Annotated in this window: 47 protein-coding genes and 6 pseudogenes (1 of these 53 cut by a window edge); 24 read left to right on the top strand and 29 right to left on the bottom strand. The window is 72.9% G+C overall.

Annotated elements, in window-relative coordinates:
* Positions 1-114: 114 nt before the first annotated feature.
* Positions 115-1,302: a hypothetical protein gene (locus ACZ3IL_RS28010; RefSeq protein WP_467394763.1), complete on the bottom strand. Its 1,188-nt coding sequence runs from the start codon at positions 1,300-1,302 to the stop codon at positions 115-117.
* Positions 1,303-1,569: 267 nt separating this feature from the next.
* On the opposite strand from ACZ3IL_RS28010, the gene arr reads away from it, so the two are divergent.
* The gene (arr, locus tag ACZ3IL_RS28015; RefSeq protein ID WP_467394765.1) at positions 1,570-1,998 is read left to right on the top strand and encodes an NAD(+)--rifampin ADP-ribosyltransferase; all 429 of its coding nucleotides are present in this window, start codon (positions 1,570-1,572) and stop codon (positions 1,996-1,998) included.
* A 480-nt stretch (positions 1,999-2,478) separates the two neighbouring features.
* Here arr and ACZ3IL_RS28020 read toward each other — a convergent pair whose 3' ends face one another.
* Positions 2,479-2,844, bottom strand: coding sequence for a hypothetical protein (locus ACZ3IL_RS28020; RefSeq protein WP_467394767.1), 366 nt, complete (start codon positions 2,842-2,844; stop codon positions 2,479-2,481).
* Between the two features lie 220 nt (positions 2,845-3,064).
* Between ACZ3IL_RS28020 and ACZ3IL_RS28025 the strand changes: the two genes are divergently transcribed.
* The 3 genes from ACZ3IL_RS28025 to ACZ3IL_RS28035 all read left to right on the top strand — a co-directional run bounded on the left by ACZ3IL_RS28025 (position 3,065) and on the right by ACZ3IL_RS28035 (position 7,663).
* Positions 3,065-4,117 carry an AraC-like ligand-binding domain-containing protein gene (locus ACZ3IL_RS28025; RefSeq protein ID WP_467394770.1) on the top strand — a complete coding sequence of 351 codons (1,053 nt, stop codon included), beginning with the start codon at positions 3,065-3,067 and terminating at the stop codon, positions 4,115-4,117.
* 121 nt (positions 4,118-4,238) lie between these two features.
* Complete coding sequence (locus ACZ3IL_RS28030) at positions 4,239-4,802, top strand: dihydrofolate reductase family protein (protein WP_467394772.1); 564 nt, start codon at positions 4,239-4,241, stop codon at positions 4,800-4,802.
* Between the two features lie 620 nt (positions 4,803-5,422).
* Entirely contained in the window at positions 5,423-7,663 is a 2,241-nt protein-coding gene (locus tag ACZ3IL_RS28035; RefSeq protein WP_467394774.1) for a glycoside hydrolase family 9 protein, read from the top strand.
* A gap of 172 nt (positions 7,664-7,835) precedes the next feature.
* On the opposite strand, the gene ACZ3IL_RS28040 is transcribed toward ACZ3IL_RS28035, so the two are convergent.
* Complete coding sequence (locus ACZ3IL_RS28040) at positions 7,836-8,438, bottom strand: TetR/AcrR family transcriptional regulator (protein ID WP_467394776.1); 603 nt, start codon at positions 8,436-8,438, stop codon at positions 7,836-7,838.
* Between the two features lie 154 nt (positions 8,439-8,592).
* Between ACZ3IL_RS28040 and ACZ3IL_RS28045 the strand changes: the two genes are divergently transcribed.
* Entirely contained in the window at positions 8,593-10,041 is a 1,449-nt protein-coding gene (locus tag ACZ3IL_RS28045) for an FAD-dependent monooxygenase (protein ID WP_467394778.1), read from the top strand.
* Positions 10,042-10,285: 244 nt separating this feature from the next.
* On the opposite strand, the gene ACZ3IL_RS28050 is transcribed toward ACZ3IL_RS28045, so the two are convergent.
* From ACZ3IL_RS28050 to ACZ3IL_RS28060, 3 genes are all read right to left on the bottom strand, one after another.
* Positions 10,286-11,518 (bottom strand): cytochrome P450 family protein, encoded by a 1,233-nt coding sequence (locus ACZ3IL_RS28050; RefSeq protein ID WP_467394780.1) that lies wholly within the window; start codon positions 11,516-11,518, stop codon positions 10,286-10,288.
* Between the two features lie 246 nt (positions 11,519-11,764).
* A complete protein-coding gene (locus ACZ3IL_RS28055) occupies positions 11,765-12,154 on the bottom strand; it encodes a VOC family protein (RefSeq protein ID WP_467394782.1) in 390 nt (129 codons plus the stop codon).
* 254 nt (positions 12,155-12,408) lie between these two features.
* Positions 12,409-12,975 carry a TetR/AcrR family transcriptional regulator gene (locus ACZ3IL_RS28060; protein WP_467394784.1) on the bottom strand — a complete coding sequence of 189 codons (567 nt, stop codon included), beginning with the start codon at positions 12,973-12,975 and terminating at the stop codon, positions 12,409-12,411.
* 156 nt (positions 12,976-13,131) lie between these two features.
* Between ACZ3IL_RS28060 and ACZ3IL_RS28065 the strand changes: the two genes are divergently transcribed.
* The 5 genes from ACZ3IL_RS28065 (at position 13,132) to ACZ3IL_RS28085 (ending at position 17,063) form a co-directional block, all read left to right on the top strand.
* Positions 13,132-14,691: an MFS transporter gene (locus ACZ3IL_RS28065; RefSeq protein WP_467394786.1), complete on the top strand. Its 1,560-nt coding sequence runs from the start codon at positions 13,132-13,134 to the stop codon at positions 14,689-14,691.
* Complete coding sequence (locus tag ACZ3IL_RS28070; protein ID WP_467394788.1) at positions 14,681-15,337, top strand: CatB-related O-acetyltransferase; 657 nt, start codon at positions 14,681-14,683, stop codon at positions 15,335-15,337. The genes ACZ3IL_RS28065 and ACZ3IL_RS28070 overlap by 11 nt, the downstream gene beginning before the upstream one ends.
* A 5-nt stretch (positions 15,338-15,342) precedes the next feature.
* Positions 15,343-16,242, top strand: coding sequence for a Vgb family protein (locus tag ACZ3IL_RS28075; RefSeq protein ID WP_467394876.1), 900 nt, complete (start codon positions 15,343-15,345; stop codon positions 16,240-16,242).
* 67 nt (positions 16,243-16,309) lie between these two features.
* On the top strand, positions 16,310-16,657 hold the full coding sequence (locus ACZ3IL_RS28080; RefSeq protein ID WP_467394790.1) for a YciI family protein: 348 nt from the start codon (positions 16,310-16,312) through the stop codon (positions 16,655-16,657).
* 109 nt (positions 16,658-16,766) lie between these two features.
* Positions 16,767-17,063 carry a hypothetical protein gene (locus ACZ3IL_RS28085; protein WP_467394792.1) on the top strand — a complete coding sequence of 99 codons (297 nt, stop codon included), beginning with the start codon at positions 16,767-16,769 and terminating at the stop codon, positions 17,061-17,063.
* Between the two features lie 273 nt (positions 17,064-17,336).
* Here ACZ3IL_RS28085 and ACZ3IL_RS28090 read toward each other — a convergent pair whose 3' ends face one another.
* A complete protein-coding gene (locus ACZ3IL_RS28090) occupies positions 17,337-18,062 on the bottom strand; it encodes a dienelactone hydrolase family protein (protein ID WP_467394794.1) in 726 nt (241 codons plus the stop codon).
* Positions 18,063-18,849: 787 nt separating this feature from the next.
* Positions 18,850-18,987, bottom strand: a complete 138-nt coding sequence (locus ACZ3IL_RS28095; protein WP_467394796.1) for a hypothetical protein — start codon at positions 18,985-18,987, stop codon at positions 18,850-18,852.
* Positions 18,988-19,891: 904 nt separating this feature from the next.
* Here ACZ3IL_RS28095 and ACZ3IL_RS28100 point away from each other — a divergent pair.
* Together ACZ3IL_RS28100 and ACZ3IL_RS28105 are read left to right on the top strand one after the other, a co-directional pair.
* Positions 19,892-20,374, top strand: a complete 483-nt coding sequence (locus tag ACZ3IL_RS28100; protein ID WP_467394798.1) for an HIT family protein — start codon at positions 19,892-19,894, stop codon at positions 20,372-20,374.
* Between the two features lie 341 nt (positions 20,375-20,715).
* Positions 20,716-21,375, top strand: a pseudogene (locus tag ACZ3IL_RS28105) (ATP-binding protein); the annotation flags it as partial.
* Between the two features lie 687 nt (positions 21,376-22,062).
* Here ACZ3IL_RS28105 and ACZ3IL_RS28110 read toward each other — a convergent pair.
* On the bottom strand, positions 22,063-23,883 hold the full coding sequence (locus ACZ3IL_RS28110) for an ABC transporter permease subunit (protein WP_467394800.1): 1,821 nt from the start codon (positions 23,881-23,883) through the stop codon (positions 22,063-22,065).
* A gap of 5 nt (positions 23,884-23,888) precedes the next feature.
* Entirely contained in the window at positions 23,889-25,415 is a 1,527-nt protein-coding gene (locus ACZ3IL_RS28115) for an ABC transporter substrate-binding protein (protein ID WP_467394802.1), read from the bottom strand.
* A 219-nt stretch (positions 25,416-25,634) separates the two neighbouring features.
* Here ACZ3IL_RS28115 and ACZ3IL_RS28120 point away from each other — a divergent pair, with 219 nt between their 5' ends.
* Entirely contained in the window at positions 25,635-26,873 is a 1,239-nt protein-coding gene (locus tag ACZ3IL_RS28120) for an MFS transporter (protein WP_467394804.1), read from the top strand.
* A gap of 225 nt (positions 26,874-27,098) precedes the next feature.
* Here the strand turns inward: ACZ3IL_RS28120 and ACZ3IL_RS28125 are convergent.
* The 6 genes and pseudogenes from ACZ3IL_RS28125 to ACZ3IL_RS28150 form a co-directional block, all read right to left on the bottom strand.
* Positions 27,099-27,344, bottom strand: a pseudogene (locus tag ACZ3IL_RS28125) (hypothetical protein); the annotation flags it as partial.
* Positions 27,345-27,393: 49 nt separating this feature from the next.
* Positions 27,394-28,227 (bottom strand): transposase family protein, encoded by an 834-nt coding sequence (locus ACZ3IL_RS28130; RefSeq protein ID WP_467394806.1) that lies wholly within the window; start codon positions 28,225-28,227, stop codon positions 27,394-27,396.
* 71 nt (positions 28,228-28,298) lie between these two features.
* On the bottom strand, positions 28,299-28,754 hold the full coding sequence (locus ACZ3IL_RS28135; protein ID WP_467394808.1) for a hypothetical protein: 456 nt from the start codon (positions 28,752-28,754) through the stop codon (positions 28,299-28,301).
* 73 nt (positions 28,755-28,827) lie between these two features.
* Positions 28,828-29,313 carry a WapI family immunity protein gene (locus tag ACZ3IL_RS28140; protein ID WP_467394810.1) on the bottom strand — a complete coding sequence of 162 codons (486 nt, stop codon included), beginning with the start codon at positions 29,311-29,313 and terminating at the stop codon, positions 28,828-28,830.
* Positions 29,314-29,721: 408 nt separating this feature from the next.
* A complete protein-coding gene (locus ACZ3IL_RS28145) occupies positions 29,722-30,378 on the bottom strand; it encodes a hypothetical protein (RefSeq protein ID WP_467394812.1) in 657 nt (218 codons plus the stop codon).
* Positions 30,379-30,633: 255 nt separating this feature from the next.
* A pseudogene (locus ACZ3IL_RS28150) lies at positions 30,634-31,088 on the bottom strand (transposase); the annotation flags it as partial.
* A 236-nt stretch (positions 31,089-31,324) separates the two neighbouring features.
* Here ACZ3IL_RS28150 and ACZ3IL_RS28155 point away from each other — a divergent pair.
* Positions 31,325-32,157 (top strand): annotated as a pseudogene (locus tag ACZ3IL_RS28155) (transposase).
* Positions 32,158-32,161: 4 nt separating this feature from the next.
* Here ACZ3IL_RS28155 and ACZ3IL_RS28160 read toward each other — a convergent pair.
* Positions 32,162-32,518: pseudogene (locus tag ACZ3IL_RS28160) on the bottom strand (transposase); the annotation flags it as partial.
* A 234-nt stretch (positions 32,519-32,752) separates the two neighbouring features.
* On the opposite strand from ACZ3IL_RS28160, the gene ACZ3IL_RS28165 reads away from it, so the two are divergent.
* The 3 genes from ACZ3IL_RS28165 to ACZ3IL_RS28175 all read left to right on the top strand — a co-directional run bounded on the left by ACZ3IL_RS28165 (position 32,753) and on the right by ACZ3IL_RS28175 (position 35,426).
* Positions 32,753-33,691, top strand: a complete 939-nt coding sequence (locus ACZ3IL_RS28165; RefSeq protein WP_467394814.1) for a hypothetical protein — start codon at positions 32,753-32,755, stop codon at positions 33,689-33,691.
* 89 nt (positions 33,692-33,780) lie between these two features.
* Positions 33,781-34,233 (top strand): hypothetical protein, encoded by a 453-nt coding sequence (locus ACZ3IL_RS28170; protein ID WP_467394816.1) that lies wholly within the window; start codon positions 33,781-33,783, stop codon positions 34,231-34,233.
* A 188-nt stretch (positions 34,234-34,421) separates the two neighbouring features.
* Positions 34,422-35,426: a hypothetical protein gene (locus tag ACZ3IL_RS28175; RefSeq protein ID WP_467394818.1), complete on the top strand. Its 1,005-nt coding sequence runs from the start codon at positions 34,422-34,424 to the stop codon at positions 35,424-35,426.
* Positions 35,427-35,632: 206 nt separating this feature from the next.
* Here ACZ3IL_RS28175 and ACZ3IL_RS28180 read toward each other — a convergent pair.
* Positions 35,633-36,409, bottom strand: a pseudogene (locus ACZ3IL_RS28180) (IS5 family transposase).
* A 527-nt stretch (positions 36,410-36,936) separates the two neighbouring features.
* Positions 36,937-37,062, bottom strand: a complete 126-nt coding sequence (locus ACZ3IL_RS28185) for a hypothetical protein (protein ID WP_467394820.1) — start codon at positions 37,060-37,062, stop codon at positions 36,937-36,939.
* Between the two features lie 254 nt (positions 37,063-37,316).
* On the opposite strand from ACZ3IL_RS28185, the gene ACZ3IL_RS28190 reads away from it, so the two are divergent.
* From ACZ3IL_RS28190 to ACZ3IL_RS28200, 3 genes are all read left to right on the top strand, one after another.
* A complete protein-coding gene (locus tag ACZ3IL_RS28190; RefSeq protein ID WP_467394822.1) occupies positions 37,317-38,540 on the top strand; it encodes a hypothetical protein in 1,224 nt (407 codons plus the stop codon).
* A 223-nt stretch (positions 38,541-38,763) separates the two neighbouring features.
* A complete protein-coding gene (locus ACZ3IL_RS28195; protein ID WP_467394824.1) occupies positions 38,764-38,988 on the top strand; it encodes a hypothetical protein in 225 nt (74 codons plus the stop codon).
* A 452-nt stretch (positions 38,989-39,440) separates the two neighbouring features.
* A protein-coding gene (locus ACZ3IL_RS28200) for an IS5 family transposase (protein WP_467394826.1) occupies positions 39,441-40,249 on the top strand; the annotation gives its coding sequence in 2 pieces (ribosomal slippage) (positions 39,441-39,780 and positions 39,780-40,249; 810 coding nt in all).
* 5 nt (positions 40,250-40,254) lie between these two features.
* Here the strand turns inward: ACZ3IL_RS28200 and ACZ3IL_RS28205 are convergent.
* Entirely contained in the window at positions 40,255-40,704 is a 450-nt protein-coding gene (locus ACZ3IL_RS28205; protein ID WP_467394828.1) for a hypothetical protein, read from the bottom strand.
* Between the two features lie 882 nt (positions 40,705-41,586).
* Positions 41,587-42,423, bottom strand: coding sequence for an ATP-grasp domain-containing protein (locus tag ACZ3IL_RS28210; RefSeq protein ID WP_467394830.1), 837 nt, complete (start codon positions 42,421-42,423; stop codon positions 41,587-41,589).
* A 564-nt stretch (positions 42,424-42,987) separates the two neighbouring features.
* On the opposite strand from ACZ3IL_RS28210, the gene ACZ3IL_RS28215 reads away from it, so the two are divergent.
* Both ACZ3IL_RS28215 and ACZ3IL_RS28220 read left to right on the top strand, forming a co-directional pair.
* Positions 42,988-46,353 carry a S8 family peptidase gene (locus tag ACZ3IL_RS28215; RefSeq protein ID WP_467394832.1) on the top strand — a complete coding sequence of 1,122 codons (3,366 nt, stop codon included), beginning with the start codon at positions 42,988-42,990 and terminating at the stop codon, positions 46,351-46,353.
* An 801-nt stretch (positions 46,354-47,154) separates the two neighbouring features.
* Positions 47,155-49,389, top strand: a complete 2,235-nt coding sequence (locus ACZ3IL_RS28220; protein WP_467394834.1) for an FG-GAP repeat domain-containing protein — start codon at positions 47,155-47,157, stop codon at positions 49,387-49,389.
* A 177-nt stretch (positions 49,390-49,566) separates the two neighbouring features.
* On the opposite strand, the gene ACZ3IL_RS28225 is transcribed toward ACZ3IL_RS28220, so the two are convergent.
* Complete coding sequence (locus tag ACZ3IL_RS28225; RefSeq protein WP_467394836.1) at positions 49,567-50,115, bottom strand: transposase; 549 nt, start codon at positions 50,113-50,115, stop codon at positions 49,567-49,569.
* 169 nt (positions 50,116-50,284) lie between these two features.
* Here ACZ3IL_RS28225 and mobF point away from each other — a divergent pair, with 169 nt between their 5' ends.
* On the top strand, positions 50,285-51,175 hold the full coding sequence (mobF, locus tag ACZ3IL_RS28230; RefSeq protein ID WP_467394838.1) for a MobF family relaxase: 891 nt from the start codon (positions 50,285-50,287) through the stop codon (positions 51,173-51,175).
* Positions 51,176-51,257: 82 nt separating this feature from the next.
* Here mobF and ACZ3IL_RS28235 read toward each other — a convergent pair whose 3' ends face one another.
* The 6 genes from ACZ3IL_RS28235 to ACZ3IL_RS28260 form a co-directional block, all read right to left on the bottom strand.
* On the bottom strand, positions 51,258-51,749 hold the full coding sequence (locus ACZ3IL_RS28235; RefSeq protein WP_467394841.1) for a hypothetical protein: 492 nt from the start codon (positions 51,747-51,749) through the stop codon (positions 51,258-51,260).
* Positions 51,746-54,232, bottom strand: coding sequence for a molybdopterin oxidoreductase family protein (locus ACZ3IL_RS28240; protein WP_467394878.1), 2,487 nt, complete (start codon positions 54,230-54,232; stop codon positions 51,746-51,748). The genes ACZ3IL_RS28235 and ACZ3IL_RS28240 overlap by 4 nt, the downstream gene beginning before the upstream one ends.
* A gap of 375 nt (positions 54,233-54,607) precedes the next feature.
* The gene (locus tag ACZ3IL_RS28245) at positions 54,608-54,919 is read right to left on the bottom strand and encodes a hypothetical protein (protein WP_467394843.1); all 312 of its coding nucleotides are present in this window, start codon (positions 54,917-54,919) and stop codon (positions 54,608-54,610) included.
* Positions 54,906-55,352, bottom strand: a complete 447-nt coding sequence (locus ACZ3IL_RS28250) for a hypothetical protein (protein WP_467394845.1) — start codon at positions 55,350-55,352, stop codon at positions 54,906-54,908. The genes ACZ3IL_RS28245 and ACZ3IL_RS28250 overlap by 14 nt, the downstream gene beginning before the upstream one ends.
* Positions 55,352-55,747 carry a divalent metal cation transporter gene (locus tag ACZ3IL_RS28255; RefSeq protein ID WP_467394847.1) on the bottom strand — a complete coding sequence of 132 codons (396 nt, stop codon included), beginning with the start codon at positions 55,745-55,747 and terminating at the stop codon, positions 55,352-55,354. The genes ACZ3IL_RS28250 and ACZ3IL_RS28255 overlap by 1 nt, the downstream gene beginning before the upstream one ends.
* A 158-nt stretch (positions 55,748-55,905) precedes the next feature.
* Complete coding sequence (locus ACZ3IL_RS28260) at positions 55,906-55,974, bottom strand: hypothetical protein (RefSeq protein ID WP_467394879.1); 69 nt, start codon at positions 55,972-55,974, stop codon at positions 55,906-55,908.
* Between ACZ3IL_RS28260 and ACZ3IL_RS28265 the strand changes: the two genes are divergently transcribed.
* Positions 55,963-56,397, top strand: a complete 435-nt coding sequence (locus tag ACZ3IL_RS28265) for a RapZ C-terminal domain-containing protein (protein WP_467394849.1) — start codon at positions 55,963-55,965, stop codon at positions 56,395-56,397. The two genes, ACZ3IL_RS28260 and ACZ3IL_RS28265, sit on opposite strands and share 12 nt — an antisense overlap.
* 72 nt (positions 56,398-56,469) lie before the next feature.
* Here the strand turns inward: ACZ3IL_RS28265 and ACZ3IL_RS28270 are convergent, their stop codons facing one another.
* On the bottom strand, positions 56,470-57,028 hold the 3' portion of the coding sequence (locus ACZ3IL_RS28270; protein WP_467394851.1) for a hypothetical protein. It continues 149 nt past the right edge of the window; 559 of the gene's 708 nt are visible here — the last part of the coding sequence; its start codon lies beyond the right edge, outside the window; it ends in the stop codon at positions 56,470-56,472.

Here is a 57,028-nt window from a genome sequence, read left to right on the forward strand (position 1 = left end):
TACTGCAGGGGGGACCCTGTGGGAGAGTAGGACACCGCCGAACAATCATTGTGGGAAAGCCCCGCACCTCATGGTGCGGGGCTTTTCTGCGTTCCGGGGACTTTCCTGTCCCGCCTATCCCGGCCCGGCGAGTTCGTCGAGGGCTTCCACCCACAGGCCGGGCAGTTCGGCGGCCCCGGCGAGGGACGGGTCGTACACGACGGCGACGCGGGCGGTGGCCGTCGTCCTGGTGAGCGAGAAGTAGCCGAGCATGCCGGGACTGTTCAGGGCGAAGACGCTTCCGGCGAGCAGGGGAGCGCCGAGGACGCGGTAGGGGGCGTTGAGGTTGATGTGGCTGGCGGCCAGCCGGAAGCCGGCGCGTTCCACGGTCCGGTGGAGCAGACGGGGCGGCACCCTCAGAAGGACCCGCCAGCCGCTCTCCCGCAGTCCGGAACCCTTGTGGGCGCGGGTCTGGCCGGCGACGTGCGCCAGCCGCTCGTTCGGCCGGGGATCGGTGCAGGGCAGCCGTACGATCGCGGGCAGCGCGGCGTTGCCCGGTGCGAGCCGTGCCGCCCCGGAGCGGACCGACATCGGCATCACCACCCTCAGGTCCCGTACGAGGCCCGCCCCCCGGCGCTGGGAAACCGCGAGCGCACCGGCCACGGCGGCCAGGTACACGTCGTTGACGCCCACCCCCCACCGCGCGGCCACCGCCCGCAGCCTCGGGTCCGGGACGTCCGCGTACACCATGGACGCGGAACCGCGGGGGACGGCCCGGGACCCCGCCGGAACCGTCTTGAGCACGGGACACCTTCCGAACGGCTGCGCGCCCAGCCACGACAGCGAGACCCGACCGCGTGCCGGCGGGCGGTAGGGATGCGGCCCGGCGGCGGGCGCGTCGGCCAGCAGCGCGGCCACCAGGTGCGCCGTGCCGACGCCGTCGGTGACGGCATGCCGGATGCGGAAGCACACGCGCTGCACCCCCTCGGTGCGACAGGTCAGCACCCGCAGGTCCCAGCCGGGTGCCGGAAGCGCGGGCAGCGGCCGGCCCAGGGCCGCGTCGGTCGCCTCCGACAGCCGTCCGTCCACCCGCTCCCCGCCGACGCACGCCCCGGGGTCGGACGGCGCGGCCCGCGTCCACGAGCGCGCTCCCGCGACCGCCGCGACGCCCAGCGGCTCGAGCCCGGCCGCCCGCTCGGCCACGCGCGCACGCAGGTCGCCGAGCGTGAACGCACCGGCGGGAAAGTCCAGGACGTACCCCACCAACATCGGCGCGGGGCTCCGGGCGGCCGACAGGGCGAAGGCACGGTCCAGCGCGTTCATCCTCCCCGTCCCCGTCCCCGTTCCCGCCTTCGCTCCCGTCCCCGCGATCGTCCCCGTTCCCCGCCGGTCCGGTCGTCCGGGCCGGGAGCCGCCCGTCCTCTTCGGCGATGTCCCGACGCGCATGAACCACCTCGTATCAGATCGGCCGGAAGTCGTCTGTGCGAACGAGACACGCACGGGGAGGGACACGGCACCACGTGGCCCGCACGCCCCGTCCGGGGGAAGATCTGAGGCGTATCCGCTGTCGGCAGCACGAAGGAGCGGTCCATGACCGACGCCCCTGTTCCCTTCCAGGTCCACGAGGAAGGGGTCTATCTGCACGGTACTAAGGCGGACCTCGTACCGGGGGACCTGCTGGTTCCCGGCCGCGCTTCCAACTTCGAGGAGGGGCGCGTCTCCCGCCACGTCTACTTCTCCGAGACCCTGGACGCCGCCGCCTGGGGCGCCGAACTCGCGGCCGGCGAGGGCCCCGGGCGGATCTACGTGGTGGAGCCGACGGGGGAGGTGGAGGACGATCCCAACGTCACCGACAAGAAGTTCCCGGGCAACCCCACCCGGTCCTACCGCACCCGCGAGCCGGTGCGCGTCGTGTCGGAGCTGAAAGGGTGGGTGGGGCACTCGCCCGAACAGATCGAGGCCATGCTGAACGGGCTGGCCGACCTCAGGCGGCGCGGCGCCGCCACCATCCTGGACTGACCGGTCGGGGCCCGGTGCGCCGAACCCCGACCGGTGACGCGGCCCGTGCCCGTACGACGTCGTCCGGTGCCGTGGCCCGTGCCTGTACGGCGTCGTCCGGCCGTCCCGGTCGGCAGGGAGCGGCGGGCCCGCGAGGTCCACGGCGCGGGTGAACGCAGACGCCGTCCGCTCGTGCCGACTCCGGCCGCAGGCCGGCCCGCGGCCGGCGGACCGCGATCCCGGGGGCCTGTCGGCCGTTCCCGCACCCGGCCGGGGGCAGCCGCCGCGGGACGACGCGTACCCGTTCCGAGGCGACCGCCCCCCGGGCGAACGACGGGCCGGGAGGGGCGTCCGGGAAGTGGCGGGCCGTCAGGACGGCGGTGCCGTCCCGATGGCGGCCCGCCCTGGGGGAGCCGCCCCGACGGCCTGTACCTCCGGGCGTCGACGACGCGGATCAGGCTCCGCACCCGGGCCCGCCGTCGACCGCGACCCGGTGCGCGCTCAACAGGCGTCGACGTACCAGACGGGGCCCCAGTCGCCCTGCGCGTCCGACGAGGGGGCGCCCTTGGTGGTGTAGACGAGCTGCTTGCTCTTGTTGAACATGCGGGCCTTCGTCCCGGCGGACTGGTTGTTGTACCAGGACCCGCCGCTGTTGAGGCCGTCGGGGATCTCCTGCATGTAGCAGTCCTTGAACTTGAAGGCCAGTTGCTTGAAGTTCGCCTGCTTGTAGCCGCAGAAGTAGTACTTCGGGCAGTCGGACGGCGCCGCGACCATCTGGGCCTGGGCGGATGCGGTGGGGGCGAGCATGCCGGCCAGGCCGAGCATCGCGGAGGCCGCTGCCAGGCCGAACGTGTACGAGGTCCGCACGGGAATTCTCCTTCGTCGGGGAAGCCACCCGCTCGGAGGCCGGTGGCGTACTCCGAGCCTGCCTCCCCGCCGGCCCCTCCGGCGTGGGCGGAGTGCGCACAACGTTTGGCGTACGGCGCACAACCCGATTGACGCGGAAGCTCCTTCCGCGGGCCGGAAGGGCGGCCCGACACTGCTCGGTGACCGCCAGCACCACCGATGACGTCACGGGGAAGCCACCATGCAGACCGTCCTGGACACCACCCGCCTGCCACCCGCCCGGAGAACGAGCGCCTGGGCGGAGACCACCGCCCTGGCCCTGGTGGCCACCCACTTCACCTTTCCCGACCCCACGGCCTTCGCCGCGCGCATCCGCACCACCAGCCTGGGAGCGGCACAACTGTCCACGATGTCGTACGGGCAGTTGGTCTCCTACCGTTCACCACGGCTGATACGGCAGTCGGACCCGGAGCTGTACCAGCTGGCCGTGATCACCTCCGGACAGCAGGGCATCGACCAGGCGAGGCGGAGCACGACCCTGGGGCCCGGCGAGATCGTCCTGTACGACAGCTCCCGCCCCTTCGAGGCATCCGCGACCGGCCCGGACGGCTGCGGCTCCCTGGTCCTCCAGTTCCCGCGGCGCCTCATGCCGCTTCCCGACAAGGTCGTCGCGCCGCTGTGCGGAACGGCTCTCGGAACGGCCGGCGGCGTGCGGCACGTCTTCCGCCAGACCCTGATCAGCCTGACGGAAGCGGGGACCGACCTGACCGCCTGCGACCGGCAGAGACTGGGCGCGACCGTCATCGACCTCGCCACGGCCGTCATCGCCCGGAGCACCGGCCGGACGTCGGAGCTGCCGGCGGAGAGCCGGACGGCGACGATGTACCACGAGATCACGGCGTTCATCACCCGGCACCTGCACGACCCGGGACTCAAGCCGGCCGCCGTCGCGGCGGCGCACAACATCTCTCCGCGCTACCTGCAGCGCATCTTCCAACTGCACGGAACCACCACGAACGACTTCATCCGGCGGGAGCGCATCGCCCGCTGCCGGAGGGACCTCGCCGACCCCTTGCTCCTCACCACCCCGGTCAGCACGATCGGCACCCGCTGGGGCTACCCGGGGGCTTCCGAGTTCACCCGCGCCTTCCGGGCCGCGACAGGCATGACGCCCACCGCGTACCGGGCGCACGCGCAGGAGACCGGCCGAATCCGCGGCGCCCCGTCGGCCGGGGCGCCGGAACCGGCGGAGGCCCGCTGCCCGGCGCCGGTCCGAAGGACGACACGCGCGTGAAAGAACGGACGCGGAGGGGTACGGACGCGGCGGGAACGGGCGGGTTCACGTCGCGCACCGGTGAGTTTCCCGCGCCGCGCCGGTCTGTACGCGTGAGGCGGAAACACGGAAGGCTGATGCCATGCGAAAACTGATCTACGGCATGAACGTGACCCTGGACGGTTACACCGCCGCGCCCGGCGACGACATCGGCTGGAGCACGCCGAGCGACGAACTGTTCCAGTTCTGGTCCGACCGGTTGCGGGCGACCGATCTGACCCTGTACGGGCGCAAGCTGTGGCAGACGATGAGCTCCTACTGGCCGACCGCCGACCGGCAGCCCGGCGTCACCCCGGCGGAGACCGAGTTCGCGCGCCGCTGGCGGGACATGGCGAAGGTGGTGTTCTCCTCGACGGTCGACGAGGTCGACTGGAACACCCGCCTGTTCGCCGGCGACGCGGTCGCCGAGATCACCCGGCTCAAGGCCGAGGACGGCGGCACGATGGACATCGGCGGTGCGACGCTCGCCGGGGCGGCCATGCGGGCCGGGCTGATCGACGAGTACGTGCTGGCCACCGCGCCGGTCCTGGTGGGCGGTGGCACGCCGTTCTTCGCGGCGCTGGACAACTGGGTGGACCTGAAGCTGGTGGAGACGCGGACGTTTCCCTGCGGCGTGGTCCTGAGCAGGTACGAGACGAGGCGCTGAGCGTTCGTCACGCGGTTCGGTCACCCGCCGGGTCCACGCGCGGACACGAACAGCACCGTTGGGGTGGGCAGCCGGGAGTGCGGCTTCACGGCCGCCCCTGCTCAGAAGCCGTGTCTCCACCGGTCGCGGTGGACGCGAGATACATGAGGTCGAGTGCGGCCACCCGGCCGAGTGATCTTTCGGCGGTCCGGGCATCGAGCCAACGGCGATCTGCGAGCGACCGGGGGGCCTGACCTCTCCCGGCCACCACGGCACCGTGACGGACTTCGTGCGCTGAGCGCGCCGAGCAGCGGTTGCCCCACCGGCCCCGGTGATCGTGGGCGCCGGTGGCCGGCCGGGGCGCGACGACGGTGTGCGCCGGGTCCGTGACATCCGTGCGCTCCCCGCGCGGCGTCGGTCGCGCGCCCGGGCGCCGCACGTCTTCCGGGTCCGGGCCGGCGCCGTCGCAGGGGCCCTCTCCGGCGGGCCGCGTCCGGGCCGGGGGAGCCCGATCCCGTCCGGCCCGTTGACGTTCCCGCGATCCGGCCACAAAGATGTCCCCGCCGGATTGGGAGCGCTCCCATCGTGTTCTTCCGCCCGGCGCGCACCGTCCGCCACCACCCCCGACGAGGAGCCCGGACGTGAACCGACGCAGAACCGCCCTGCTCTCCCTGACGGCCCTGCTGGCGGCGGGCCTGACCGCGCTGCCCGCGGCCCCGGCGGGAGCCGAAGGGGTCGAGCACATCAGGAACGGCACCTTCGACACCGGCACCGAGTCCTGGTGGACGAGCGGCGTCACCGCCGGCCCGTCCGGCGGCGGACTCTGCGCCGACGTGCCCGGCGGCACCACGAACCGCTGGGACGCGGCGGTCGGCCAGAACGACCTCACGCTCGTCAAGGGCGAGTCGTACCGCATCTCCTTCCGCGCGACCGGCACCCCCGCCGGCCACTCCGTCCGCGCGGTCGTCGGCCTCCAGGTCGACCCGTACGACGCCTACCACGAGGTCGTCCCGCAGCTCGGCGTCTCCGGCGACACCTACACGTACACCTTCGCCTCCCCGGTGGACACCACCCGGGGCCAGGTCGCCTTCCAGCTCGGCGGCGCCGCCGACCCCTGGCGCTTCTGCCTCGACGACGTCTCCCTGCTCGGCGGGGTGCCACCGGAGGCGCACGAACCCGACACCGGCCCCCGCGTCCGCGTCAACCAGGTCGCCTACCTGCCCCGCGGGCCCAAGAACGCCACCCTCGTCACCGGGGCGACCGAGCCGCTCCCCTGGCAGCTGAAGGACGCGCGCGGAACCGTCGTCGCCCGCGGCCGGACCGTCCCGCGCGGCGTGGACCCCTCCTCCGGGCAGAACGTCCACTCGATCGACTTCGGCGGACACCGCCGGCCCGGCGAGGCCTTCACCCTCGTCGCCGACGGCGAGACCAGCCGCCCCTTCGACATCGGCACCGCCGCCTACGACCGACTGCGCCTGGACGCGGCGAAGTTCTACTACACCCAGCGCAGCGGCGCCCCCGTCCGCGACGACCTGCGCCCCGGCTACGGCCGCGCCGCCGGTCATGCCGGCACCGCCCCCAACCAGGGCGACGGGAAGGTGCCCTGCCAACCCGGCGTCTGCGACTACACGCTGGACGTCACCGGCGGCTGGTACGACGCCGGGGACCACGGCAAGTACGTCGTCAACGGCGGCATCTCCGTCTGGCAGCTCCTCAGCGCCTACGAGCGCGCCCGGCACGCCCGCACCGGCGGGGCCGGGGCGTTCGGCGACGGCTCCCTCGACATCCCCGAGAGCGGCAACAAGGTCCCCGACCTCCTCGACGAGGCCCGCTGGGAGCTGGAGTTCCTCCTCCGGATGCAGGTCCCGGACGGCGAACCCCTCGCCGGCATGGCCCACCACAAGATCCACGACGAGCAGTGGACCGGGCTGCCGCTGCTGCCCGCCGACGACCCGCAGAAGCGCGAGCTGCATCCGCCGACCACCGCCGCCACCCTCAACCTCGCCGCGACCGCCGCCCAGGCCGCCCGCCTCTACGAGCGGTACGACCCGCGGTTCGCCGCCACCGCGCTCGCCGCCGCCCGCAAGGCGTGGGCCGCCGCCCTCGCCCACCCCGCCGTCCTCGCCTCCGAGAGCGACGGCGTCGGCGGCGGCGCCTACGCCGACCGGAACGTCGCCGACGAGTTCTACTGGGCGGCCGCCGAGCTCTACCTCACCACGGGGGAGCGGGAGTACCAGGACCACGTCCTCGCGTCCCCGGTCCACACCGCCGACGTCTTCGGCCCCGTCGCCTTCGACTGGGCGGCCACGGCCGTCCCCGCCCGCCTCGACCTCGCCACCGTCCCGAGCCGCCTCCCCGGCCGCGACCGGGTCCGCCGCTCCGTCCGCGCCGGGGCCGACCGCTACCTCGCCACCCTGGAGGCCCACCCGTACGGCGTGCCGTACGCCCCCGAGGGCCAGAAGTACGACTGGGGCTCCACCCACCAGATCCTCAACAACGCCGCCGTCCTGGCCACCGCCCACGACCTCACCGGGAACGCGAAGTACCGCGACGGCGCCGTCCAGACCATGGACTACGTCCTCGGCCGCAACGCCCTGAACCTCTCCTACGTCACCGGCTACGGCGAGGTCAGCGCCCAGAACCAGCACAGCCGCTGGTACGCCCACCAGCTCGACCCCACCCTGCCCCGCCCGCCCGCCGGTTCGCTCTCCGGCGGCCCGAACTCCGGCATCCAGGACCCGCTCGCCCAGGCCGTGCTCCAGGGCTGCACCGGCCAGTTCTGCTACATCGACGACATCCGGTCCTGGTCCACCAACGAACTCACCATCAACTGGAACTCCGCCCTGACCTGGATGGCCTCCTACGTGGCGGACCAGGAGTAACCGCCGTCACCACCCCCGGGCGCCCGCCCCCTCGAAGGGGGCCACCGGTCCCGCCCGCCGGCGCGGAACGCGCGCCGGCGGGCGGCCGGCGCGAGCCGCACGACGCGCCGCCCCGTCGCCCGCGTGCTCCTCCCGTGCCGACCGCCCCCGCTCACCGGAACCGGAGGAAGGATCAGTGGGGGCCCGGTGCGGTCAGGTACCGCTGGATCGTCGGTGCCAGCCATGCCACGATCTCCGCGCGCGTCAGTTCCACCGCCGGCGGCATGCGCAGGACGTACCGCGTGAGCGCCAGGCCCAGGAACTGCGACGCCATGAGGGCCGCCCGCGCCGGGGCCTGCCCGGGATCGGGACACACCTGCCGGGCGACCGGCAGCAGTTGGTCCCGCAGGACGCCTTGGATGCGCTCCGCCCCGGCCGGATTGGTCACGCCGACCCGCAGCAGGGCGGTGAGGATCCCGTCGCTCTCCCACAGGTCGAGGAAGTGCTCGACGAGGACGTGCCCCGCGTCCCGCCCGCGGTCCGTCCCGCTCATGTCCGGCAGGCGCAGGTCGATGGCGACGGCCGCCGCGAAGAGGCCCTCCTTGTTGCGGTAGTACCGCATCACCATCGACGGATCGATGTTCGCGTCCTTGGCGATGGCACGGATGGTGGCCCGCTCGTAACCGTCGGACGCGAAGCGCTCACGAGCCGCCGCGAGGATCGCGCCGCGGGTGACGTCGGAGCGCCGGGGGGCGCCGGAGCCGGAAGCCGTGAGGGTGCTGTCGTCGCCGTTCATGCCGACAAGCGTAGGCCAGCAAGCGTTAGCCAACGATTGTTGGCCAACACTCGTTGACGTCTCTTCCGTCCCCTCGATACGCTTGCCAACAAGCGTTGGCGAGCGCCTGCCGACCGTGAGCGCCCGCCAGGAAGCGTCGGTGACAGGAGGCCCCATGAACGGCACCACCACCCACCCCGCCGTGATCGTCGTCGGCTCCGGCCCCACCGGGCTCCTTCTCGCCGGCGACCTCGCCGCGGCCGGCGTCACCGTGACCCTCGTCGAGAAGCGGCCGCGCGGGATCGGCAACCTCTCCCGTGCCTTCGCGGTCCACGCCCGCACCCTGGAACAGCTCGACGCCCGCGGCCTCGCCGACGAACTCCTCACCACCGGCGAGACCATCACCCGCCTGCGGCTCTTCCGCCGCCTCTCCCTCGACCTGAGCACGCTGCCCTCGCGCTTCCCGTTCCTGCTCGTCACCCCGCAGTACGAGGTCGAGCGGCTCCTGGAGCGGCGGGCCCGGGAGGCCGGGGTCGCGTTCGCGTACGAGAGCGAGGTCGTGGGGCTGCGGCAGGACGGCGAAGGAGTCGACCTCGACGTACGCGGCGCGGAGGGGACGGTCGTCACCCACCGGGCGGCCTACGTCGTCGGCGCAGACGGCCACCGGAGCGCCGTGCGGGAGGCGATCGGCCTGGACTTCCCCGGCGTCTCCGTCATCAAGTCGCTGGTCCTCGCCGACGTCCGGCTGGCCGACGAGCCCGAAAGCGCCCTCACCGCCGACGTCCGCGGCGACGCCTTCGCCATGATCGCCTCCTTCGGCGACGGCTGGTACCGGGTGGTGGGCTGGAACCGCCGCAACCAGGTTCCCGACGACGCCCCGCTCGACCTCGACGAGGTCAGGGAGGTCACCCGCCGTGCCCTGGGAACCGACTACGGCATGCGCGACGCCCGCTGGCTCTCCCGCTTCCACAGCGACGAGCGCCAGGCACCCCACTACCGGGTCGGCCGGGTCTTCCTCGCCGGAGACGCCGCGCACATCCACTCCCCGGCCGGCGGACAGGGCATGAACACGGGCCTCCAGGACGCCGCCAACCTGAGCTGGAAGCTCGCCGCCGCCGTCGGGGGCCGGGCGCCCGAAGGACTCCTCGACAGCTACGAAACCGAGCGCCACCCGGTCGGCAGGACAGTGCTGCGCAGCAGCGGCGGACTGGTCCGGCTGGCACGCGCGCGGAACCCGCTGCTGCGTGCCGCCCGGACCCTGGCCTCCGCGTTCGTCGGCACGGTCCCGCCCGCGCGGCGCAAGGCCCTGGGGCAGATCACCGGAATCGGCTACGCCTACCCCGCCCCCCGCTGCGCCCACCGCCTCACCGGCACCCGCGTCCCCGACGTCGCGCTGAAGGACGGCCGGCTCCACGAAGCGCTGCGCGGCGGCCGGTTCGTGCTGATCACACCCGGGACGTACGAGGACGGCGGCGCCCGGCGGGAGCGGCTGGCCGTGGAGCACTGGGCGGGCGATCGCCGCACGACCGTCCTGGTACGACCCGACGGATACGTGGCCTGGGCGGCGGAGGACGCGGACGCGACGGCCGCCGAGGAGGCCGTGGCCCGGTACGTGGGCCGGTGAACCGGTGCGTGAGCGCGGCGCGGACGCACCGGACGAAGGGACGCCCGGCGTGCGGGGACGGCCCCCGGCGGACCGGGGGCGGTGCTCGTCGTTCCCCGGCAGCCGTTGATCGGCCGCGGGGAGCCGCGAGGGCGGCGCTACGGGGGTCGCCGTGTCGTTGGGCTGTCCCCGCGCGGCGAAGCCACCGAGGACGAGCTGCCCGCCGACTGCGGTCGGCGCCTCCTGTCCGTCCGGTTCCGGCCCGTCAGGTGGCGGAGGGGCGGAGGCGGACGTGCAGGGCCTTGTGGCCGTTGCTGATCAGCGAGCCCGACGGTTCCAGCTCGTCCGCGGGGACGGCCAGTTCGAGGTCGGGAAAACGGTCGAACAGGCCGCGCAGCGCGGTGGTGCTTTCCATGCGGGCGAGGGGCGCGCCGAGGCAGTAGTGGACACCGTGGCCGAAGGCGAGATGTTCCTTGGAGAGGCGGGTGACGTCGAAGACGTCGGCGCTCTCGCCGTGCCAGCGGGGATGGCGGTTGGCGGCGGCGTAGGAGGCGAGGATCGCCTCTCCCTTGGCGATGATCCGGCCGTCGGGCAGGGCGACGTCGTTGACGGCGTACCGCAGGGGCAGGTGCGCGACGGCCGGTTCGAGACGCAGCGTCTCCTCGACCGCGTCGGCCCAGGTGGCGCGTCCGGCGCGGAGGTGGGCGAGCTGGTCGCGGTGGGTGGCCAGAAGCACGATTCCCTGGTCGATGGTGTCGACGGTGGTCTGATAGCCGGCGCTGATCACCAGCAGGAGGGTGTCGCGCAGCTCGGCGTCGGACAGGGCGCTGCCGTCCTCGTCACGGGTGGCGATGAGCAGCGAGGTCATGTCGTCGCCGGGTGCGCGCCGCTTGTCGGCGACGAGCCGGTCGAGGGCCGCGTACAGGGCGACGGTGTTGGCGCCGGCCTCTTCGGCGGTGAGAGTGGTGTCGAACACCCCGTCGACGACCTTGCGGAAGTCGGCCCGCTGATGGTCGGGGATGCCCATGAGGTGGCCGATGACGGCGATCGGCAGGGGATGGGCGAAGCGCTCGCGCAGGTCGACGCCCTCGCCGGCCGGAAGGGCGTCGAGGTCGTCGAGGAGCGCGGCGACGAGGGTGTCGACGACCCCGGACAGGCCCGTGATGCGGCGCGCGGTGAAAGCGGGGGAGATCATCCGCCGCAGCCGGCGGTGGTCGGCACCGTAGGCGGTGAACATGTTCTCCACCGCGACCCACAGGGCCAGCGGCCAGGTCCGCACGACCTCGGCGAACCGGGGCCAGTGCATGCGGGCGTCCTTGGACACGTCCGGACTGTTCAGCAGCTTCTTCAGTACGTCGGGATCGGTGACGGACCAGGCCCGTACTCCCAGGACGTCGACGGGGACGGCCGCGCCGTGGGAACGCAGCAGGACGTTCTCGGCGTGACGGCCGGCGCCCGTGGGGTCAAGGGTGATCGGGGCGCTGGGCAGGTGCGTCATGAGCGGGTTCCTTCAGGCTGTGTCAGCGGAGGGGAGGACCACCGGAAGCTGAGTGGGGACACGATGAAGAAAGGGACCGGACAGTAGGTCAACCTACCGTGGGCGCGGCCGAGTTGCGCCGAGCCGATCCCGCCGGCGGCGGCGACACCGGGCAGGCGCCCGACACCGCCACCGCCGGCGGAGAACCGGCCCGGGGCACGGCCCGCCGCCGGGATGCCGGGGGCGGGCCGCCTCCGGCGGACGCGGTTACGAGGGCCGGCCGCCGTACGGCACGGTGATGAGTTCCATGGCGTGGCCCGCCGGGTCCATGAAGTACACGCCGCGGCCACCGTCGTTGTGGTTGACCGTGCCGGGCTGCTTCCGGTGGGGGTCGGCGTAGTGCTCGATGCCGCGCTCCCTGATCCGCGCGTACGCCGCGTCGAACTCCTCCTCGGAGATGAGGAAGGCGTAGTGCTGGGGGGTGATGCTGTCCGCGGGAATGGTGGCGAAGTCCAGCGTGACGCCGTTGCTCAGGCCGACCGCGACGAACGGGCCCCACTCGGCGGTGATCTCGAGATCGAGAAGGTCCGCGAAGAACTCGGCGGACTCCCGGTTGTTCCGGGCGTGGACGATCGTGTGGTTCAACTCGACTGACAAGGAATGCCTCCGAGGGCATGTCCCGACACCTCCATGCCTCACCCAGTCGGTGACCGACACGCGATGTCGGCGTAGAACATAGTGCTTTCCGCGTGGCGGGTCAACGACGTTTGACGAGGGGCGCGGTGGTGCCGGGCGGAGGACCGGCGGGGCGTGGGGCGGGCCGGCCCGAACACCGGCGGCGACTTCCGCCGGGCCCGGGGCGGCCGCGGCGGAACCGCGCCCGGGAGCCGGTCACCGGAACCGGGGCGGGGTCACAGCAGCCGGTCGACCAGTCCGTCGACGTAGTCCGGGGCGAGCGGAACCATGCCGAACAGGACGCGGATGTACATCGGGGCCAGGACGTGGTCCAGCACGTCGAGCGCGTCGGGTGCGTCCTCGCCGCGTTCGCGGGCGCGGTCGAGCACGGACCGCAGTTGCCGGATGCGTTCGGCGCGGAGTTCCTCGGCCGCCCGCGCGCCCCGCTCGCCGCTGCCGGACAGGGCGACGGCCAGGTGCAGCACCGCGGGGCCGTCGGGTCCGGTGATCTCGCGGGCCACTTGGGCCGCGTACGTGCGCAGGTCGCCGGCCAGGCTTCCGGTGTCGGGCATCGGTGACCGCGCGTTGAGGCGGTTGAGCGCCACGTCGGTGAGCAGGTTCTCCAGGTTGCCCCACCGGCGGTAGACGCTGCTGTCGGCCACCCCCGCGCGGGCCGCGACCTCGCCGACGGTGAAGTTGCCGTAGCCGCGTTCGCCGATCAGGGCGGTGACGGCCTGGTGCACCTGGGCGCCGACGCGGGCGCTGCGTCCGCCGGGACGCCGGGCTTGCTGTCGCTCGTTCATGCCATCACCTTAACGCAGTCGTTGCTTGCGTTTACGGGGCAACCTCTCTACAGTCCCCTAACGCAGCCACCGACTGCTTTTAGGTGGCTCCGTCGTACCACCACCCGCGTCACGACCGGCCGGGTGCGACCGGCGAACGAAGAAAGGGGGTCCCCCATGACGGCACCGCGTACGGCCTCGGGCGGTCGACCGAACCGGGCCGCGCTGCTCGCGCTGACCTGCCTCGGCCAGTTCATGGTCCTGCTCGACAACACGATCGTCGGAGCGGCGCTGCCCGACATGCAGCGGCGGTTGCACACCCAGTTGACCGGCCTGCAGTGGATCGTCGACGCGTACGTCCTGCTGGTCGCCATGCTGCTGCTGTCCGGCGGCATCTTCGCCGACCGGTTCGGCCGCAAACGGGTGTACCTGACCGGCGTCGCGGTGTTCACCGCCGCCTCCGTGCTGTGCGGCCTCGCGCCCTCGCTCGGCTGGCTGGTCGCCGGCCGGGTCCTGCAGGGCATCGGGGCCGCGGCGCTGAGCCCCGCCTCACTGGCCCTGCTCACCGCGGCCCACCCCGCGCCACGGGAACGCGTCAGGGCGATCGGGCTGTGGGCCGGACTCAGCGGAATCGGCCTGGCCGCGGGCCCGGCGGTCGGCGGCGTGCTGGCGGACGCCTTCGGCTGGCCCGCGATCTTCCTGGTCAACCTGCCCATCGGCGCGGTGCTCCTGCTGGTCGGCCCGCGCCACCTCGACGAGTCCCGCAATCCGAACGCCCCCGCGATCGACACCCCGGGCACGGTCCTGTCCGTCCTCGGCGTGGGCGCGCTCGCCTACGGACTGATCGAAGGCGGCGTCCGCGGCTGGACGTCGCCGGTGATCCTGGGAAGCTTCGCCGCCGCGGCGATGCTCCTCGCCGCCTTCGTCGCCGTCGAGACGCGCCGCTCCGCGCCGATGCTGCCGCTGCGGCTGTTCCGGCAGCGGTCGTTCACCGTGTCCAACACGGCCATGGGCGTGGTGGGATTCGCGCTCATGGGCTCGTCGTTCTTCTTCTCCCAGTTCTTCGTGTACGTCCAGGGCACCTCGATCCTGCGCGCCGGTCTGCAGACCCTGCCGCTGTCCCTCGCCATGGTGGTCGTCAGCCCGTACGCGGGCCGGCTCGCCGCCCGGTACGGCTTCCGCGTCGTGGTCACCACCGGCCTGGCCCTGGCCGGTCCGGGTCTGCTGGCGCTCGGCACGGTGCACGCCGACACCGGTTACGGAAACGTGTGGTGGCGGCTGGGAGTCGTCGGCGTCGGCTTCGGCCTGACCCTGTCCCCGCTGACGGGAGCCGCCGTCCAAGCGGTCGGCCCGCAGGAGGGCGGCCTCGCCTCCGGCATCAGCAGCACCACCCGGCAGATCGGCGCGGTGTTCGGCGTGGCGGTGCTCGGAGCCGTCGTCCGGGCCCGCCAGTCCGGCGGCGCCTCCCTCGAGACCGGCCTCGGCGGCGCCTTCCTCGCGGCCGGCGCCCTCACCTCGGCCGCCGCCGTGTTCACCGGCCTGTGGATGGCGAGGGCCGAACCCGCGGAGCCGGAAGGCCCCGTGACCCGGCGGCGCCCCACCGGTCCCGGCCCCGACGCGGCCACCGCCCCGGACGAGGCGTGCACCGGCGACCCGGGCCGGACCGGAGCCGTCCCCGGCCCGTTTGCACCGCGGTCCGCCCACACCCCTCCCGAGGAGAACCGTCTTGTCACCTGATCCGACCGTCCTTCACCCCCTGCCCGCGCACGACCGGGTGGTGTTCCTCAAGCCCCTGATCACCTCGCCGAACATCGACGTGGGCGAGTACACGTACTACGACGATCCGGACGGCGCCACGGAGTTCGAGCGCCGCAACGTCCTCTACGCCTACGGCCCCGAGCGCCTGGTCATCGGCAGGTACGGTGCGCTCGCCACGGGAACCCGTTTCCTGATGGCCGGCGCCGGGCATCCGACGATGGGGGTGTCCACCTACCCGTTCACCATGTTCGGCGGCCGGTGGGCCGAAGAGACCCTGGACATCGTCACCGCCATGCCCGGCCGGGGCGACACGGTCGTCGGCAACGACGTCTGGTTCGGCTACGGGACGACCGTCATGCCCGGCGTCCGCATCGGCGACGGCGCGATCGTCGCGGCCGGAGCGGTGGTCACCGCCGACGTCCCGCCGTACACGATCGTCGGCGGCAACCCGGCCCGACCGATCCGGCGGCGCTACGACGACGCCGACATCGAACGGCTGCGCCGCGCCGCCTGGTGGGACTGGCCCGCCGACCTCGTCACCGCACACGCCCGCACCATCATGGCCGGCACCCCGGCCGACATCGAACGCATCGCCGTCGCACACGCCCTGGAGAAGCCCCTGTGACCCGAGTGACCCGAGTGACCGTCGAAGAGCATCCGGTGGCCGACAGCGCGGCCGGACCCTACGCCCTCACCACGGGACCGGACGGAGCCCTGTGGTTCACCCTCGTCCACAGCGGCCGCATCGGCCGCCTCGTCCCCGGCGAGGAGCCGACGAGCCACCGCCTCGCCCCCGACAGCGGGCCGACCGTCATCACCCCCGGCCCCGACGGAGCGCTGTGGTTCACCGAATACAAGGCGGACCGGATCGGGCGGATCACCACCGACGGCGTGATCACCGAATTCGACCTGCCCACGCCCGGCTGCGGGCCGTTCGGCATCGCGACGGGGCCCGACGGAGCGCTGTGGTTCACCCAGACCGCCGCCGACCGCATCGGCCGCGTCACCGTCGACGGCCGGGTCACCGAGTTCCCGCTCCCCGTCACCGGCGCGTTCCCCTCCGCGATCGCCGCCGGCGACGACGGCGGAATGTGGTTCACCCTCAACCGGGCCAACGCCGTCGGGCGGATCGGCATGGACGGCGCCGTCGCCCTCCATCCCCTGCCCACGGAGGCGGCGGCGCCGGTCGGGATCGCGGCAGGCCGCGACGGCGGGATGTGGTTCGTCGAGATCGCCGCCGGCCAGATCGGACGGATCACCCCCGACGGGCGGATCACCGAGTTCCCGCTGCCCGACCGCACCGCCCGGCCGCACGCCGTCACCGTCGACGGACAGGGCACCGCATGGTTCACCGAATGGGGAGGCAACCGCGTCGGCACCCTCACCCCCGACGGTGCCCTCACCGTCCACGACCTGCCCACCCCCGGCTCCGAACCGCACGGCATCGCCGTCGGCCCCGACGGCGCCGTGTGGACCGCGCTGGAGATCGGCGCGCTCGCCCGCCTCGCCCCGGCGGACGGCACCACCTGAGCAGACCGTTCCCCCCTTCCCGCCTCGTCGGAGTGGTCGCCCGCACGGCGGCCGGAAAGGAAGTCCCATGAAATACGCCCTCGTGATCTTCGAGACGGACGAATCACGCCGCCGGATCCAGGCCGACCGGGCCGCCTACCGCAAGGAGTACGAAGGCTGGATCGGCGGCCTCGCCGCGGCCGGGAAACTGGTCGGCGGCGAGGCCCTGGAGACCGGGCACGTCCTTCCCGCGACCGTGCGCCGGACGGCCGACGGGGCATCGACCGTGACCGACGGACCCGCCCACCCCGGCCAGGAGACCCTCGGCGGCTGGTTCGTCGTCGAGGTCGCCGACCGCGCCGAAGCCCTCGAACTGGCCAGGAGCCTGCCCACCCCGGAGACCGTCGAGGTCCGCCCGATCCTCGAATCCGCCTGAACGGCACGGCTCCGAGGCGACGGGCCGGACCGGACCGGATTGGACCGGACTGTCGGCTCGGCGCCGGCACCGGACCGGACTGTCGGTGGCGGCTGGGAGGCTTGCCGGTATGAACGGTGACGAGCAGCTGCTGCGCGGCCGGGTCTACGGCCACGACCACGACGACCCCGACCCGGGCCCCAGACCGGGCCGGACCTACGCCGAACTCGTCGGGGGCCCGCTGGACGGCCTCCTGCTGGACCTCCACGGCCGACGGGCCGAGGAGGCCGGCGACGGCGTCGCCCTGCCCACCGAACTCTCCCGCTGGCCCGGCGGCCGCGCGCTGTACGACCCGCGCCCCGGCGAGCCGCGCGGGACGGGGCCGGGCATCGTCTGCCGCTTGTACCACAGCGGAGACGTTCCCTGAGGCCCGTCGGCGCGGGCGCGGGGGAGCCCGGCGCCGGGCTCCCCGGCCGTCGGCGGTCCGGGAGCGCCGTCTTCTGCCCGCCGTCGTGCGGACAGGACCTCCGGCCCGCACGGCGGCCCGGCCGAGGGGTCGCACCGACAGGAGTTGCCACTGGGTCGCGGTGGTCGCCGTCCGCGCCCTGCCGCCCGCTGACCGCGTCAAGGACGAGCCCACCGGAGCCGGCGACGGTCGGCGGGCCTGGCCCACGGCCCGGGACCGCGGCTGCCGACGGGATCACTCCGTTGCGGTCAGGCACTCGGCGAGCAGGTCGACGACGTCCTGCCAGGCCCGCTGCGCGTGCCGCGGGTGGTAGCCGACGCCGGGGACCGCGGGGTGGTCGACCGGCGGATGGTGGAAGGCGTGCAGGGCGCCGCCGTAGACCGTGAGGCGCCAGTCGACGCCCGCGGCCTGCATTTCGGCGGTGAACGCGTCCCGTCGCGCGGGCGGCATGATCGGGTCTTCCGATCCGACCCCGGCCCACACCGGGCAGCGAATGCGCGCCGCCTCACCCGGCCGGCCCGTGGTCAGCCCGTTGACCGTCCCGATCGCACGCAGGTCGACGCCGTCGCGCCCGAGTTCCAGCCCCACGGCACCCCCGGTGCCGTAACCGACGGCGGCGATCCGGCCGGGGTCGGTCCGTGGCTCGGCGCGCAACACGTCGAGCGCCGCGTGACCGATGTCCCGCATCCGGTCCGGGTCGGCGAGCAGCGGCATGCAGCGGGCCAGCATCTCCTCGGGGTCGCCCAGATAGCGTCCGCCGTGGAGGTCGAAGGCCAGCGCCACGTATCCCAGTTCGGCGAGGGCGTCGGCCCGGCGGCGCTCGACGTCGCTGAGCCCCATGCCCTCCGGTCCGAGCAGCACCGCGGGCCGGCGATCGACCCCGGCCGGAAGCGCGAGGTGCCCGATCATCGTCAGGCCGTCGGCCGGGTACTCGACCGTGCGCGTCGTAACCGTCGTCATGCGACCGGACTGTAGTGACCGTGGAGTCCGGCCGGGCCGCTGTTCCGCCGCCGACAGAACGGCGCGGGCGTTCCTCGGGAACGCGGCGACGGCTCATGAACCGTCACGAACCGCGTTCCCAGGGCAGCGGTTTCGGACCACCTGCCCGGGCCACGGTGCCGGAGGTGGCCCCACGAGCGCGAGAACGACGGCGTGGTGTCCGCCCCCTTGACGAAGTCGGCACCTCGTGCGCCCCTTCGGGTTCGGCAACAGGACCATGCCCCAGGTCCGCCCCGCGCGTGCGGTCCGGGACTATGAGCGCTATGCAGGGCACCGCGTTCGGGAAGGCGCCTGCGGCACGATCGGCACGACGTACTCGTTCCGGCAGCGCCACCGCCACACCGCTCCACGGCCTTCCCGCGGTTGCGCGTCGTCCTGGCGGGCGAGGCGGAGCACCTGCCCGGCGATCGCCTCCGGGTGCTCACCGACGGCGTGAAGGGCATCGCCGTCGTGGCCTGGGTGAACACCCTGCCCCGGACTCCGGCGGGGGGAGCTCCGGTACGGGATCGGCGTCGGCGCCCCGCGCTGGCGTCGCCGCGACCCCGCCGACCGCCGCCGGCACGTACGGCAGGGCCAGGAACGGGCGGTCTCCTCCGCCCGGACCCGTCCGGACTCGGTCACCCGAACCGGCTCTTCCCCGAGAGGTCCCGCGCCCGGGCGGCACACGGCACGCGGCCCGAAGGGCGAGGGCAGGGGCCGCGCGGCCGACCGGGCGGAAGCCCGACGTTCCCCTCGGACGGTCCGCGGCTCAGTCACGGTTGACCGGTTCCGGCGCACCGGTCTGCGACGGTTCTGCGGACCGGGAGAAGAGGAAGTGCTCCAGGGCGTCCATGCCGAACAGCATGAACACGATCAGCACCGGCAGGAGCAGGACAACCATGGCCATGACGTCCCCCGAATCGGAGTGTTGATCATGGAATCGCGTGGACCGGACCTTCCGCTCCAGACTGCTCCGGAAGAGGGAATCCCGGCCACCGGGGACGGCGTTCCTTGGGCCGTTCGGGTGGACCGCGACGCTGGGCGCCCAAGGCCGCGCACGGTACGCGCCGCGTCCTCGTACGCAGGGGTTTCGGTGCCGGCCGCGAATCTCCACACGTACAGCCCACGTGCGGCACGCATGCTGCCCGGAGGTCGCCGGGCACGTACAGGCACGGTGGTGTGTTCCGGAGAAGCGTTTCGAGCGAGGCTTGCTTGCTTTGGCCGGGAGAAGGCGGAGAGCTGCACCGGGGAAGCCCGAACCGTTCCCGCAGGGGTGCACGCGGCAGGGAACCGGAGGGGTGACCGCGGGAGGGGGCCGGAGGGGTGACCGCGGGAGGGGGCCGGAGGGGTGACCGCGGGAGGGGGCCGGAGGGGTGACCGCGGGAGGGGGCCGGGCGAAGCGGGCATCGTTCGTTTCCGCGGGCCGGACCCGTCAGGCACGCCGGCCTCGCGCTGTACGACCCGCGCCCCGGCGAGCCGCGCGAGCCCGGCCGGGTATCGCCTGCCGTTCCTACCGCAGCGGCCACCCCTGACCGGTGTCACGCCGGCCGGGAAGACGACGATCGGTCGCTCTGGAGCAGCCGGGGCCCATGCCGAACCGCACCGGCCCGTGCCGATATGGCGTGTGCGGGTCGGGCCCGGTACCCGGGAGCCCTCCGGGACGCAGTACCGCTGGACCGTCCCCTCCTGCCCTCCCCGCACGGCACTCCAGCACCCGCCCGCCGATACGCCGCGTCTCGTTGCCTGTTGCCCGTACTCGGGGCAACGGGCAACCCCTTCCGGGGCCTTCACCGGGCCGGGAGGCTGGAGGCATGCAGACCGCATTCCTGGACGGGGCCGGCCCCGTCACCGCCGCAACCACTCGCCTGGTCGACGCCCGTCACGACGGCGCCTCCGCCCCCGCCCCCGTCAACCTCGTCGAGCGCTGCGCCTTCTGCGCCATCGCCGCCGGGCGGGCCCCGGCGGACGTCGTCCGGGAGTGGCCGGACGCGCTCGCGGTCCGTCCGCGCGGCGGCGGGGTGAACGCGGGGCACGTCTTCGTCCTGCCCCGGGTTCACGTCGAGGACGCGGGCACCGACCCGGAGGTGACCGCCGCGGTGATGCGCCGGGCCGCCGGGCTGATGGCCGAACACGGCGCCGCGAACCTGATCACGAGCAAAGGGCAGGCGGCGACGCAGAGCGTCTTCCACCTCCACGTCCACGTGGTGCCCCGCCAGTCCGGCGACGGCCTGCCCCTGCCCTGGACCCCGCAGCACACCGCCCGCGCCGCCGCGCAGAACGGAACCACCGCATGAACACCAGCGCCCTCACTCTCGCCATGGCCCGCGAACCGCTCCCCGCGAGCGGTCCGTCGGTCTTCCTCACCGGGCCCACCCTCCACAAGCGGACACCGGCCCGCCCCGGCGGCCCGAGGCCGTCCGGCTTCTGGCCGAGCACCCCCCGGGCTTCACCACCAAAATCGAGTTCGGACTCGACGGCCCCAGCGGCCGCGCCGTCCTCGGAGCCCCGGCCGACTGCCCCCGCCCGGAGCGCAACCGGTACCTGATCCACGTGGCCCGCCGCTTCGGCGTCCCGGTGCGCACCACCCTGGCCACCGCCCCCGCTCTGATGGCGGCCGAAGGCGCCCCGGCCCTGCGCCGAGCTGTTGATGGCCGAGTGCGACGACCGGGCCCGGCACCGTTCCGAACGGCGGGCCGAGGCGGCCGGGTTCCCCCGGGAGAAGGCGTTGCGGTCCTTCGGCTTCGACGCCAACCCGGACATCGAGCCGGCCACCCTCCACACCCTCGCCGGCTGTGAGCGGATCAAGAAGAGCCGGCCGCTCTGCCCGATCGGCGACTCCGGCACCGGGAAGTCCCACATGCTCATCGCGCTGGGCACCGAGGCAGCGATGAAGGGCTACCGTGCTCGCTGCACCCTCGCCACCAAACTCGTGAACGAGCTGGTCGAGGCCGCCGACGAGAAGCAGCTGAACAAGACCATCGCCCGCTACGGCCGCGTCGACCTGCTCTGCATCGACGAGCTCGGGTGCTTCTGCATCGACGAACTCGGCTACATGGAACTCGACCGCCACGGCGCCGAACTCCTCTTCCAGGTCCTGCCCGAACGCGAGGAGGAGAACAGCGTCGCGATCGCCTCCAACGAGTCGTTCGGCGGCTGGACGAAGACGTTCACAGGCCCCCGCCTCTGCGCGGCAACCGGCGACCGCCTCACCCTCAACGGCACCGTCATCGAGACGGACACCGACTCCTGCCGCCTCGCCGGCACCCGAGCCGAGGAACCCGCCGAGGCCGGCTGATCTCTGCCGGTCGAACCCTGCCGGTCGGCCGACCGGCCCCGGTCTCGACGTTCTTCAGGATGCCGTTTTATCCGACTCGGAAGACCTACGGTCATGGGCACGTCGCAGAAGGCGCCTCGCCAGCAACACCACCCAGGCCACCAGCATCAGCGTCGCGGCGCCCCTCACCCAGGGCGCGGTGCCACTACTGGCCGCCGTCCACCCGAAGAACAGGATGCTCAAACACATCCAAGCCGGGCCGTCAGGGAAATCGCCCCTCGGGTCTCGTGACATCCCAGCCCCCTCCTGCCCAATTCCGCGGCCTGTTCGCCACGGCAGCAGGATAGGGCAGCGGATCGAGCGGTCTCCGTTCGCGACCGGGCACCTCTGTCGGCCACCACGCGCTCCGGCAGTGACGTCATTCCTCGTGAACACCCACGATCCCCAAGATCGCCAACTGCTGCTCGAACCGGCAGACAAACGCTGCTGCTTGAAGTGAACGAAGCCACCCGTACGCACGCCGAGGCGGCCGTTCTCGTCGTGTGACGTCACCACGACGGGCCCAGGTCTGCCGGGTGGCGCGTTGTCCGGCATGGTCGCGGACGCCGGCTGACCCATCGGCTCATGGGTGTGGGGCCGAGGCCAGTGCACGGGAGCGTTGACACCGGCGCAGCGGCCCGGAGGGTGCCGAGGGTCCGAGGCCGGCGTCTACGAGCTCTGAGGGGCCAGGTCGGCTCCGGCCGGATCGCCCGCCCCGGGGGACGTCCACCGGCGGCGGGCTTCCGGGCCGGAGGCCGAGGTCGCGACGGCGAGGACGGACAGGAGGACGAGGGCCGCGGCCGGGGCGAGCACGGTCCAGGGGGCGAGTTCGGCGTAGGGCTGGTTCTCGGAGAGCAGGCGGCCCCATTCGGGGGTGGGGGGCTGCTCGCCGAGGCCGAGGAAGCCGAGTGAGGCCAGGACGAGGACGGTGGTGGGCAGCCGCAGCAGCGCGTTGCGCAGCAGGGGACGGGTGAGCGCGGGGAGCAGGTGGCGGCGGAGGAGGTGGAGCCTGCCCGCGCCGAGGGAGAGGGTGGCGGCGATGTGGCCGCTCGCCCGTTCCTGCTCGTACAGGGCGGCGCTCTGGGCCGCGTACGGGGTCCATCCGACGGCGCAGACGGCGCAGGCGGCCCCCCAGACCGAAGGGCCGGCGGCCGCCGTCACGAGGAGTCCCGCGAGGACGGCGGGGACCGTCGAGACCACCTCGGTCAGCCCCGCGCTCAGACGCGGGAGGAAGCCCAGGAACAGACCGGTCAGGGCACTGACCAGGGTCACGGCGAGGGCCACTCCCACGGTCCGCAGCGCGCCGTGGCCGAGCCGGGCGAGCAGGTCGCGGCCCAGGGAGTCGGTGCCCAGCGGATGGGCGGGGCCCGGCGGGAGCAGTCGCGCCGCCGTGTCGACGTGCGACGGGTCGCGCAGCAGACCCGCCACCACGAGCGCGACGAGGACCAGGGCGCATCCCGCGGCGAGGAGGTTCCGGACGCGTCCGGTGGCCGGCTCGGGCGGCGGGGGCAGAGCGGGCAGGGCTCCGTCGCGCAGCGGGCGCCCGAGGAGGGCCCGGCGCAGCGCCTGAACGAGGAGACCGGCGGCGGTGCCGAGCAGCACGAGCGTGAGGGTCGCCGTCTGGAGCGGCGGCAGGTCCTGTGCGAGGGCGGCGTCGAGGGCGAGCCGGCCGAGCCCGGGAACGTTGAAGATCTGCTCCACCGCGACCGCGCCGCCCACCAGGGCGACGACGGTCGGCAGCAGTTGGGGCAGGACGCCGGGCAGGGCCCGGCGCAGGGCGTGCCGGGCGACGTGCCCGGGCGGGAAGCCGACGGCGTGCCAGGTCCTGGCCCAGGGTTCGCGGAAGGCGGCCGGCAGCGCCTGGTCGAGCAGCCCGCCGATCATCGCGCCGGACGGGATGCCGAGGGCGAGCGCGGGCAGGACCATCGACGCCGGGCCCTCCCACCCGCCCGACGGGAACCAGCCCAGCCACACCCCGCCGGCCAGGGCGAGCAGGGAGGCGAGGAGGAACTTGGGCAGCGCGGCCAGCACGGCCGCCACCGTGCCCGGCCGTTCCGCGTGGAGCTTTCGCCGGGCCCCGAGACGCAGGGTGCGGGCACAGATCCCGGCGGAGACCAGGACGGTGACGAGGAGCGCGCCCAGCATGAGGGTCAGTGAGACTCCGAACGCGGCGGTCACCTGCGGCAGCACGGGGTCCCCGGACACCCAGGAGGTGCCGGCATCGCCGCTCGGCAAGCCGCCGAGCCACGCGGTGAAGTGGGCGAAGGGCCCCTCGTCCAGTCCGAGCTCGTCACGTACGGCGGCGAGTTCGGCCGGCGTGGGGTCCTGGTCGGCGGAGCGGGTCCGCAGCACGGTCAGGGCGGGATCGGTCCGCGACAGCCAGGGCAGCAGGGCCACGACGGCCAGGACCGCCGTCCCGGCCGCCACCCGCCCGGCGCCCGCGCCCAGGCGTGGCCGACGGGCGGACGAGGCACTGCGCACGCTGCCCATTTCCGCTACTTGCGACGGGTGTCGAGGGTGATCAGGGCACGCTCGCGGGGGTCGAGGGTCACGCCCTCGACGCCGGCGGCGATGCCCTGGACGACCTTCTCGTGGACGAGCGGCACGACCGCGTCCGTCCGCAGGATCGTCGCCTCGGCCTCCATGACCTTCCGCTGGCGCTTCGCCATGTCGCTCTCCTCGGCGGCGGCACGGACGGCCCGGTCGACCGCCGCGTCCTTCAGGCCGGCGATATTGTAGACGCCGGTGCCGGTGAAGTCGCTGGCGAGGGAGGCGACGGCGTCACCGGTGTCGAGCAGGGTGACCCGGGAGAAGACGAGGGCGTCGTACTTCCCGGCGAGCAGGTCGGCCTCCATCTGCGTGTACTCACGGACGTCCTGCTTCACCGTGAACCCCGCCTTCTCGAGCTGCTGCTGGAGCACGCTCGCCGCCTCGGGCAGCTCGGCGCGGTTGGTGTACGTGGCCAGGCGCAGGGTCCGGCCCGTGGCCTTGGCCCGCACCTGGTCCGGCGTCGCGGCCCGAGCGCGGCCGGTCACCGCGACGCGCCGGTCGGCGGCCCAGGGGACGGCGGGCCCGAACAGGCCCCGGGCCGGGTCGGCGTAGCCGCCGAAGACGGAGCCGACGAGGGCGGAGCCGTCCACGGCCTCCCGGGCCGCCGCGCGCAGTGCGGAATCGGTGAAGAGGCCGCCGCCGGTGTTGAGGATCAGGCTGTCGGTGCGCACGGAGGGCACCTCGTGCCGGGCTCCCTCGTCCAGGAGCTTCGCCTGGGCGGTGGGGATCCACTCGGCGATGTCCACGCCGCCGGACCGCAGGGCGTTGGCGCGGGCGGTGCCGTCGGCGATCCAGGTCACGTCGATGCCGGGGGACTTCGCCCTGCCGCCCCAGTAGCCGTCGTACCGGTCGAGCGTGGCCTTGGTCTTGCCGGTGAGCCCGGTGACGCGGAACGGGCCGGTGCCGGTGCCGACCGGGGTCACGGTGCCGTCCGCCGCGTACGCCTTCGCCGACAGGATCGCGAGGGCCGGGCTGGCGAGACGGAGCGGCAGGACGGGATCGGCGCTCTTCGTGGTCAGCGTCACGGTGTCGGCGTCGACGGCGCGGGCGGTCAGATCCACGTCGCTGAGCACGCGGGGCTTGGGGGAGGCGTGACCGGCGTGGGTGAGGGCGTTGACCACGGCCTGCGCGGTGACCGGCGTGCCGTCCTGGAAGGTCGCCCGGCGCAGCTCGAAGGTCCAGCCGGTGGCGGAGTCCCGCTTCCAGGACGTGGCGAGCGCGGGGACGGCGGCGCCCTTGGCGTCCAGGGCGGTGAGGCCCTCGGCGACCGAGAGCTTGTTCAGCACGGTGGCGTCGTTGCTGTACGGGGAGAGGGCCTTGACCGGTGGCACCGCGAGGGCGACCCGCAGCCGACCCGCCGCGTCCTTCTGCCCGTCGTCGGCCCCGCCGGAGTTCTGACTCGGCGCGAAACAGCCGGTCAGCAGGGGGGTGAGGGCGAGGGCGGTGAGGAGACCGCGGGTGGTGGTGCGCATGGAGAGGTCCTGTCGGATGAGCGGGACGAAGCGCCCGGGGAGGGTGGAGCCCCGAGTGGCACCAGCCTATAAGGGTAGGCTTACCGAACTTTACTCGGGTGGGTTAACTCTCAACCATGGGGACCGCCCCACCTCCCCGGCGGCACCGCGGACAGCGGTCCGGCCACCCCCGCCAGCCCCCCGACCGACCCTCCCACAGCACCACGAAGGCATCCACGCATGACCCCGCTCGCCCGGCTCCTCGTCGCCAGCCAGTTCGCCTTCAACGTGGGCTTCTTCGCCGTCCTCCCCTATCTGGCCGACCACCTGGGCGGCACCCTCGGACTCGGCGGCGCCCTCGTGGGGTTCGTCCTCGGCCTGCGGACCTTCAGCCAACAGGGCCTGTTCGTCGTCGGCGGCGCCCTCACCGACCGGTACGGCCCGCGCCCCGTCGTCCTCGCCGGCTGCGCCCTGCGCGTCGCCGGATTCGTCTGGCTCGCCTTCGCCGCCACCGCCTGGACCGTGATCGGCGCGGTGATCACGGTCGGCTTCGCCGCCGCGCTCTTCTCGCCCGCCGTCGAGTCCGAGATCGCGCGCGAAGCACTCCGGGCCGAACGCGACGGCGGCCCCCGCCGCACGCGCACCCTCGCCCGCTTCTCCGCCGGCGGCCAGGCCGGCGCCCTCCTCGGCCCCGTCCTCGGCACGCTCCTGCTGTACGGCGGCGGCTCCGGCCACTTCCGTACCGCCTGCCTGGCCGGCGCGGGCATCTTCCTCGTCATCCTGGCCGCCCACGCCAGGCTCCTGCCGCGCCGCACCGCACGTGCGGCGGACGCGGGGCGGCGCGATCCCTGGCGGAAGGTCCTCGGCAACCGCTCCTTCCTCCTCCTCGCCCTCGCCTACTCGACCTACCTCCTCGCCTACAACCAGCTCTACCTGGCGCTCCCCGCCGAGCTCGACCGCGCGACCGGTTCCCAGGCCGCACTCGGCTGGCTCTTCGCCCTCTCCTCCGTGCTCGTGGTGTTCGGCTCCACCACGGTCGAACGGCTCACCGTGACCCGGCTCGGCCGCCCGGCCATGATCCGCGCCGGACTGCTGCTGATCACCGCGGCCTTCGCCACCACCGGAGCCCTGCGGACGCTCGACGGCCCGGCGGGGGCCATCGCCTTCACCGTGCTGCTCACCCTCGGTCAGATGCTGGTCCTGCCCGCCACCCGGGCGCTCCTCCCCGACCTCACCGGCGAGACGCGCATCGGCCTGGCCACCGGGGCGCTCTCCTCGCTCTCCGGCCTCGTCGTCCTCGCCGCGGGCGCCCCCATCGGGGCGCTGCTCGACCACGACGGCCCCGCCCCCTGGCTCCTCCTCGCGACGATTCCCCTCCTGGGACTGGCCCTCGTGCCCCGCCACCGACCGGACGGACCCGGAGCGGTGCCCGTGCCCGGCGGCGGACGGCGTCGGCGGGGAGTTCTTCACCGGGGGTGAGTGCCGCGTCCGGCCCCGGGGGCCCGGGAACCGGACGCGGAAGGGGCGGAGACCAGTGGCCGAAGGTCGGCCGCGGTGCCCCACGTTGCGGGCGAGGGTGCGGGCCCGCTCCGGCCACCAGGTGCCGGCGGGCGGATCGACGACGCCGTGCTCGGGATCGATCGTGCCGCCGGTGTTGCGGGTGCAACTGCCGGCGGACTCGCCGGGAATCTTGACCCACGGGTAGGCGTCGGCGAGCGGGATGCCGGTGTTCGCGGTCGGGCGCGGGCCGAGGCCCCCGCTCCTCGGCCGGTTCTCGAAGACCAGGGGCGCGGGCGGCTTCCTGAGCAGCCGGGCGCCGGACACGGAGGTGTGAGCCGCTGAGGGGCTCCACTCTCCACGGTGGGTTCCACTCCGTGGAGAGTGGAGCCCACCGAGTGGGTCGCCGCCAACTTGAAATCGCAGGTCGAGGTGCTGGTGTGACCGGTCCACCGGGTACTCGTACTGGTCGTGGGTGGGTGCCCACGGAGAAGATCATCCGTCAGCGGTTGACTTCGAGGTTCGTCGGGACGGGCAGAGCGCGCAGAAGTCGGGTGGCTCGGGCGGGATCAGTACGGAGTTCCGTGAGGATCCGCCAGTTCTTGAGGTGGGCGAAACCGTGCTCGACCGGCGCGCGTCCGACGGCGAGGACGCGGTTGGCTTCCTTCTCGCCCGGGGTGAGCTTGTGGGTGCGGCTGGCGGCGTGGCCGGTGACGATCACGGGGTCGAGGATGTCGTTGTCCGGGCCGCGGAAGCCGAGGTCGGCCGGCGCCCCGAGGCCGGCAGCGCGCAGGTGGGCCAGGATGTGGTCGTGGCGGGCGGCGGTGTTGTCGTGGGTGCGGCCGGGCCGGGCGGCGGATGTCCAGATCAGGCGGCCGTTCTCGTCGGTCAGGGCGAGGAAGTGCAGGCCATGGCTGCGGTGCTTTCCGGAATGGTTTCGCCGGTCAGCCTTGCCGGTGCGGCGCTGGGTGCGAATGAGGGTGCCGTCGATCAGGACCACCTCCCCACCCTGCTTCGCGACCTTCCGCAGGGCGCGGTCCAGGCGCGGCGCCTGGGCGGCGAGCAGCCCGATCAGCTCGTCCCGCCAGCGGCGGACCGTCGACTCGGACACGTCGCTGCCGCCGGCGATGTCGACCAGGCGCTGGTCGTGCCGCAGTACGGCCAGGACGATCACCGCGATCCTCCCGGGCGGCAGCATCCGCCACCTGGACCGGATCGCCTTCGGACGACGCCGCAGCAGGTCGGCGAGGTGGTTGACAGTGCGCGTGGACAGCGGCGGACGGCACTGATGGACAAGCGGGCAGGTGTGCTCGGCGCGCTCTTTGGTATTCGTCACACAATTCCAACGGCCGCCGGGGCAACCGGGTCACGTCCGTGCCGAGCCGCTCCGAGTGGCGGTGTTGCTGGTTACGGGCGGGTGGTGAACCGGCCGTCGGGCAGTTTCCGCAGCCGGCCGCGATCGACAAGTCCGACCAGCTTGCCGCGCAGCGGTTCCAGCTTGGCCTTCACGCTGACGTCCACCCCCACCATCTCGCCGACCTCGCGGGCCATGGCCGGTCCGGCGGCCTGCCGCACGGCGGCGAGGATGCGCTGGTAGTCCCACGGCAGCACGTCCTCCTCCACGCCCGATTCACGGCGCGGAATCAGCATCACCGCCCGGCCGCCCACCTGCCCGGGCACCGGACCGGCGGAGGCGCGTTCCTCGGCGAGCCGCCCGGTCATCCGTTCAAGCAGGCGCTCGGCGACTGCGAGTTCGTCCCGCTCGGCCCGTACTTCCGCCGGCTGTTTGGCCAGCTGCTCTTCGAGTTCGTCCAGTTCCGCGCGCCGCGCGGTGATCCGTTCCAGCAGTTCGGGATCCAGCATGCACGGGATCGTAGAGGGGCACCCGACCCCACCAGGTAGGAATCGGTTGTCCGGGGAGTGTCGGGCGGCTGGATCAGCGGGACGGGAGGGAAGCCAGCGAGAGGTCCCACTCGTCAGCCGCGTGCAGCAGCGTTGCGGTGTCCAACCTGACCTCTACGACGTACTGGTAGATGTCGGCCCCGTCATCGCCCCGTTGCCACGGAGGTGCCGCCTCCAGAGACAGGTGAACGCGGATCACCGCAGTCCCGCTCTCGATTCGATGGGCGAGGCTGAATGCCACGACCGGCTCGATGAACCACGTGTCCGGCGACAGCTCGCCTTCGGCATCAGGTTCGGTGACGTCCACCGTCCCTGCGGCCACCGCGCGCAGCCACGCGGACACCTGGCGGGCCTCGTCGGTGAGCAGACACGGATCGGCAAAGGACCACTTTCCCTCAAGGGTCACCACCGTGCCCTCGATGACCAGCCAGTTGTCGTCGTACGAGTCGCCCCGAACGGTGGCGAACTGATAGCGCACTGGGCGGAGGCCGACACTGCTGGAGAGATCGTTCAGGAGCACTGGGCCAGAATGTCATGCGCTGGCCGGCAACGGACTGCGCCCCAGCCCGGGTGCACGGGCCGGAGCGCCGCCCCTGACTCCGTTTCGGAGACAATCCCGACCTCTGTCGGACGATCTTCTCGATGGGCTCCCGCCCACGACCAGCACGAGCACTCCGAGGACCGACCTCACCAGCCCTTTGACCTGCGAATTCAGGTTGGTGGCAGCTCACTGATGCCCCCCGAGACTCAGAGCCGCTGTGGCCGTCACCGACCCGCACCCGGGGACAGCGCCGCACGCGAAGCGAGTTCAGCCAGGGAAGTGGGCTCCCCCGAGCATGACGGCCGTACAGCGCCGGAAGGGTCGTGTGTGCGGCGCGGACGGCCGGTCGACGAACAGGTCACGGGCCTCGGGTCGGTACGGGGCTGGTCAGTGCTGCGTCCTCCCGGCCGTGAACGGGCCGGTCGCGGGGGCCACGCACTTGTCCACGACGGGCTCCTCGCCCCCCACCGAACCCTCCAGGCAGAGCCGTCCGCCGTTCTCGCGCAGGTCGAGGAAGAACTGCGTGGTCGCACCGGACTGCTTGAGGTCGTGGATGCGCTCGTCGGGGTAGCCGAGGCCGTTCAGGGCCGCCCTGACCTTGGCCGGGGTGGGGTCCGTCAACTCTTGGACGGCCATGTGGATGCGCTGCTCGTGATGGTTGCTCGCGCACCAGTCGTGCGCGTTCAGCTCCACCTCCGGACCCGCCGTGGGCATCACCGGCTCGACCGTGCCGGCCGGAGCCTCCTCGCCAGGAGGAGCCGGCTGCGGGTTCGGCGGCCCCTCCTGGGGGGTTCCCGGAGCCGGGCAGGTCTGTGCGATGTACTTCTGTATCTCGGCGAGGGCCGGGGAGGACAGGCTTCCCATGGGCTTCGCGGGCGCGGGCGCCGCGGCCACCGCGGTCGAGGCCGACTCGCCGTTGCCGGTGGCCTTCGCTGTGCCGCAGGCGCCGAGTACCAGCACCGCAAGGACCGTCAGGGGCAGGGTGAGCCGCGGCCGGCGCGAGGAGCGGGCGGACGTGCTGGCGGAGCCGTGGGTTCGGGTCATGCGCCCAGTCTCCGATCATGCCGGGCCCGGAGCGTGAGTACACATACTCACCTGGCCAGGGGGCAGTTGCTCAACCCCGGTCCGCCTCCGTGTCCCCCGTCCGTTGACGGAGGACAGTGAGCGTGACACCGGTTGTCACGCCTCTCCCCGGGAAGTGCCACGACGCCTCAGAACATGCCCCCGTATGCCTGTTTTGCATGGCCCGTAGGTGTCCTTTGCCATCGTTCCTTGACCAATTGCCGCTAACTGATCATTTCAGAATGAGGTTCGTAGGCGTCGCAAGCAGATGACGCTGAAGGCGAGTGGGAGCAGGCCGAGGTGGAGGTCGGCGCGTATCCCGTAGCGGATGCGCAGGCGTTTGAACTGGTGGAGCCGGGCGAAGGCCCGCTCGACGACCCAGCGGGTCCTGCCCGGTCCGGAGCCGTGCGGGACGCCGCGTCGGGCGATCTCGGGTGTGACGCCAGGGGCCCGCAGGACACGCCGGTACGTGTCGTGGTCGTGGCCGCGGTCGGCGAACAGCCGGCCCGGCCGGTGTCTCGGTCTCCCGCGGAGTCCTCGGATGTGGGGGATCGCGTACAGCAGTGGTGTCAGCTGGGTGACGTCGTGCCTGTTTCCGCCGGTCAGAGTCACAGCAAGGGGAGTGCCGTGCCGGTCGGGATCAGGTGGTGCTTGCTGTCCGGCCGGGCGCGGTCGACAGGCGAAGGTCCGGTGTGAGCCCTGTTGCCTTCTTCGTGGCCTCGCAATGAGGCTCCCGGCCTTCGGCCCCGGTATGACTCGAGCCCCAGTCGATGATGATCGAAAAGGTGGCGTCGTCGGTGCCGGAGGCATTGGCAGACCGCTTATCAGAGGCACGAGCGCCCCCTGGACAGTCTCTTCGCAACGTGGATGCCGGCACGCTGATGCCATGGGTGGGGCCGGGGAGAGCACGGGCAGGGAAGACACGGGAATGCCGGACAAGACCGTCATCGACGTCCACCTCGGTCTGGACGTGGGCAAAGGCGAACACCACGCCACCGCCGTCAGCCGGGCCGGGAAGAAGGTGTTCGACAAGCCGCTGCCCAACAGCGAACCGAAGCCGCGGGAGCTGTTCGACAAGCTCCGGGCCGAGCACGACACGGTGCTTGTCGTCGTCGACAGCCGGCCTCCATCGGGGCTCTGTCCCTGGCCGTCGCCCGGGGCACAGGCTGTCAGACCGCATATCTGCCGGGGCTGACCATGCGGCGGATCGCCGACCTCCACTTCGCCGCCCTCGACGAACAGACCGTCACCGTCCCGGGAACCGATGCCGCCGCGCTGATCGTCCCCAGCCCGGCGAACTCGCTCCAGGCAGTGCTCGACCAGCGCAAAATCCTCGCCGCGAGGATCGAAGAACTCCTGGAGGCCCACCCTCTTTCCCAGGTCCTGATCCCGATGCCGGGCATCGGGATCAGGACCGCCGCCCGCATCCTCATCGACGTCGGCGACGGCAGTGGCTTCGCCACCGCCGGTCACCTCGCCGCCTACGCCGGCCTGGCACCCGTGACCCGCAGCTGCGGCTCGTCCGTCCGCGGCGAACACCCGTCCCGGCGAGGTGACAAACAGCTCAAGAGGGCCTTCTGCCTCGCCGCGTTCGCCTCGTTGTCCCAGCCCGAGTCACGCGCCTATTACGACCGCAAACGACGCGAGGGGAAACACCACATCGCGGTCCTCGTCACCCCGGCCCGACGCCGCGTCGACGTCCTCTTCGCCATGCTCCGCGACGGCACCTCCTACCAACCGCCCACGCCGATCACAGCTTGACGAAAACCATAGAGGCACCTTTCAACGCCCGGACATGCGATCCGTCCACGGAGCATCCGTCCAGGACCAGCAGGCCGGCGCGACGAAGCCCGGTCAACAGGGCGGTGTGCAGGCACGGCCGGACGCCGGTCTCGGTCCAGTCCCGCAGTCGGCGCCAGGCCGTCACCCCGGAACGACCCACCGCCTCCGCGGGGACGTCACGCCACGCGACACCGGTCCGCAGCACGTACATGACGCCGGCGAGCGCCACTCGATCGGGAACACGCAGCCGCCCCGGGTGGCGATGGCGCCGTTCGGGCGCGGGCGGCGCCAGCGGGGCCGACCGCTCCCACAGCTCGTCAGGAACAAGGTCAGCACGCACGCCGGACACCCTGCCGACCAAGATCGTCAAGCGCAAGGCCCACGGCTCAACTCGTCCTGAAACGATCAGTAAGGCGGCGGTGCCGTTCGCGGGCACGTTTCGAAAGCCTTCGAAAGGCTGTCGGGCCGGCGGGCCGCCCCGCGAGACTCCTCGGTACCGGGGCAGGCCGCGACCGGTTCGCGGCTGGAAGGCATCGGGTCCCGGTGACCCACGCATGTCAGGAGCACATCAGTGATGAGGAGAGCGTTCTCCCAACGGCCGGGCGGGATCGGCCGGCGCCGGCTGACGACCACGGCGCTGGCGGGGACGGCCCTCCTCCTCGCCGTCACCGGCTGCACAAGCGCCGGGGCGCCGGCAGGCGCGGGCGGAGCCGCGGCACCAGTGCGGACCGTCGCCGCCACCACCGCCGCTGGGCGGAGCCTGCTGCACGACGCGGAACAGGAGCTCCAGCGCCGGTGCATGACGGCGGCCGGGTTCCGGTACTGGGCCAAGCCCGAAAACCCGCTGCCCGAGGCGCGCGACTTCCCGTACGTCGTCGACGACGCGCAGTGGGCCGGGCGGTACGGCTACGGCAGCGTCCTCGAACCGCGGGTCGAGGCGCTCCGCCGCCAGGACCCGAACCGGGTGTACCTCGGCGGCCTGCCCCTGGAACGCCGTCACGCCGCGGTGACCGCCCTCAACGGCACCACCGACGGGCAGGGGCTGCGCGCCGAACTGCCCGGCGGCGCGGTTGTGGGACACAGCGGCAACGGCTGCCGGGTGACGGCCTGGCGCGCCCTGTACGGAGACGTCGCCGGCTGGTACGCGGCGAACACCCTCGTCGGCAACCTGGGCGGCATCAGGCGGCAGCGGGTCGCCGCCGAACCCGAGTTCGCCGCAGCCGTACGGGCCTGGTCGGCGTGCATGCGCCGGCACGGCTTCCCGTACCGGACCCCGCGCGAGGCCAGGGACGCCTTCCTCAGCGGGAAGGGCGCTCCCGGCAGGGCCCGTGAGGTGCGTGTGGCCGTCCGGGAAGCGCAGTGCGCACACGACAGCGGCCTGGCGGCCGTCGCCCAGCGCCTCGACCACCACCACGACCGGGAACTCCGTCGTGAGCACCGCACCGCCGTGGAGCGGGTGGAACGGCTCCGGGCCGCCGCCCTGCCGCGGGCGCGTGCCGTACTGGGCCGCTGACCGGCGGTCCGCCACCCCATGACCCCCGCGCGCACCAGCGCGGGTCGCTCACCCCTGCACCGACAACCGACATCACACGAGGAGAGTCCATGTCCAAGATCCGCATCACCCACCTCATGGCCAGCGCGCTGGCCGCGGCCACGATCGGCCTGTTCCCGGCAGCGGCGCACGCCGAGACCGGGCCGACGGCCGGTACCGCGGTGGCGGCCGGCACCACCACCGCGGCGGCCGACGGCTACCTGTACGCGTGGGAGCACTCGTGGAAGGGCGGGCGACAGGCCACCTGGTCCGACGACAGCGACAACTGGGCCGACCGGAACATGCGCAATCAGGCGTCGTCGGTGCACAACAACGGCTTCGCCGGCGCCTACGAAGACGTGCGGCTCTTCTGGCACACCGACCAGAGCGGGGCCTGGTACTGCCTGGGCAACGGCAGCTACCTGATGGACATGCGCTACGACCGCTTCCCGTACAACGGAAACGGCGGCGGCGAGCCGCTGAACGACAACATCTCGTCGCACGACTGGGTCAACGCCTGCTGATCGCCCCCACCGCACACCGGGCCCGGCCACTTACCGGCCGGCCCCTGCCCCCGCCGCCCGCGCGGCGGGGGTTTCGGTCGTTCTCCTCTCCCTATCCGGCCAACGCCCTTCCGGGGAGAAGCCGCTCCCCTAGGCTCCCAGCCGACCGGGGACGACCGGTCACCCAGGGAACCCATCGGGGGACGGCCATGCCCAAGGAACCGACCGTGCCCGTCGGCCCCACGGAAGACCTGCGACTGTCGGTCAGCAGGCTCCCGGGCACGACGCTCTTCTCCGTCATCGCCGACGCCTTCGGCCACGCCTCCCACGGGATGCCACCGGAGTGGCGGCGCGTCATCCGCGACACGGCACCTCCCGCAGCCGCGGCGACCCTGCACGCACTACTCGCCTCCAGCCATCCTTGGGCACCTGATTCGCTCGCCCTGACGTCGGGCGTCGACAGCGGAGGCGGAACGGGCACCGCGACCTCGATCACCGACGAGCTGGACCGCATCGAGCCGGACACCCTGCTCGGTGAGGTGGAGCACCGGTTCGGCAGCGCCGTCCCCGCGCCATGGCAGCACGTGGCCGAACGGCCGGGGGAGTTCCTCGACACCTACCGGACCCTCACGCGCGCCGTCTGGGACGCCTTCGCCCCGCTGTGGCACCAGGCGGACGCACTGCTGGGCCGCGAAGTGGAGCGCGTCGGGGTCGCCTCTGTCACCGGCGCGCTCGACACGGTCATCAACGACCTCGGCGCCCCCGTCCGGTACGCCGACGGCCGGCTCCACCTGCCCCACCCGTGCCCGCAGCACGCCACCGGACCGGGGCGGCGCCGGTTCGTCCTCGTCCCGCTGGTGTCCGGGTTCGGCGCCTGCACATACAGCGCGGAGGACCCGGACCTGATCTGGGTCGGCTACCCACTCCCGGGGCTGGGCCGGCTCGCCCACCGGTCCACCGAACCGCACCCCCCACCCGCGCGGGACCGCCTCGACCTCGTCCTGGGACCGGTCCGCGCCACCCTCCTGCGCCACGCGCGCCGGCGACCGTCCGTGTCGGAAGCCGCGAGCCTCGCCCACATCACCGTCAGCACCGCCACCTACCACTGCGACCGGCTCGCCCGCTCGGGCCTGCTGCGGCGCCTGCGCCACGGCCGGGAGATCCGCCTGTGCCTCACGGATGACGGTGCGGCACTGCTCGACCTGTTGGCGTGAGCGTCATCGGCGGGTCGCGCGGTCCGGTTCGGGGAGCACCGAGTGGCAGGGACGGCCCGCGGCGTGATGCCTGCCGAGCTCGCACAAGCGGTTCGCCGAAAGGTACGCCTCGAACATACGGGTCGTCACCTCCGCCGCCTCCCAGACCGCCGCCGATTCCGTCAACTCCGGGTGCAGCGTCCCGAGGTCACCCGTGAAGGCGCAACTCATACCGTGTCCCATGGGGTGGGGCGGACGAGTCGTTTGCAGCGGCAGAGGGCTGCGGAGAGGCCGAGGAAGGCCGGGTGGTTGCGGGGTTGGCGTTCGTAGGGGTGGTTGAGCCGGTGGTAGCCGGTGAGCCGGGACATGGTCCGTTCGATGACCCATCGGCGGCGACCGAGTCGTTCGCCGGACTCGGTGCCCTTGCGGGCGACGCGGACGCCGATGCGTTTGCCGCGGAGCCATTTCCGCGGTTCAGGTATGTCGTAGGCCTTGTCGGCGTGGAGTTCGCCCGGGTGGAAGTGCCGGCCTCGATGGGGGTCGTGTTTCGTTTGGAGACCGGTGATCATGGGCTTCGGGCCGTGGCTGTCGTGGACGTTGCCGGCGGAGAGTCCGACGGTGAGGGGCAGCCCTCGGCGATCGGACAGGATGTGCGTCTTCGAGCCGGGTTTTCCCGGTCCACGGGGCTCGGACCGGTGAGTCCGCCCTCTTTTCCGCCCGGACGTGGGCGGAGTCGAGAACGACGCGCGACAGGTCGAGCAGGCCGGCGTCGTCGAGGCGGTGCAGGATCTCTTCATGCAGCCGGCCCCACGCCCCGGCACGCGACCGGATCAGCAACCGGCGGTCAGCGGTCGACTTCGAGATCCCGAAGCAAGGTGGCAGGGCCCGCCAGGCGCAGCCGGAGGCCAGCACGTAGACGATCGCGGCGAACAGCTTCTCATCAGGTGTGTCCCGCGTCCCGCCACCCTGCGGCCGCACCCGAGAGGGATCAACGGCTTCGCGATCTCCCCCGACCCGTCCGGAACAGTCCCACTTCACCTACCCCGCCCCATGACCGCCCCACCACATAGGACACGGTCTTGGACCGCGCGCGCCTGCCGGACACGGTGACGCGGAGGCCGGCCTGCGCGCCGAGGTCGAGCGCTACGTCGCCGAACCCGCCCGTCACGACCCCCGACCACAACCTTCCCTCTGCTGCGGCCGTCGTCGCCGTTCACGTCCCCGGTGGCCTGTTCACGGCCGCCTGGTCGGGGGCCGCCCGCGCCTGCCTCCCCCTCGGCGGACCCCGCGGGCTCCTGCGGCAGCTCACCGAGGACCACAACGCCCGCCGCGCCTACGACGGCTTCGGTGACCGCAACCTGATCACCGCCTGCCTCGGCGGGACTCGTGACGACGAGGAGGCCGGACAGCGCCGGAGGCACCCGGCGATCGATCACATGAGAGGGCCTGCCCCGGCCAGGGTGGCTGCTGTTGGCCTCCGACGGCGCCTACGAACCCCACGAAGACACCGACTACGACCTGGGCGACTATCTCACCGGCGCTCCCGCTCCTCCTTCTCAGCCTGCTCCCGGGCAAGGCTCGCCTCACGTTCCACCCGTTCTCGCTCCAGCCGCGCGTCCTGTGCCGCCCAGCGCGCCTTCATCTGCTCCATGAGCACGCGGTTCCGCTCCTCCTGCTCAAGCCGGCGCGCTCGTCCTCTGCGGCTCTGCGCACTCGCTCCTGCTCCTTCAGCTCCTCCCGGCACCGTGCCGCGGTCTCCTGCCCCTGCCTGGACGGCGCGGGGAAGACGGGGAGCGACGAGCACGGATGGACCTTGCCGACCGTCAGGGCGGCGTGCGCCTCTTCCCAAGGCGCGTTGACGTGCACCTGTAGGGTTTCCTGCGGGGAGAACGATCACGCAGGGGGGAAGCGATGGACACGTCGGCCGCGCGGGAACAAGGGCACGAGCAGATTCGGGTCCGGCTGGCAGCGACAGTGGGCGCCGATGCCGCTGACCTCGGTCGTATTGCCGAGGAGGCCGCCCTCCGGTTGCACGAGAGTGGACAGGAACCCGACTTCGAGGTCCGCTCCGCGGACTTCGCGACCGATCCGTTCTTCGTCTGCGCCGATCGCTACTGGCGGCGGCGCTTCGCCGACAGTCCGTCCTCGGAAACCGCCCTGGCCTGCGCGCGCTGGATCGCCGTGCACACCACCGCCGAATGCCGCTCCGCCGTGCGCGAGCAGTGGACCCTGGGTAACGGCTTCATCAACCGGTCCCACATCGAGACCCGTGAACAGCTCGACGAGGCGGTCCGAGGCATCGTCGGCGTTCCTGGAGCCGCCGATTTGGCCCTGACCCTGCTGCTCTACCACGCCGGAAAACTCCGCGCCAACTTCGCCTTTGACGACCTGAACGCCTTCCTCACCACATCCGCCCTCGCCACCGCAGCCGGCACTCACCGCAACGAACCCGTAGTCCTGGCACTGCGCTCCTTCGCGGCGTTCGGCAGCCGCGCCCTGACCACCGAGCACGCCAGAGACCTCCTCGACCGGGCCTGGACGGCCCCGCACCGCTCGCGGCACGTTCTGGACGTGTGCTTGAACGGGCTGGCGTTCTCCGTGCCCTTCGACGGTCAGGGAGAACTCCTGCGCCGACTTGCACAGGAGGCTGTGCACACCCACCCCGACAACCACATGTTCCGCTTCCGTCTCGCCACCGCCCACCACCTGTGTGCCGACGACGACGAGGCCCTGTCCCATATCGACGCCGCTCTGGCCATGCTTGCCCACCACGGGGCCTTCAGCCGCGAACTGCTCCTGGAGCAGTACCTCGTCAAGCGGGATGCCATCCAGGAAGCCCGGCTACGGGCGGCACGCGAGGCAGAGCACGAAGCTCGCTGGCGGCGCCAGGATGCAGCCAACGCCGACCTGGAGCGCGCTATGCACCGCTCCTCCGTACGGGCCGTCGAACTCGTTGCCGTGTTCACTTCGGCGATCGCCTTCGCGGTCGGCTCCCTTCAAGTCACCCTCAGCGGCACTCTGAGGTTGCGCGAGCGGCTGTGGCTGCTGACGGCTTTGGGCGCGGGGCTGAGCGTTTTCGCCCTGCTCATCGTTGGCGGCACCTGGCTGATCACCCGCGTGCGCTCTCGCCGCTGACCTCCCACCCTCCGGCCCGGACGCCCCCGCTCGCGCCGACCAGTGCAAGCACCAGCGCCCAGGCCCCGGACCCGGCCAGGGCAGGGGAGCGACTCCAGGGCGCTGAAGCTTGTATCCGGCAGCCGGACCGGTTCCTCCCGGCGGGACGCCGGGCGAAGTCGCCGGAGCACCCGCCGGGACGAGGCCGGCGCCCGGGGCCCGAAGACGCCGGGACGAGGTGAGGATGCCGCGACAGGTTCCCGACGTACGGAGGCTCCTCGTGGTCCAGCCGATCCCGCATCTTCCCCCCGAGCGCCTGGAACACCTCCAACAGCTCGTCGACGCCTCCCGGCTGCGCGCGGCGCTCTACCCGACACCGAAGCCGCCGGTCCGGCGCCCTTCCCGCTCGCGGCAGTACCCCGGGGGCCGGCCGACGCTGTGGCGCACCGCGCGGGGGCGCCGCCGGTGAAGCGGGGCGCGGTGGACTCCACCGCGCACCCGGGGTGGCCGATGGGAGTGGAGCCCGCTTCGAGAGCGAAGACCACGATGGTGCGCACCATCCGGCGCGCGGTGCGGTTCGGAGTGCGTACCGGTGCGCGCACCGGATGGTGCGGTGCGCTCCCGACCACCGCACCGGTACGCCGCGCGGCGCGCACGGGAGTGGACTCCACCCCCGACCCACTCCACCCGGTGCGCACACAAAGGGTGACGGCGCATCGGATCGGTGCGCCCGACGCACCCCCTTGTCCACCTCTGCTACCGGCCCGATGGAAGGCCCGTCCGGGCTCCAGCGCTCGGTGGGGGAGGGGAGATCTCTCCCTCCCGGCATCCGGGCACCGTCACCATGCGTAACTGACCGTTTCAGAATGAGTTCGCTGCTGGGGGTTGGCGGTCGGGCTTGGTGGCGGCAGAGTGGTGCGGGTGTCGGATGATCTTGTGCCTGATGAGCTGTGGGAACGCATCGCTCCGCTGCTGCCGCCCCGCCCGCCGCGCCGCCATCGGTATCCCGGACGCCTGCCCGCGGACGACCGCGCCGCCCTGCGAGGCATCGTGTACGTGCTGCGCAAGAACGTGAGCTGGAGGGACGTGCCCGCCGAGCGGACCGGCTGCAGCGGGGTGACGGCCTGGCGGCGGCTGCGGGACTGGACCGAGGCCGGCGTCTGGCCCCGTCTGCACGAAGTCCTCCTGGCCGAACTGCGCAAAGCCGGCCTGCTAGACATGGACGACTGCGCGATCGACGGCTCGCACATCAGGGCGTTGAAAGGGGGGCTCACACCGGACCTTCGCCGGTCGACCGTGCGAGGCCGGGCAGCAAGCACCACCTGATCGTCGACCGGCATGGAACACCCCTCGCCGTCACCCTGACCGGCGGAAACCGGCACGACGTCACCCAGCTGACACCGCTGCTGGACGCGATACCCCGCATCCGCGGCCTGGTCGGCCGGCCGCGGCACCGGCCGGGCCGGCTGTTCGCCGACCGCGGCTACGACTACGACAAGTACCGCCGCATCCTGCGGGCCCGGGGCATCACACCGAAGATCGCCCATCGAGGTGTTCCGCACGGCTCGGGGCTGGGCAAGACGCGCTGGGTCGTGGAGCGGACCTTCGCCTGGCTCCACCAGTTCAAACGCCTGCGGATCCGCTACGAGATACGCGCAGATCTCCACCTCGGCCTGCTTCAACTCGCTTGCAGCATCATCTGCTTGCGACGACTCCGAACCTCATTCTGAAACGATCAGTAAAGGCCGCGGCAGATCTCGCGAGCCCGGTCCAGATCCTTCCTCACCGTCGCGTCGAATTCGAAGACCTGGGTGTGGCGTTCCTGCGAGCGGCGAATGGCCTGTGCCAGCTCCCTGTACCCGGCGTCGCCCGCCGCCGCCGAAGCGGAGAGCGCCCCGGCCGCCGCGTAGCGGTTGAGGGCTATCTCACCGGCCGGGCCCTTGTCCGTGTACTTCTCGGTGTCGAACCCGTCGAGGGCCCTGCAGGCGGCACGCGCGTCCGCCGCAGGAGACCCGCCGGCAGGGGAGGCGGAATCGGAACTCAGCGCCCATGCGGCGCCCGTCCCCGCGGCGCCGAGCACGAGCCCGGCGACGAGGGAGAGCGCCACGGTCCTCGTGCGCGTGCCGGACCGCGCGCGGGACGTCGAGGCGGGAGCGAGGGGCGTGGAAGGCTGCTGTGGCTGCATCCGGCCAAAGGTAACGTGTCCGCCCGCGGCCCGGGCAGGGGGCGGCGCGCGGCCCCGGCCCCCAGTGCTCCGGGGGAGGCTCCTCCCGGTCGTGGAAACGGTGGTTCGGGTGGGCCGTCATGGACCGCACCTGCCCGAAGCGCCCACACACACGGGGCTGTCGGTCCGGATCCAGGACGTGTCCGTCCGGGTGGTGTGCCGGCCGATTGCCCGGCCGGTGGGTTTCCGCGTCTCCCGCCCGGGCCCGGGGCGACCGGGGCCCGGGGCGTGTACGAGGCGGATCCGGTCGGCGGCCGGGCTGTACCCGGTTTCGTCTGACGTCAATGTGTTTCCCCCGTGGTCGTGATGCGCGATTCGGCGTGTTCGACGACGCCGTCACGCTTTCGAGCACCTGTCTTTCGGGCGGATCGCGCACCTTGGGATCGAGCGATTCGGTGAAGGTGCGCAGTGCATCGGCCCTTGCCGCACAAGAGCACGCGCCCGGGGGAGGGTTGGCCGAAACGCCGGTGCCGGTGTACGTGTCGGTGCCATGCGGTTCCGCGCGGCCGGCAGGAGCACGCAGCGGATGCCCCGCCCGCTCGCCCGGGGCGGTCGGCAGGTCCGCGCGGTGCCCGACCGGGTGGCCTGGCGTGGGCCCCCGGGGGTGGGCGTTGGTGGTCGGGGTGGGGGCAGTCGGCGAGGTGGTCGTCCCGGTCACGACCGGGTCTCTGTTCCACCGGTCGTTCATCACGACGGTGTCGCAGGCCCGGCAGGGCCTGACCGGAACCTGTCCTTCTCGGATTCCGAGGTAACGGCCGTAGCGCGCGCATCACCACGGGCCGGGGTCCGACGGACGTCTCGTACTGCCGTTGGTGGCGGTCGAGGCATCCGGGGACGTGCCGGTCAGGCGTGGGAGGAGCCGCTCAGGAACCGGTGGAGGGAGGCCGTCATGCCGGCGACGAAGGCGTCACGGGTCGCGTCGTCGACCTGTTCCAGGGACAGGTAGGGGTTGAGGTCCTCCAGCTCGACCAGGAGGAGGTCGCCTTCCCGGGTCCGGCAGGCGTCCACGCGCTGGATGCCGTGGTCGAGGGTGTTCCAGTCGATGAAGGCGCGGGCGAAGCCGAGATCGGTTTCCGTGGGCCGGTAGGGCTCGAGGGCCCAGCGACGGTCGGGGTCGGGGGCGCGGAGAGCGTACTGGAAGACGTCGTCGATGTAGTAGAACGACACCTCGTAGCGGAAGTCGATGCGGGGCTGGACCAGGATGTCGCCGTAGGCGAGGCCGTCCAGCCGGTCCCGGGGGACGAAGTCGAGGCCGATGGAGTCCGCCCCCGCCTTCGGCTTGACCGCGTACTGGTCGGCCACGGGCAGCGCGCCGAGGTGCTGGAGCCGGTCGACGGTGGGGATGACCGGGTATCCGGCCGCCGTCAGGTCCAGCAGGTACTGTTTGCCGGCCATGTCGGCCCGGCCGGACAGCGGGTTGTAGACCCGGGTGCCGCGGGCCGCGGCCCGGCTCCGGAAGGCGTCGTACTCCCCTTGGTAGTGCAGCACGGGGCCGCTGTTGCGGACCACGACCCCGTCGAAGGCGTCCATGAGAGCGGTGGCGTCCAGCGGGTGGCACAACGCGACGTCGAAGTCGTTCCGCAGCCGCGAGGACAGGAAGATGTCCTCGTCGCAGTAGCGGCGCCCCCGGGCCCGGTAGGCGAGGTCGGTCACGAACAACACGCTGGGGCGGCCGGGCACGGGGCATCTCCTGGATCGGTGGCCACCAACCTACCCAAGCCGCCGGACGCCGCCCCGCGCCGGGTCCACCCACGGCTCGACCAGCGGTTCGACCGGGGAGGGGCGGCCCCCGCGAGGGTGCCGATGCCGGGGCGCGAGGGAGCGGGGCGCCGGCCGCCCCGGCCCGCGACCGGGCCGTGAGGACCGGGCGGGCCGTCGTGTCCCCCCTGGGCCGGATACGGCCAAGTTGGGCCCCGTGGTGAGGGCCGGACCGGTCCCGGGCGGGGAAACGCCGCGGAACCCGTCCCGCAGCGCGTTCCGAGCGGATCGTCCGGACCGCTGTCGCACAGGTGTCGCAGCGCTGTCGTCGTCCGGTCACACACCCGTCGTCACCCCATCGCACTACGGGAGCCGGCGGTGTCCTGAAACCAGCGTTCCCGGCCCGCCGGGACCGCGGCGGCGTTGATCACGTCTCGTCGACCTCCACATACTGCGCTGACCGGCGGCGGACGCCCTGGGCGTCCCTGGCCGGAACCGACCACTCCACCCCATTTCCAAGCTCCTGGGGGAGACTTGCGCGCACATGTGCGAAAAGCACGCGCCTTCACCGTCGCGGCGGCCACGTCGGTGGCCCTGATCGCGGGCACGACCGGCCCCGCGACAGCGACCGTCCCGCACACGGCGGCTTCATCGGACACCGCGCACTCCGCGGGCGACCGGCGCATCCCGCTCGTCACCGGCGACCGCGTGCTGGTGAACGCCAAGGGCCGCATGGTGGGCTTCGAGCCCGCCCCGGGCCGTGAACACATACCCGTTCGGATACAGCGCGTCGGGGACCGCACCCTCGTGGTCCCCGGCGACGCACAGCAGTCGATCTCCTCGGGCCGGCTGGACCAGCGGCTCTTCGACCTCGGTGTCCTCACCGACCCCCGGCTGCGCAAGAGCCACGGCTCGGGGATGAAGCTGATCGTTCGGTACGCGGGCGATGCCGCCGCCCGGGCCGGGGTCCGTGCCGCCGGTGACACCGAACTGCGGCGCACCTTCCCGACCCTCGGCGCCGACGCCATCAGCGCCTCCCCGGACGACCTGCCCCGCGTCTGGGCCGCCCTGACCGACCACCACGACGGTGCCCGCGCCGCCGGCACCGGCATCGCCGCCGGCATCGCCACCGTCTGGCTGGACGGGGTGCGCGCCGCGCGCCTCGACCGCAGCGTCCCGCAGATCGGCGCCGACAAGGCGTGGGCGTCCGGCCACGACGGCACCGGCGTCAAGATCGCCGTCCTCGACACGGGCGTCGACAAGACCCACGACGACCTGAGGACCCAGGTCGTGGGCGAGAAGAACTTCTCCTCCTCCGCCGACGCGGTGGACCGGGTCGGCCACGGCACGCACGTCGCGTCGATCGCCGTGGGCACCGGCGCCGGGTCCGGCGGCCGGTACAAGGGCGTGGCGCCCGGCGCCAGGGTGATCAGCGGGAAGGTCCTCGACGACGAGGGCTTCGGCGACGACTCCGCCGTCCTCGCGGGCATGGAGTGGGCGGCGGCCGAGGGGGCCGATGTCGTCAACCTCAGCCTCGGCACCCCCGACAGCCCCGGCGTCGATCCGCTGGAGGCGGCGGTCGACCGGCTCTCCGCCGAGAAGGGCATCCTCTTCACCGTCGCGGCCGGCAACGACGGCAAGTACGGCGCCTCGTCGGTGGGCTCGCCCGGTACCGCTGACGCCGCGCTGACCGTCGGCGCCGTCGACCACGAGGACCGGCTCGCCCCGTTCTCCAGCACCGGTCCGCGCGCCGGTGACGGCGCCGTCAAGCCGGACCTGACCGCGCCGGGCGTCGCCATCACGGCCGCCGCCGCTCCCGGCAGCGCCCTGGACACCCGTCCCGGCACGCCGCACCCCGCCCCGGGCTACCTCCAGATCGACGGCACCTCCATGGCGACTCCGCACGTCGCGGGCGCCGCCGCGATCCTCAAGCAGCGGCACCCCGACTGGAAGTCCGCCGAGCTGAAGGGCGCCCTGACCGGCTCCGCCAAGGGCGGCGCGTACACGGCCTTCCAGCAGGGTTCGGGCCGTGTCCAGGTCGACAAGGCGCTCGACCAGAGCGTGATCGCCGAGCCGGTCTCGCTGAACTACGGCACGGCGCTCTGGCCGCACCAGGACGACAAGCCCGTCACCAAGAAGGTCACCTACCGCAACCTCGGCAAGACCGACGTCACCCTCGACCTGTCGGTGGCCACCCTGGCCCCGGCGGGCAGGCCCGCCCCGGCCGGGTTCTTCTCGCTCGGCGCCCCGCGGGTGACCGTGCCCGCCGGCGGCACGGCCGACGTCGACCTCACCGCGGACACCCGGGTGGGCGACGAGGACGGCGCCTACTCGGGCTACGTCACCGCCACGGCGGCGGGCCGGTCGGTCCGGACGGCCGCCGTGGCCGTCCGGGAGGCGGAGTCGTACGACCTCACGGTCCGGGTGATCGGCCGCGACGGCGCCGACGCCACCTTCTTCGACAGCACCCTGACCGGCCTCTCCGGCACCGCCGCGGGCGTCCAGACCCGCGTCGGCAACGAGCCCGGCGCGCACACCATCCGCGTGCCCAAGGGGTCGTACACCTTCAACACGGCCGTCTACACGGACCCGTCGGACTACTCCAAGGGCACCGACTGGATCGCGCAGCCGAAGCTGGAGGTCACCGGCGACGCCACGCTCGTCGCGGACGCGCGCACCACGAAGCCCGTCGACCTCACCGTGCCGGGCATCGACCGGGCGGACTACGGCGGCACCTACTACGAGCGCGCGACCGAACAGGGCGGTGTCGGCAGCGGCTGGGTCCTCCGGGGCTTCACCGGTTTCCGCACCGCCCACCTGGGGCCGGCCGTCACCGACGGTTCGCTGATGCAGACCTGGGACGCGCACTTCGTCAAGGACGCCACCAGCCAGTACTCGGTGGCCTTCGGCGGGAAGACGGGTGTGGTCTCGACCGGCTACACCAGGCACGTGAAGGCGAACGAACTGGCCACGCTCAAGGTCGCCGTCGGTGCCTCCGCGCCCGGCAAGTCCGCCCTCGTCTCGCCGTTCGCGCACCTGCCGGGCGCGCCCGAGGGCACCGGTTACGGCGCGCCGCAGCCCGCGCCGGGGGTCCGCACCTTCCACGTCTCCACCGCGGACGGCGTCACCTGGCTCACCAAGGCCGAGCAGTTGGGCAAGTCCGCGGAGGGGGAGCACCCCGTCTGGGAGGGCGGCCAGGAGATGGCCCGGCCGAAGCGCTACGAGGCGGGCCGGAGGTACCGGGAGACCTTCAACACGGGGGTCTTCGGCCCCCTCCTGAGCGAGAGGAGCGGCGTTTTCCGCACCGCTCCAGACCCGGAGACCGGCGTCGAGCAGGTCGTCGGTTCGCTGCCGCTGCTCGCCGACGGCCAGGGTCACCCGGGACTTGCCCCGTACGCCTCGGTCACGACGACGCTGTACCGCGACGGCGTCAGGATCGGCGAGAACGCCGATCCGCTGACCGGGTGGGAGCCCTTCACGGTCGGCGCGGACGACGCCGAGTACCGCCTGACGTCCTCGGTGGAGCGCGCGGCGGGCGCCGCCGCGGTCTCCACCCGGGTCGAGACCGGTTTCACGTTCCGGTCGAAGCGGGTCGCGGCCGACACGGCGCTGCCGGTCTCGACGGTACGGTTCGCCGCCCCTGTCGACCTCGGTTCGCGGATCACGGCGAACGCCCCGGTCCCGGTGCCGGTGACGGTGCAGGGATCGGCGGCGGGCGGCAACCTCGGGTCGCTCTCGGTCTCGGTGAGTTACGACGAGGGCAAGACCTGGAAGCCGGTTCGTGTGCAGAACGGCTCGATCGTCGTGCGCGGCCCGGCGAAGGACAGCGGCATCTCCTTCTCCGCCAGGATCACCGACAAGCAGGGCAACGTGTCGACGCTGGCGATCCACAACGCGTGGCTCGGCAAGTGAGGCCGCACCGCGAGCGCTGACCCTCCCCGGCGGGCCCGGCCCCACCACCCGGAACGGTGGGGCCGGGCCTTCCCGTGCCGCGACGGGACTTCGCGGCCGCCGGACAGGGACCGCGATGCCCGCCGCCACCGGCTCGACCGGTGCCCGTCACGACGGCGCGGGGTCCCTGCCCGGAAGGCCCGGGGACGGTCCGCGGTCCCCGTGGCGTGCTGTGGCCGGGCGCGCGGGGACCGCGCGGTGGTGGGACGGCGGGGGAGGAGCGGGCGTTCCGAGGACGATGCCGAGCGGTTTCGCCGTGTCCTTGCCGACCACCACGCCGGCCGACGAGTCAACGACCGGCACTCCGACGCTTCGAGGAAGCTGCCCGGGCGGCGGAAGGCGGCCCGTCCCCGTGTCTTGGCAGCCGACCGGAAGCGGACCGAACCGAATCGCGGCGCCCCGCCGGCCGGCTCGTGACGGAAACTCAACACCCCCACCTGGACGGGCCGTTCGCGAACGGGCTGCCTCGTCGTACGCTCCGCCGAGGATCCGGCTCTCCCGGCGCCACGGTCACCACCTGGAGGCGCGGCCGGTCCGACGCGGCCGCCGGCGATGTCCGCGTCCCGGAAGAAGCCGTCGGCTCCGAACGCCTCCGGCAGCGGGAGCCGGCCGGTCTCGTGGGCGGTACGCGCCCCCCCGGCCCTCGCGGACCACGGAAGTCCTCCGCCCCGGCGTACAACCCCCCGGGCGCCCCGTGAGTCATGCGGTCAGTGGCATGACGGCATCCCGCCACGCCCGCGAACCCGAGGGAGACACACTCCGTTGAACCGTACGCTCGCCACCACCATCGCCTGCGTCCTGGCCGTGACGGCAGGCGGCCTGACGGCCCCGGCACTTGCGGCGCCCCCGAAGACGGCCGCGGCCGCGCCCGCCGAGACGGCCCCGCCGCTGACCGTCCCCGCCGGCTCGGAGCTCCTCGGTGCGGGCAGGACCGGCATGCTCACCCGTACCGGCACGGGCACCGGCGCCGTCCACCGGTGGACGCGGCACGCCGACGGCGTCACCACGACGCTCCCCGCCGGGACCTTCTGGGGCAGCCCGGGCACCGACCTCGTCGTCTCCCGGGCCGGGGCGGTGTACACGCTCACCGACATGAGCGGGGCGGCCGAGCCGGTCGTGATCGACACCTCCGCGCTCGGCCCGCAGGCCGCCGGGTACACGCTCCGGCAGGTGGTCGGCACCACGCTGGTGATGTCGGGCCGGGTGGACGGCGTGGACCGGCACCACCTGGTCTCCCTGGAAGCCGGCGAGGTCGTCTCCCGGACGGTGCCCCTGCCGCAGGGCTGGGACTCCTGGCGGGACTACGTCACCGGCCCCGGCACCTTCGCGGTGATCCTCCGCTCGCCGAACGCCGCGTCGCGCCGGCTCGGGGTGGTGGACGTGGCCACCGGCGAGGTCGTCGAGTCGTACGCCCTCGCGTACTCGGCCTCCGTCGAGTCCGTCACCCTGACGCCGACCGACGCGATCTGGGTGGAGAACCCCTACTCCGCGGACAAGAGACTGGTCGTCACGCCCAGGGGCACGGACCGGACCCAGCCGGTGCCGCTGGACTCCCCGGGCGACGCGGCCGGCGTCGTGCTCCACGCCCTCGGCGACTGGGTCGCGTACACCAAGCCGGGCGGCGGCACCGCGCTCTCCCCCAACGGCCTCCACCCGGTCACCGTCCGTTCGGCGAAGACCGGTACGGCCTTCCCGCTCCTGGACCACGCGACGTCCCTCGTTCCCGACGGCGACGGCGGCCTGCTCGCCGTCGGCGGCACTCTCGCCCAGGGCGAGGGCCTGTACCGGATCGCCCCGGACGCCGCCACCGGCAGGCCCGCCGCGACCCTCGTCCGCACCTCCGGGCAGCCGACCGCCCTCACCGCGGTGACGCAGACCCCGCCGCCGGCCGGCACCGTCGACCTCGACCGCACGGGCGGCGGGATACCGGCCGGCTGGACGTTCAGCCGCTTCAACGCCAAGGTCTCGCTGACGCTGAGGCACACGGCCTCCGGCCGGACCGTGGAGATCGCCGACAAGACGCCCAGCGAGGAAACGACCACGTTCCCGCTGGACTGGAACGGCCTGTACGACGACGGCCTCCCGGCCTACAACGGCGCCTACACCTGGACGATGCGCGCCGAGCCCGCCAACGGCATCGGCCCGGTAGTCGAGCGCCAGGGCGCCTTCACGGCGACCCGCGCGCCCCACCCCCGCGACTTCGACGGCAACGGCTCGCCCGACGTCTTCTCCCGCGGGCAGGACGGCTACCTCGGCGCGTACGACCTCCGGCAGCTGCGGAGCGTGAAGCCGTTCCAGCAGCCGTACGAGATGCGGGTCGGCGGCGGCTGGAACGCATACGACCGCATCACCCCCACCGGGAACACCGCCGGCACCCGCGACGCCGACATCGTCGCCCGCGACCGCTCCGGCGCGCTCTGGTTCTACGCGGGCACGGGCACCCACAAGGCGCCCTTCGCGGCGCGCACCCCGATCGGCGGAGGCTGGCAGGCGTACGACAAGCTCACCGGCGGCTCCGACCTGACCGGCGACGGGCTGAACGACCTCCTGGCCGCCGACGGGTCCGGCGTCCTGTGGCTCTACCAAGCCACCGGCAACGCCACGGCCCCCTTCAAGCCGCGCGTGAAGCTCGGCGCCGGCTGGCAGGCGTACAACCAGATCACGGCCACCGGCAACATCGCGGGCGCGCCCGCGGGCGACCTCGTCGCCCGGGACAAGGACGGCGTCCTCTGGCTCTACCTCGGCAAGGGCGACGGCACCTTCACCGCCCGCACCCGCATCGGCGGCGGCTGGCAGCGTTACCAGCAGATCCTCGGCGTCGGCGACGTGGACGGCGACGGCCACAACGACGTCGTGGGGGAGGAAGTGGCCGCGAACCCGGCCGCCGGCTCGCCGCAGACCACCCTTTCCCTCTACCGGGGCACGGGCCAGTGGGCGGCGCCGCTCGCCGCCCCGCAGCACACCGGCTCGCTGTGGAGCGACCCCCAGCTCCACTGACGCGGCACGGCCGCCCGGACCGTCCTGCCCGCCACGCGGCCTCCGACGCTCCGGGCCGCACCGCGAGAGGGGGCCACGAGCACCGGACCCGTAGCCCCCTCGTCCGGCTCCCCGGACCGCGACGGTCGGCGCCCGCCCCTCGCGCCAACGAGTCCACCGGCGGCCGGACGAAGACGCTCACCGGCCCACGCCTCCGCGCGGGCCCGGACCCGGGGAACCCACCGGGGCCGGCCGACCCGGGCACGTCCCGCCGACCGGGACCGGGGACCGAGTTCGGGCAGCGGCGGCGTGCTGGTGGGCGCGCACGGTCGTGGAGCCGACCGCGACAGCCCACTCCAGGTCGCCTTCGGCGTCGGACTGGGCGAGCAGGGCTGTGAAAACCCTCTTCCAGGTGCCGTCGGCGGCCCAGTTCCGCAGCCGGTTGTGTACGCCCTTCCACGAACCGTATTTCCCAGGCAGCTCCGTCCACGGCGTTCCGGTGCGGTACTTGAACGCGATCGCGTCGCTCAGAAGGCGGTGATCACGCCACCGCCCGCCGCGCCGAGGCGCCCGGGCCTGTAGCAGACCGGCGTCCTTGCGTCCTGGGGTGAAGTCCCCTGGGTCCAGCACGGGTGCTTCGGGGAGACGCGAGGTCTTCAGACAGGCACTGGGGACGAGAAGACCTCCCTCTTGGTCTCTGGGGCGTCGAATGCCGAGACCGTGACAGTCCGTCCCGCCGCGCAGCATTTGCCTGGCCCTGCAGAGGGGTGCCGGCGCAAAGGACGGCGCTCGCCGTACGGGCCCGGCCTCGAGGTCGTGGCCCGTCGCGCGGGCCCGGCGGTGAGGGTCTGGTGAACCCTCCCGCCCGCGGGATCGGCTCTTTCGAACTGGGGTGTGCCGGGTGTGGTCTGTCGCGATGGTGAGTGCAGCGAAGATCACGAGGCGCAACGCGCGGCGCTACTACATACGCGGTGTGGTGGTTGGAGACGGCCGCCGTCCGGCTGGCCGGCCGCTGAAGGACGCTCAGGAGCGGGCGGGGCTGCCGCCGGGCCGGTGGATGGGACTGGGGCTGGCCGCGCTCGGGCTGAGCGCGGGCTCGGTGGTGGGCGAGCGGGAGCTGGAGCTGCTGTACGGAGAGCTCCGGCACCCGGACGCCGACCGGATCGAGCGCGAGCGCCTGGCCGACGGCGACAGTCCGGAAGAAGCTCGGCGGGCCACGGTCCTGGGCCAGCCGCTCGACGAGATCGAGCGGAAGAAGGCCGTCCCGCTGCTCGGCTTCGACTTCACCTTCCGGGCGCAGGCGTCCTTGATGGTGCTGTGGGCGCTGGGCGACGAGACGGTGCGGCGGGTCATCGAGGAGGCGCACGAGCGGGCGGTCGAAACGACGCTTCGGTGGATGGAGGAGGAGGTCGCGGAGGTCCGCTGGTCCTCCGGCCGCAAGCGGGCCAAGCCACCCGATCTGGTCATCGCGGCGTTCCGGTACTACGAGAACCGCGACGGCTTCCCGCTCCTGCACGACCACTGCCTGATCCTGAACCGGGCCCAGCGTCCGGACGGTTCCTGGTACGCCCTGGACACCCGGCGTCTGCTGCGCAACGTCGCCGCCGCCGGCACCCTCTACACCCTGACGATGACCACCGAGGTCTGCGAGGAACTCGGCCTGGCCACCGCGCCCCGCGAGGTGACGCCGGGCCTGCGCCCCGTGATGGAGATCGCCGGCGTCGACCAGGAGCTCATCGACTGGTCCTCCACCCGCCGCCAGCGCATCGAGCAGGCCCTGGAGGGGCTTGCCTCACCAGGTGGGTAGCGATTGCACGCGGTCCTCTGGTCGGTGACCAGCCGTCCGAAGGGCTCGGCCCGACGGTGAAGCGTGTCCTGTGGCCGGGTCGTTACAGGCTGGTGAGCACCTGCGGGGACAGGGTCTTGATCAGGGTGTTGGTCCAGCGCATCTGCCGCAGGGTCTGGGGATGGCAGGAGGAGGCGAGAGCCAGAAGCCGGGTGTCCTTCATGGCCTGTGCCGCTTGGGCGAGCATCTCCCAGTGCAGCGAGTTGTGGGCCGCGGCCAAGTGGACTTCCCGCAGGTCGCGCAGGAGCAGCAGGCCGGGCTCGGGACGGCTTCCCACTACCTCCGATGCCTTCTTCCGGAGTGTGGCGAACAGGCCGTGGGAGAAGTCGTCGGGCGGACCGTCGAGGTTCAGGCCGTAGTGGGTGGCAATGTCGGCCAGACGTTGGACGTGCTCCCGGGACCACGTGGCGACGTCGATGGCGACGTGGTGGACCTCGTGCTCGGTATGGTGTCGCTCGGCCAGGGCCACGAGGTCGTTGATGAGATCACGTTCGCCGTGGTGGAGGGCACGCAGAGCAAGTTTGACGCCGTTCACCGGTTGCCCTCCTTCGTGTCCCGGGCGGGACGCGGCTCCTGGGTGGCGCGCGCGGCCCGCCCGCCCGCGGTGGCCGGCACGCCGTGCGGGTCCGCCGGGGCCGATGCGGCGGTGGTGGGCGCCGGCGACGGGGTCCCGTCGCCGCGCTCGACGAGGGTGAGCGAGGCCGCGGCGGTCTTGAACATCGGCTGCTTGGACGCGGGGTCCCAGTCGGTGATCGTGGTCTCGTTGGCCGCGCGGCCCGGTGTGGAGGCGTCCGGGCCGGAGCCGGCGGGGGTGTCCCAGTACCCGTAGTGGAAGGGGACGAAGAGCACTCCCGGCCGCAGACCGGTGACGCGCAGCCGCCCCCGCAGGACGCCGCGGGGAGTGCGCACCTCGACCAGATCCCCCTCGCGCAGGCCGGTTTGTTCCGCGTCCTGTGCGGAGACCTCGACCCACACGTCGGGGGCCGCCGCGTTCAACTGGGGCGCGCGGCCGGTCTTGGTGCGGGTGTGGAAGTGGTAGAGGGTCCGGCCCGTGGTCAGCTGGAAGGGGTACTCCTCGCTCGGAGCCTCGTGCGGGGGCAGGTAGGCGGCGGCTTTGATCATGGCCTTGCCGTCGGGGTTGAGGGAGCGGTACTCCACCGCGCCGTCCGCCGCCCCGGTCACCAGGTCCTTGCCGTAGTCCTCGCACGCGTCCGGATGCGCCCAGCTGATGCCGTCGGTATAGAGGCGGTCCGTACCGTCCGGTGCCTGGTCGTTGACGGGCCACTGGATTCCGCTGCCGCCCCGCAGCATGCCGTAGGTCAGACCGGTGTAGTCGCACGGGCGGCCGGCGCTGCACCGCTTCCACGCCTCGAACGCGCTCTCCGGGTCGTGCCAGGTGATCAGCGGGCCGCCGTCCTTGTCGCGGAAGTCCATCCGCCGGGCGTAGTCGAGGAAGATCTCCAGGTCGGGCCTGGCCCCACCGGGTGGTTCGACGGCCTTGTCGGAGAGGTGCACCGTGCGGTCGGCGTTGGTGAACGTGCCGGTCTTCTCTCCCCAGGTCGCCGCGGGCAGCACCACGTCGGCGAGCTGTGCGGTCTCGGTCAGGAACAGGTCCTGCACCACCGTGAAGAGCCGCTCCTGCGCCAGGATGGAGCGGATGCGGGACAGCTCGGGCAGGGACACGGCGGGGTTGGTGCCGCTGATCCACAGCATGCGGATCGAACCCTGCTCGGCATAGCGGAACATCTGCAGGGCATGGGTGGGCGGCGCGTAGTGAGGAATGGTCGCAGGATCGACGTTCCAGACCTCCGCGAGATCGGCCACATGTGCATCGTTCTGCCAGTTGCGGAAGCCCGGCAGGTCGCCGTTGGCCCCGCACTCGCGGGTGTTCTGCGCGGTGGGCTGCCCGTTCATCTGCAGCACCCCGGCGCCCGGCCTGCCCAGCATGCCTCGGATCAGGTGCAGGTTGTTGACCTGGACGGCGGCGGCCGTCGCCTGGTGGGACTGGTAGACGCCCTGCAGCACCGTGGACAGCAGCCGGTCGGCGGTGCCCAGGAGTTCGGCGGCCTCGGTGATCCGGGCGGCCGGGACGTCGCAGATGCCGGCCGCCCACTGCGGCGTGCAGTCCGCGACCCGGGCCGCGAGCTCGTCGAAGCCGACGGTGTGCGTCCGTACGTAGTCGTGGTCGACGCGGTCGGTCCGGATGATCTCGTGCAGCAGGGCGTTGAGCAGCGCCATGTTCGTGCCGATCCGGGGAGCGAGGTGCACGGCCGCCCTGCGGGCCACCGGGGTGGGCCGGGGGTCGACGCAGAGTAGACGGGGCGGGTCGGTGCCTTCGAGGCGGTCGAGGATGCGCATCCACTGCACGGGCTGCGTCTCGGCGATGTTGTGGCCGAAGAGCGCGATCACGTCGGCGTGGTCGATGTCGTCGTAGCTTCCGGGCTGTCCGTCGCAGCCGAAGGACTCCTTCAGCGCCTCGGCCGCGGTCGAGGTGCACAGGCGCGTGTTGCCGTCGAGGTGGTTTGTCCCGATGCCGGCCCGGGCCAGGACCGCGAGCGTGTAGTACTCCTCCAGGAACAGCTGTCCGCTGGTGTAGAAGCCGAGGGAGCCGGGGCCCCGCTCGTCGAGCAGTTCGCGGGAGCGGGAGACGACGCGGTCCATCGCGGTGTCCCAGTCGGTCTCCACCAGGCGTCCGCCTTCGCGGACCAGTGGGCGGTTCAGCCGGTCGGGCGAGGCGTTGGCCTGCCAGCCGAAGAGGTCCTTGGGGCCGAGCCTGCCGCGGTTGACCCGGTCGACGGCCCGCCCCCGCACCCCGGCCATCCGGCCGTCGACCACCGCGATGTCCATGGCGTCCCCGTCGGAGTGCAGGATCGAGGCCGCCTGCACCCAGCGCTGCACCGTGCCGGGCTCCACGCCCGCGGCGAGGTGGGTGTCCACCCGGACCGGCCACGGCTCGTGGCGCCCGTACGGCACGCGGCCGCCCCAGGGATCGGCGATCCGGTCCACCGAAGACTCCACCATGATCTCCTTACCCGCTGACCGACGGCTTTCCCTTGTACGCCTGAACCGCAGACCTGGCCGTAAACCACCACCGGAAGCGCTACCGCATCACCCGGATACAGGTAGCTGCCGAGGAGGAGGAACCTGCCTGACAGATCACCCCTGGAAAGGACAGGCTCCTTCCCCAGCTCCGTCGGCCGGACATCGCGCGAAGCCGATATGCCCGATAGACATGGCTGGACGGCCCTTAACCGCGTTCAATCCCTCCCAGGACGTAGAGGTCATCACTCCTTTGCCTCTCCGGCGTCCGGCTTTATGGCGTTCCAGTCGTCGTGGGCGTCGGTCAGCGGGGCCAGTTCCGTGCCGGGCACGGCGAGCCGTACGGTTCCTGGGTCACCGAGGCGGTCGGGCGGCTCGTGGGCGGCCACGGGCGGCCACGGTCGGCCAGGGCGCCCAGCGGGCGTTGCGGGCGGCCCAGCGGGCCAGTCGCGCCAGCGGCCAGGGCCCGTCGACGGGCCGGTGGTCGTAGGCGATCAGCCGGCCGCGGGCGCGGGTGGCCACGACGAGGCCCTCGACTTTCAGCACGGTGCTCGCCGGGTTCGCGTCCGGGGCCGGGTGCTCGCGCAGCCGTACGTCGCTGACGTGCCCGATCTCCCGGCCGTCGCGGTCCCGGACGCGGGCCCCCATCAGATCAGCCAGACGCATGGCCGGCCCCCGGGAGTCGTCCGACGACGTTCTCGCGCATCCAGTCCTCCAGGGCGTGCATCCCGGCGTTGCCCTCCGACAGGTCGACGCGGACCACCGCCCCGATGCCGGTGACGCGGCCGAAGCCCAGCCGGGCCGGGCCCTCGCTCTCGCCGACGCTCAGGCGCCGCTGCACCGCGGCGAGCCACCGGGCCGCCTTCCCGCCCAGACGCGGCGCGAGCGCGGCCGGGCCGACGAGGACAGCGGTGACCCGTGGGGGGCCGTCGGGGTCCGGCTCCAGTTCCAGGTCGTCGACCTTGCACACCGGCCGGTCGTCCCCGTCGACAACCTGCCGGTCCAGGAGGTGGAAGCGGGCGCTGTACGCGCGTCCCGCCCGCCGCTCCTCCGGCCCGGGCCGGGGCTCCTCGCGCGTGTACTCGTCCTCGTCGGGCATCACAGGCCTGCCTTCGTCGCGATCATCAGCGGGATGGCGGCCACCGCCGCCACCAGGACGACGACGAGGTACAGGCCGCCCATCAGGTTGGCGAACCTGCCGTTCCTCGCCTCGCCCATGTACTCCGGGTCGTTGGCCACCACGAGGATGGGCAGGTAGGTCAGCGGCAGCGCGACCGCCGCGAAGACCAGGGAGTACTCGGTGACCATGACCGGGTCGACGCCGGTGAGGACCAGTGCCATGCCCGCCACTAGGGCCACGATCACCACGGCGTGGAACCGCGACGCCGTCCGGGGGGCGGCCGTCTTGCCCCAGGTCCAGCCGAAGTACTGCGCCACGGTGCAGCCCGAGGACAGCGCCGTCTCCAGGGCCGCACCGAACGTCGCCGCGAACACGCCGATCAGCCGGTGAATATCCGGCGCTCCTCGTCACATTCTCGGTCGTAAGAGCCGCGATCGTGGTCGCGCCCCCTTTCCTCCTGGGCTCAGTCCGTGGACAGGGCCTGGAGGAGGTCGCCGACCTGCGGGTCGGACAGGGCGCGGGCGACGTCGGCCTAGGCGACGATACCGATCAGGGTGTGTCCGTCGATCACCGGCAGGCGGCGGACCTTGTGCTCGCTCATCGTGCGCAGGATATCCTCGGCGCCGCCATCCGCTCGATCGGCGTCCGTCACGACGGCGCCCACGACCTCGTCACAGACGGCCTCTACCTCGACCTCAGCCGCGCCCTGCGCAACCCCGCCGCCGACCCGACCATGCGCTACCGCACCGGCCTGGACGACGTCTACGCCCACGTCCTCAAAACCCCCGGCGCCCTGACCCTGATCACCCGGACCGCCGTCCAGCTCCGCGCCCTGGCCGACGAAGTACCGGTGGGCCGCCTGGTCCGCCTCACGGTGGCGTGCCAGGGGGGCCGGCACCGCAGTGTCGCGGCGGCCGAGACGATCGGCCGGCTCGTCTGGGAGGCGTGGGGCGGGGCATACGGCGTCGAGATCGAGCACCACCACGTCGACCACCCCGTCCTGACCTCCTCCGCTCCCGCCTGACCCGCCCGGCACACCTTGAAGGGGTGGCCGCCCGGAGTCCCGGGCGGCCACCCCTCTTCGCCTACCCGGCCCCTACGCCGGTGCCGGTGCCGATACCGTCTTCGTCTTCGGGAGCAGGGCGGCGAGGGGTGAACGCCGACCCTTCCCGACCTGGCGGAGCTCCTGCCAGTCGACCTCGGGGTGGGCGGGGACGATCGCGTCGACGGAGGCCGTGGTGTAGAGCGCGACGTCGACGGTCTCGGCCCGACTGGTGCCGAAGCGGACCTCGATCGACTGCGGGGAGCGGACCCAGCCGAGCCGGACCATGTGGTCGAAGTCGGCGCGGCGGACCCGGAGGCGGGCGGCGGCCTGCTCGGGTCCGAGCGGGGTGTCGGCGGCGACCAGGGCGGCCAGGTCCTCGCGCGCGCAGACCTCGGCGACCTGGCCGGGGTGGTGCAGCGTTCCGTCCGGGTTCGCGCTGAGGTCGACCAGGAGGCCGCGGTCGACGAACCGGCGCACCACGAACGCCGTCACGTGTCCCTTCTCGCCGTGAATGGTCCGGTTCGGGGTGCCGAGGGCGGCGGCGATCCGGTCGGCCGCCGCGCCGCCGGAGATCGGCGGAGAGGGCATCGCGGCCCGGATGCCGTCGGCG

This window comes from Streptomyces sp. NPDC014907 (assembly GCF_055562975.1).

Bases quoted from the DNA above. Each gene is read 5' to 3' on its own strand.
- ACZ3IL_RS28010 (WP_467394763.1), bottom strand. From the start codon at position 1,302: ATGAACGCGCTGGACCGTGCCTTCGCCCTGTCGGCCGCCCGGAGCCCC.
- arr (WP_467394765.1), top strand. From the start codon at position 1,570: ATGACCGACGCCCCTGTTCCCTTCCAGGTCCACGAGGAAGGGGTCTAT.
- ACZ3IL_RS28025 (WP_467394770.1), top strand. From the start codon at position 3,065: ATGCAGACCGTCCTGGACACCACCCGCCTGCCACCCGCCCGGAGAACG.
- ACZ3IL_RS28030 (WP_467394772.1), top strand. From the start codon at position 4,239: ATGCGAAAACTGATCTACGGCATGAACGTGACCCTGGACGGTTACACC.
- ACZ3IL_RS28040 (WP_467394776.1), bottom strand. From the start codon at position 8,438: ATGAACGGCGACGACAGCACCCTCACGGCTTCCGGCTCCGGCGCCCCC.
- ACZ3IL_RS28045 (WP_467394778.1), top strand. From the start codon at position 8,593: ATGAACGGCACCACCACCCACCCCGCCGTGATCGTCGTCGGCTCCGGC.
- ACZ3IL_RS28050 (WP_467394780.1), bottom strand. From the start codon at position 11,518: ATGACGCACCTGCCCAGCGCCCCGATCACCCTTGACCCCACGGGCGCC.
- ACZ3IL_RS28060 (WP_467394784.1), bottom strand. From the start codon at position 12,975: ATGAACGAGCGACAGCAAGCCCGGCGTCCCGGCGGACGCAGCGCCCGC.
- ACZ3IL_RS28065 (WP_467394786.1), top strand. From the start codon at position 13,132: ATGACGGCACCGCGTACGGCCTCGGGCGGTCGACCGAACCGGGCCGCG.
- ACZ3IL_RS28080 (WP_467394790.1), top strand. From the start codon at position 16,310: ATGAAATACGCCCTCGTGATCTTCGAGACGGACGAATCACGCCGCCGG.
- ACZ3IL_RS28085 (WP_467394792.1), top strand. From the start codon at position 16,767: ATGAACGGTGACGAGCAGCTGCTGCGCGGCCGGGTCTACGGCCACGAC.
- ACZ3IL_RS28090 (WP_467394794.1), bottom strand. From the start codon at position 18,062: ATGACGACGGTTACGACGCGCACGGTCGAGTACCCGGCCGACGGCCTG.
- ACZ3IL_RS28095 (WP_467394796.1), bottom strand. From the start codon at position 18,987: ATGGCCATGGTTGTCCTGCTCCTGCCGGTGCTGATCGTGTTCATGCTG.
- ACZ3IL_RS28100 (WP_467394798.1), top strand. From the start codon at position 19,892: ATGCAGACCGCATTCCTGGACGGGGCCGGCCCCGTCACCGCCGCAACC.
- ACZ3IL_RS28110 (WP_467394800.1), bottom strand. From the start codon at position 23,883: ATGGGCAGCGTGCGCAGTGCCTCGTCCGCCCGTCGGCCACGCCTGGGC.
- ACZ3IL_RS28115 (WP_467394802.1), bottom strand. From the start codon at position 25,415: ATGCGCACCACCACCCGCGGTCTCCTCACCGCCCTCGCCCTCACCCCC.
- ACZ3IL_RS28120 (WP_467394804.1), top strand. From the start codon at position 25,635: ATGACCCCGCTCGCCCGGCTCCTCGTCGCCAGCCAGTTCGCCTTCAAC.
- ACZ3IL_RS28135 (WP_467394808.1), bottom strand. From the start codon at position 28,754: ATGCTGGATCCCGAACTGCTGGAACGGATCACCGCGCGGCGCGCGGAA.
- ACZ3IL_RS28145 (WP_467394812.1), bottom strand. From the start codon at position 30,378: ATGACCCGAACCCACGGCTCCGCCAGCACGTCCGCCCGCTCCTCGCGC.
- ACZ3IL_RS28165 (WP_467394814.1), top strand. From the start codon at position 32,753: ATGAGGAGAGCGTTCTCCCAACGGCCGGGCGGGATCGGCCGGCGCCGG.
- ACZ3IL_RS28170 (WP_467394816.1), top strand. From the start codon at position 33,781: ATGTCCAAGATCCGCATCACCCACCTCATGGCCAGCGCGCTGGCCGCG.
- ACZ3IL_RS28175 (WP_467394818.1), top strand. From the start codon at position 34,422: ATGCCCAAGGAACCGACCGTGCCCGTCGGCCCCACGGAAGACCTGCGA.
- ACZ3IL_RS28190 (WP_467394822.1), top strand. From the start codon at position 37,317: ATGGACACGTCGGCCGCGCGGGAACAAGGGCACGAGCAGATTCGGGTC.
- ACZ3IL_RS28195 (WP_467394824.1), top strand. From the start codon at position 38,764: ATGCCGCGACAGGTTCCCGACGTACGGAGGCTCCTCGTGGTCCAGCCG.
- ACZ3IL_RS28205 (WP_467394828.1), bottom strand. From the start codon at position 40,704: ATGCAGCCACAGCAGCCTTCCACGCCCCTCGCTCCCGCCTCGACGTCC.
- ACZ3IL_RS28225 (WP_467394836.1), bottom strand. From the start codon at position 50,115: ATGCTGCGCGGCGGGACGGACTGTCACGGTCTCGGCATTCGACGCCCC.
- mobF (WP_467394838.1), top strand. From the start codon at position 50,285: ATGGTGAGTGCAGCGAAGATCACGAGGCGCAACGCGCGGCGCTACTAC.
- ACZ3IL_RS28245 (WP_467394843.1), bottom strand. From the start codon at position 54,919: ATGCGTCTGGCTGATCTGATGGGGGCCCGCGTCCGGGACCGCGACGGC.
- ACZ3IL_RS28250 (WP_467394845.1), bottom strand. From the start codon at position 55,352: ATGCCCGACGAGGACGAGTACACGCGCGAGGAGCCCCGGCCCGGGCCG.